This window comes from Albidovulum aestuarii (genome assembly GCF_029961185.1).
In the GTDB taxonomy this organism is placed as follows: Bacteria; Pseudomonadota; Alphaproteobacteria; order Rhodobacterales; family Rhodobacteraceae; genus Albidovulum; species Albidovulum aestuarii.
Map to the genome: position 1 here is coordinate 168,770 of NZ_JASBQQ010000001.1, position 54,925 is coordinate 223,694.

Here is a 54,925-nt window from a genome sequence, read left to right on the forward strand (position 1 = left end):
CCCGGTAGCCCGCAATCATAGCGGTAATCTGTGCAGGCGGAAACGGAGTGTTGTGAACAACAAGGAAACCCGGGTCAGATACCGCGCGCCTAACAGCATCGACCGCGACGGCGTCGCGCTCAAACAAGGACTTTGCGTCAATTCTCGGGATCATCAATGACTCTCAACCACAGGTTGCTCACATGCATTGACGCGGGGTAAACTGCAACCCCTTTCCGCGCCTTCCCGCAATTGCTAGACCTTGGTGCGCATACATCAGGAGGAAATTCGCCAATGCGCCGCAAGCTTGCCGCCGGAAACTGGAAGATGAATGGGACCGGTGACAGCCTTGCCGAAATCACCGCTCTGGCCACCGCGCATCCCGCCCCGGCCTGCGAAGTGCTGATCTGCCCGCCCGCAACGCTGCTGGCACGGATGGTTGCGACGGAACGCGGCCCCGTCATGGTCGGCGGACAGGATTGCCACCAGAACGCCTCGGGCGCTCATACCGGCGACATCTCGGCCGGGATGCTCAAGGATGCGGGGGCGAGCCACGTCATTGTTGGCCATTCCGAACGCCGCGCCGATCACGCCGAGTGTGATGCGCTCGTCTGCGCCAAGGCCGGGGCGGCCTATGGCAGCGCCCTCGTCGCGGTGATCTGCGTCGGCGAGACTGAGGCCGAACGCGATGCGGGCGATACGCTCAAGGTCATCGGCACGCAACTCGCGGGCTCGGTGCCCGATGGGGCGACAGCCGACAACACCGTCATCGCCTATGAACCGGTCTGGGCCATCGGCACCGGCCGCACGCCAACGCTCGACCAGATTGCCGAGGTCCATGATTTCATGCGCGCGGAACTGGCAAAACGCTTCGACGATGCCGAGGGGATGCGGCTTCTCTATGGCGGCTCCGTCAAACCCTCCAACGCCGCCGAGATCTTTGCCGTCTCGAATGTCGATGGGGCACTTGTCGGCGGGGCGAGCCTGAAGGCCGTGGATTTCGGCGGGATCATCGCGGCGCTCGACCGCGCCTGACCGTTTCCGACGCCGATGTCGCTTCCCGGCGCGCGCGTTCCGCCGACCGCATGAGAGACTTCACGCCGAACAACATCGGCGGAGCCCTTCGGCGTGACAACTGCAAGCCTTGTTCCCGCGCCGCACCAGTCTCCGCTGGTCGCCAATGCCGCCTGTATCGGATCGATGCTGATCTGGGCGGTGGGGTTCCCGCTGGCCGATGAGCTGTTGCGTCTTCTGCCGCCGCTCACTGTCGGGGTGCTGCGTCTGTCCATGGCTGCGCTCTTCCTTTTACCGCTCTGGATGCTCAGCGATGGAGGGCGGGAGCTCCTGCGCGCCGATTGGGGACGGGGGTTGATCATCGGCGCCATCGGTGTCGGCCTCGGCGCGCTGCTCCTGATCTTCGCCCAAAGCCGCACCGACGGTATCACCACGGCGGTCATCCTTGCCACGATGCCGGTCGCGGCGATCGCGCTTGAATGCCTGCTCGACGGTAGGCGGCTGACCGTACGGCTTATCGCGGGGATCATCCTCAGCACCGGTGGCGGTGTGGCGGTCTATGGTGCACGGATGGGACATATCGACATGGGGCTTGGCGCGCTCGCAGCGCTTCTGTCGGTTGTCGTCTTTGCCTGGGGCGCGCGGGCCTCGGTCAAGGCCCTGCCCGGCCTCTCTGCCCTCGGACGCACCGCCCTGACGGTCACGGGCGGCGCGCTGATTGCCCTTCTCGTCCAGGCCGGGCTCGAACTCAGCGGCGGACCGTCCGTGCCCTGGCAGCTTATCGGGATGCGGGAATGGCTTTACCTGGCAATCTATGGCATCGGCAGCCTCGCCATCGCCCAGTTGCTGTTCCTCATCGGCGTGGCGGGTCTTGGCGTTGGCCTCGCAACGATGCACATGAACATCGCACCCTTCTACGTGATGGTCGTCGCGCTGGCCTTCGGCGCGGGCTGGAACTGGGCGCAGGTCGGGGCCGCGGGCCTTGTCGCGCTCGGCGTAGTGATCGCGCAGGGACGTGGCCGCCGCCGCGCTTGAACCATCCCCCTCTCCCGGGTTAGCTCCTCCGGATCAGGACCGGAGCCCGCCATGCAAAGCCTCAGCCAGTCGCCGACCGACAATGCCTTCGTCCAGAATCCCTACCCGTTCTATGACCGCGCCAGAGCGGCGGGGCCGCTGTTTCACTGGCAGGATTACGATCTGATCTGCGCCACCTCGGCCACCACTGTCGGCGCCATCCTGCGCGACCGGCGCTTTGGCCGCGAGGTGCCCGAGGAAAAGCGCGCGCCCACCCCCGATCATCTGAAACCCTTCTACGCGGTCGAGGCGCATTCAATGCTGGAGCTGGAGCCGCCCCGCCACACGCGGCTGCGCTCGCTTGTCCTGCGCGCCTTCACCTCGCGCCGGATCGCGGCACTTGCGCCGGAGATCGAGGCCCTGACCCACGACCTGATCGACGCCTTTCCGGCGGGCGAGTTCGATCTGCTCCCCCACTTCGCCCAGAAACTGCCCGTGATCATCATCGCCCGCCTGCTCGGCGTGCCCGAGGCGCGCGCGGGTGACCTATTAGCCTGGTCGAACGCCATGGTCGGCATGTATCAGGCCCGCCGCGACCGGGCGATGGAGGATGCCGCCGTCGCCGCGACCGAGGCTTTCGTCGACTTCCTGCGCAACTATGTCGAGGAGCGCCGGGCGAAACCCGCCGACGACCTCATCACCCATCTCATCGCCGCCGAGATGGAGGGAGAGAAGCTCTCGACCGACGAATTGATCACCACCTGCATTCTGCTGCTGAATGCCGGTCACGAGGCGACCGTCCACACCATCGGAAACGGCGTCAAGGCCTTGATCGAAAACGGGTTTGGGGCAGACTCCCTGACGCCGGATGCCATCGACGCCACGGTGGAGGAAATCCTGCGCTTCGACCCGCCGCTACATCTTTTCACCCGCCACGCCTATGAGGATATCGAGATCGGCGGCCACACTTTCCGGCGCGGCGACGAGGTCGGCTGCCTTCTGGCCGCGGCCAACCGCGATCCGCGCCAATGGGACCGGCCCGACCGCTTCAACCCTTCCCGCCCGGTCAAACCCAATCTCAGCTTTGGCGTTGGCCTTCATTTCTGTGTCGGCGCGCCGCTCGCGCGGCTGGAACTCAAAACCGCCCTGCCGATCCTCTTTGACCGCCTGCCCGGCCTACGACTGACGGCCCCGCCGCGTTACGCCAATCTCTACCACTTCCACGGGCTGCTACAGCTCACTATGCGGGCCTGACCTTTCCACTTTCTGTCCGGAAATACTCCGGGGGTCCGGGGGCAGCGCCCCCGGCGGGTTCACAAGGGTAGCAGTGTCGTCGACTTGATCTCTTCCATGCTCAGAAGGGCTGTGACGTTGTAGATCTTCACCTCGGAAATCAGCGCCTGGTAGAAGGTGTCATAGGCGCGGGCATTCTGGACCCGGACTTTCAGGATATAGTCGATATCGCCCGCCAGCCGGTGCGCCTCCAGCACTTCGGGGCGGTTTCTCAGCGTTTTCAGGAACTTCTTCTGCCAGTCCGCCTCATGCTCGGAGGTGCGGATGAGGACGAAGAAACAGGCCTCCAGCCCCAGTGAATCGGCATCCAGAAGCACCGTCTGGCGGCCGATCACACCGGCCTCCCTCATCTTGCGGATTCGGTTCCACACGGGGGTTTTGGACGAACCCACCTTGCGGGCAATTTCGTCGAGCGACTGGGAGGCATCCTCCTGCAGTTCCCCAAGGATTTTCCTGTCCATCTCATCCAGCCGGACTGACATTCGTTTTTTCCTCCGAATCCGAAACACCGGTTCCTTTCCGCCGCTGATACAGAACATACGTCCTTATTCGCAAGGGTATCTGGCAACATATTGGGAAAATTTCCTATATTGAGACAAGAAATCACCCGACCGGCCCCGCCGCCCCGAAAGGACCCGACCCATGGCCCGCGCCTTTACACCCAAAGTCGTCACCGCGAATGCGCTGATCGAAGGCGATGTCGTCTATCTGACGGCCGATGACCGCTGGAGCCGCGATCATGCCGAGGCCGAGCTGATCGAGGATGAGGCGCATGCCCAGTTGCGCCTTCTGAAGGCCGAAAGCCAGAAGAATATCATCGTCGGCGCCTATCTCGCCGATGCGAAGCCCGGCGCCACCGGCCCCGAACCCATCCATTTCCGCGAAGCGTTCCGCACCCGCGGCCCTTCGAACTATGCACACGGCAAGCAGGAGGCCGGTCATGTATAAGTACAACGACTTCGACGAGGCCTTCGTGCGGCAGCGGAACGCCCAGTTCCGTAAGCAGGTCGAGCGCCGCATCGACGGTTCGCTGACCGAGGATGAATTCAAACCCCTGCGCCTGATGAACGGGCTCTACCTGCAACTGCATGCCTACATGCTGCGGGTAGCAATCCCCTATGGCACACTGTCAGCCGACCAGATGCGCCAGCTTGCGATGATTGCCGACCGCTGGGACAAAGGTTACGGCCATTTCACCACGCGGCAGAACATCCAGTACAACTGGCCGAAGCTGACCGACGTGCCCGACATGCTCGACGCGCTTGGCGACGTGCAGATGCACGCGATCCAGACGTCGGGCAACACGATCCGCAACGTCACCGCCGATCATTTCGCCGGGGCTGCGGCGGATGAGATCGAAGACCCGCGTCCGACGGCCGAACTGATCCGCCAGTGGTCGACAGATCACCCGGAATTCCAGGCCCTGCCGCGCAAGTTCAAGATTGGCGTCACCGGCTCACCGAATGACCGCGCCGTGACCAAATCGCACGACATTGGCCTGCGCATCGTGCGCGGCAGTGGTGGTCAGACCGGTTACGAAGTTCTGGTCGGCGGCGGTCTTGGCCGCACGCCGATGGTCGGCCAGGTGATCAAGCCCTTCGTGAAGAAGGAAGACCTGCTGCCCTATCTCGAAGCCATCGTTTCTGTGTACAACCTGATGGGCCGCCGCGACAACAAATACAAGGCACGGATCAAGATCACCGTCTTCGAGAACGGCATGGAGAAGTTCCGTGACGCCGTTGACGAACGTTTCAAGGTCACCAAGCAGGAATTTGGCGGCGTCAGCGCGGATGTGCTGCGCGAGATCGAAACCTTCTTCGCCGCCCCCGCTTTCCGCAACGCGCCGGAAGACGCCTATCTAGCCGCGCGCAACAGCGATCCTGTCTTCCGCTCCTGGACCGACACCAACCTGACCGAACACCGCGCCCCCGGCTATGCCATCGTGACCGTGTCCCTCAAGGCGCATGGCGCAACCCCCGGCGACGCGACCTCGGCCCAGATGCGGCTTCTGGCCGATCTGGCCGAAACGTATGGCCATGGCGAGCTGCGCATCAGCCATGAACAGAATGTGATCCTGCCGCATGTCCACAAATCGGACCTGCCCGCGCTTCACGCGGCACTGAAGATCGAAGGGCTGGCGACGGCGAATATCGGCCTCGTCTCCGACATCATCGCCTGCCCCGGCATGGATTATTGCGCACTGGCGACAGCGCGTTCGATCCCGGTCGCTCAGGAACTGGCGACGCATTTCAATTCCATCGGTCTGGAAGAGGAAATCGGCGCGCTCAAGATCAAGATCTCGGGCTGCATCAACGCCTGCGGCCATCACCATGTCGGCCATATCGGCATTCTCGGCCTCGACCGCGCGGGGGTGGAGAGCTACCAGATCACGCTGGGCGGCGATCACACCGAAAATATGGTGATCGGCGAACGCGCGGGCCCCGGTTTTGCCTATGACGAGATCGTACCCGCTATCGAGCGCCTCCTACGCGCCTATCTGGAGGTTCGCGAAGACGCGACCGAGACCTTCCTTGAGGCCTATCGCCGTCTGGGTGCGGAGCCCTTCAAGGCCGCGCTCTATCCGGCCGAGGCTGCCCGCGATGCCGCTTGAGGCACCTTTCCCGTCGATTGCGAGCCGCGTGACAACGCTCAATGACCGCTATCGCCATCATTCGGCGACAGCGGTCCTTGAACGCGCGCTTTTCGATCCGGAACTGGGCAATGTGGCGCTGGTCTCGTCCTTCGGGGCGGAATCGGTGGTGCTTTTGCACCTCGTTTCGGTCATTGCGCCCGGTACGCCGGTGATCTTCATCGACACGCAGATGCTCTTCCCCGAAACGCTCGCCTATCAGCGCGAATTGGCGGACAAGCTGAACCTCACGGATGTGCGCACGATCCGTGCGGACCGGCGGGATACCGATTTTGAGGACCCGGACGGCACGCTGCACCAGTTCAGCACCGATGCCTGCTGCGCGCTGCGCAAGGTGGTGCCGCTGGAACGCGCCCTGCAGGGCTTTGACGGCTGGATCACCGGGCGCAAACGCTTTCAGGCAGGCACCCGCGCGGCGCTCGATTTCTTCGAGAATGAGGAAGACCGGCGCATCAAGGTCAACCCGCTCGCCCATTGGGGGCGCGAGGACCTTGAGGACTATATGACAAACAACAACCTGCCGCGTCATCCCCTGGTCGCGAAGGGTTATCCTTCGATCGGCTGCGCGCCCTGCACGAGCCCGGTCAGGGAAGGTGAAGATCCCCGCGCAGGACGCTGGCGCGGAACGCAGAAACAGGAATGCGGTATTCATTTCGTGAATGGAAAGGCCGTGCGCGGCCCGGTGCCGCAGGATGATCGAGAGGAGACCGCAGCATGAGCGTGATCGTGCGCGATGACGGCTTTCACGCCGATGACTACAAAGGCGCGGCGTTGGATCTGGCGCAGGACCTGATGCCCGGCGATCTACCGACCGACTTTCAAAGTGTAGATCTGATCCGGATCGCCTTCCCGTCCTCCGCCGACGGGCGCGGCTTCACGCTGGCCCGTCACCTGCGCGCGCGGGGATATAAAGGGCGGCTGCGGGCCAAGGGCCATGTCCTTGCCGATCAGTACGCGATGGCGCGGCGCTGCGGCTTTGACGAGGTGGAAATCTCGGACGACCTCGCTGCGCGTCAGCCCGCCCACCAGTGGACCTTCCGGGCCGACTGGCAGGACCACGACTATCGGTCGCGGCTGAAAGCCTGACACCGGGGTTTCCCCCATGCAAAAACCTGAATAGAAGGATGGGCGGGCAACGCGCGCCCATGAGGAACATGAACGATTTGAACACTGTGAACGAAGCCACCGCCAAGCCCGTCCGAACCCTGCCTGATGCCCAGACCGTGACACAGGTCCAGCACTGGACCGATCGGCTGTTTTCCTTCCGCGTGACCCGGCCGCAGTCTCTGCGCTTCCGCTCGGGCGAGTTCGTGATGATCGGATTGCTCGGTGATAACGGCAAACCGCTTCTGCGCGCTTATTCCATCGCCTCGCCGTCCTGGGATGAGGAACTGGAGTTCTATTCGATCAAGGTTCCTGACGGCCCCTTGACATCGAAACTCCAGCATATCCGGCCCGGGGACGAGATCATCCTGCGTCCGAAACCGGTGGGCACGCTCGTCCATGACGCGCTGCTGCCCGGCAAACGGGTTTGGTTCCTCGCCACCGGCACCGGCATCGCGCCCTTCGCCTCGCTCATGCGCGACCCGGAGACCTATGAGAAGTTCGATCAGGTCATCATGATGCACACCTGCCGCGAACAGGCGGAACTGGATTATGGCCGGGAACTGGTCGAGAGCCTTCAGGACGATCCGCTGATCGGCGAGATGGTGGCCGGCAAACTGCTCTACTACCCGACGACGACACGGGAAGAGAGCCCGAATATGGGCCGCATCACCGACAACCTGACTTCGGGCAAGGTGTTCGAAGACCTCGGCCTGCCGCCGATGGACAAGGACCATGACCGCGCCATGGTCTGCGGATCGCTGGCCTTCAACGTCGATGTAAAGGCGGTCTTGGAAGGGTTCGGCCTGCGCGAGGGCGCGAATTCCGAACCGCAGGAGTATGTGGTCGAAAAAGCCTTCGTCGGCGACGGGATCTGACAGCCAAGCTGCACGACGGAAAAAGCCGCGCGGATATGATCCGCGCGGCTTACGTATTACGTGGGTTTTCGATCAGAGGCCGAGCGCAGCCTTGACCTGATCCAGCGCGGCACCCAGAAGTTCCGGGCTGTCTTTCGCGGCATCGACAGTAGCTTTGAGCGTGGCTTTGGTTGCATCGTCCAGCGAGGAGCCGTCGATCGCGGCATTGACGGAATCGGCGTCGAAATTCGCTGGATCGAAGATATCGGCGACGGCGCCCGCAGCTTCGGTCGCGGTTTCGGCGGCAGCGTCAACGGCCTCACCGGCAGCTTCCGTAGCCGATTCCACCGCCGCGCCCACGGCATCGGCTGCGCCTGCGGCGGCAGCAGCGGCTTCGGCAGCGGCAGCCTCAGCGGCGGCGGCAGCTTCCGCGGCAGCAGCGGCGGCAGCTTCCTCGGCGGCCTTGGCTTCTTCAGCGGCCTTGGCGGCAGCCTCTTCCTCGGCAGCCTTGGCAGCCGCTGCGGCCTCGTCTGCCGCCTTTTGGGCCATCGCCGCCTCTTCAGCCGCTTTCTGCTGGCCGTTGGAGTAGTACCAGTACCCGCCGCCGGCCAGGACCAGCACGACAGCAGCAATCAGAATATTCCGGTTCATTTTGTCATCCCTCAAGATACAGGATCGCCTCAGTTGCTGCGTCGCTATGGCAGAAACAATCACCGGATAAAAGCGGTTCGATGCAAAGCGCCCGAATCCGGCTTGAATCAGCCTCTTGGGACGACTAGTTTGCCCGCCACTTGCAATGGCCACGACAGAAGGAGCGCCACCATAGCCCGCAGACCGCACAACGCCCCGCCGCAACGCGATACGGGACCTCGCGTCAATGACCGCATCCGTGCCCCTGAGATTCGCCTGATCGGCGCCGAGGGGGAAAATGTCGGCGTCGTCACGCCCTCCCGCGCCATGCAGATGGCCGAGGAAGCCGGACTTGACCTCGTGGAGATTTCACCGAACGCGGTGCCGCCGGTCTGCAAGATCATGGACTTCGGCAAGTTCAAATATGAACAGCAGAAGAAAGAAGCCGAGGCCCGCAAGAAGCAGAAGATCATCGAGATCAAGGAAATCAAATTCCGGCCCGGGACGGATACGCATGACTATGACGTCAAGATGCGCTCGGTCGTAAAGTTCCTCGAAGGTGGCGACAAGGTGAAGGTCACCCTGCGCTTCCGCGGCCGCGAGATGGCGCACCAGGAACTGGGCCTTGAGCTTCTGAAACGCGTGGCGGCGGATGTCGAGGAAATCGGCAAGATCGAGAATATGCCGAAGCTTGAAGGCCGTCAGATGGTGATGATGATCGGCCCGCGCTAGTCTGGAGTCATGCACCGATTATGCGCCCTCGCACATGCGGGGGCGTTTTCGTTTGTGGATATCGCAAACGGATTATTCGTCACCGTTGCACGTGCGTCACTCGCAATCGTGCTGGTCCGGTCCTAGGATCGCCGCAGAACGAGGCAGTCAGGGACGCGTCGATGCACCCGGAACTCATTGTTACACTCCGGGGATATAACCGGTCGCTCTTTCTCGCCGATCTTACCGCTGGAATAACCGTGGCCATGGTGGCCCTGCCCCTGAGCATCGCCATCGCAATCGCGTCGGGCGCCACCCCGGCGCAGGGGCTGGTGACCGCGATCATCGGCGGTTTCCTGATCTCGGCTTTCGGCGGCAGCCGGGTGCAGATCGGCGGACCAACCGGCGCGTTCATCGTCGTCGTCTATGCGGTGATCGCGGAACATGGCTATGACGGGCTGCTGATCGCGACCCTGATGGCCGGTGCCCTGCTCCTGATCGCGGCAGCCCTGCGGCTAGGCAACCTGATCGCGTTCATCCCGGAAGCTGTCGTCAACGGCTTCACGATCGGCATTGCCGCGATCATTGCGACGAGCCAGATGAAGGATCTTCTCGGGCTTCAGACCGGTTCGGTACCTGCCGACTTTCTCGAAAAACTCCCCGTTCTCTGGCAGGCCCGGGACAGTCTCAGCCTCCTTGCGCTTGGCCTTGGGCTACTGACGATGGTCCTGATCGTCGTATTCCGGCGAGCCGCACCAAAGGCGCCGGGCCTGATTGTCGCCGTGGCACTTACATCGGCTGCCGTTGTCATCTTTGATCTGCCCATCGACACGATCAATGACCATTTCGGGGCGCTGCCGCAATCCCTGCCCCTGCCGGCACTTCCAGAAATCACGCTTGACCGCCTGACCACGCTGCTACCTTCCGCCTTCGTCATCGCCTTTCTCGCAGGCGTCGAATCCCTTCTGTCCGCCATGGTGGCCGACCGCATGACGGATACGCGCCACCGACCAAATGCCGAGGTGTTGGCGCAAGGCCTCGCCAATATCGGGTCGGCATTCATGGGCGGACTACCGGCGACCGGGGCCATCGCGCGCACGGCCACTAATATCCGGGCAGGTGGGCGGACACCGGTGGCCGGGATCATCCACGCGCTGACCATCCTGATCTTCGTGCTCGCTGCCGCCCCGCTTGCCGGATACCTCGCAATGCCGGCGCTGGCCGCATTGCTGATCCTCACGGCCTGGAACATGAGTGAGCCGCAAAAGTGGGGGCACTATGCGCGCGCGCGCAAATCCGATCGAATCTTGCTGATCCTTACATTGGTCCTCACGCTCGTCGCCGATCTGACCGTCGCGATCGGGGTAGGCGTTGCGGTCGGCCTCGCTCTCAGGCTAAGGCGCAGGAACGTGCCGCCGGCGGAATGGGATACGCCCGAGCGGTAATCTGACGCGAGGGGCCGGATGCTATCCTATCAGCACATCTATCACGCGGGTAATCTGGCCGACGTGCACAAACATGCGCTGTTGGCGGTGATGCTGGACTACCTGACCCGCAAGACAAAACCCCTGTCTTATATCGAGACCCATGCCGGACGCGGCCTCTATGATCTTGCAGCGCCGGAGGCGGCGAAGACCGGCGAAGCCCTCGCAGGGATCGTGAAGCTGGCCGGACAGTTTGCGGAAGACCATCCTTATTCCCGTGTCCTGTCAGGCGTCTCGGCGCATCACGGGCCAACGGCATATCCCGGCTCCCCCCTCGTGGCGGCGTTTTCCCTGCGCGATGGCGACCGGATGCATCTGGCAGAGCTTCACCCCCGCGAAGTCACAGTGCTGCGCGAGGTGATGGAGCCGTTTGGCGCGCATATCCGGCAGGAGGACGGGGCGCAGATGGCGCTGGCCGTGACCCCGCCTGAGCCACGCCGGGGGCTGATGCTGATCGACCCGAGTTATGAGGTGAAGGCCGAGTACACCGCCCTGCCCGCGCTGATCGCCAAGGTTCATGCCAAGTGGAACGTCGGCGTGATCGCGCTCTGGTATCCGATTCTGACGAGCGGCGCGCATGTGGCGATGCTGGCCGAACTGGAGCGCGCTTCCTATCCCAAGGCTTTGCGGCACGAGGTGCGCTTTCCGCCTGCCCGGGAGGGACACGGCATGGTCGGGTCGGGCATGTTCATCCTGAACACGCCCTTCGGAACCGAAGGTGAAGCGGACCGATTGAGCGCGGTTTTTGCCTCTCATTCGGCATAGACAAAAGGCCGGGGATCGCCCCCGGCCTTCCTTTGGTCATATGCGGCTCGGCGAAAGGCAGCCTCAGGAGGCCGCGACCGCCCGCGTCGTCAGTACCTTCGCCAGATGTGCGCGATAGGCAGGCGTTCCATGCAGATCGCCGATCATGCCGTCGGCGCTCAGGCTCAGCCCCTTCACCGCGTCGGCTGAGAAGTTGCCCGACAGGGCGGCTTCAGCCTCGCTCCAGCGGAAAACACCTTCCTCTGACGCGCCGGTGACGGCAACCCGGGCGCCGCCCGCATATTTCGCGACGAAAACACCGGTCAGGGCGAAGCGCGAGGCAGGCTGGTCGAACTTCTGGTAGTTCGCCTTTTCGGGCACCGGGAAGCGAACCTCGGTGATGATCTCACCCGGTTCCAACGCGGTGGCGAAAAGCCCTTCGAAGAAATCATCCGCCGCGATCTTCCGGGCATTGGTCACGATCGTTGCGCCCGAGGCGAGGACCGCCGCCGGATAGCAGGCCGAAGGGTCGTTATTGGCGAGTGATCCGCCGATCGTGCCCTTGTTCCTGACCGCCGGATCGCCGATCCCACCCGCAAGCGCAGCCAGCGCCGGGTATTTCGCCGCCGCCTCCTTCGCCACGGTTGCATGGGTCGTTGCCCCGCCGATGCAGAGCGACCCGTCATCTCCGGTGCAGACGCCCTGCATCTCCTTGATCCCGGAGAGGCTTACCAGCACCGACGGCGCCGCGAGCCGCTGCTTCAGCGAGGGGATCAGGGTCTGCCCGCCACCCAGCGCCTGCGCGTCCTCACGGCCAAGCGCCTTGACGGCGTCGGCGATGGTCGTGGGCTTTTCGAATTCGAATGCGTACATGGTTTTCTCCCTCAGCCCTGCATCGCCGCCCAGACCCGCGAGGGGCTGACTGGCATGTCGATATGATCCACCTTGTGCCCGCCGCGCTGAAGCGCGTCGATCACGGCATTGACGACCGCAGGCGGCGACCCGATGGCCCCCGCCTCGCCACAGCCTTTCACGCCGAGCGGGTTGTGGGTACAGGGCGTCTGGCAGGAATGGTCCACATTGTAGAACGGCACATCATCGGCGCGCGGCATGGCGTAGTCCATGTAGGACCCGCTCAGTAGCTGGCCATTGCCGTCATAGGATGTGTTTTCGCACAAAGCCTGACCGATCCCCTGCCCGACGCCGCCATGGACCTGGCCCTCGACGATCATCGGGTTCATGACATTGCCGAAATCGTCGGCGCAGTGGAAAGCCGCGACCTCGACCTTGCCGGTGTCGGGATCGACCTCCACCTCGCAGATATAGGCGCCTGCCGGATAGGTGAAGTTGGCAGGATCGTAAAAGGCGGTTTCCTCCAGCCCCGGTTCCAGCGTCTCCAGCGGGTAGTTGTGCGGCACATAGGCCGAAAACGCGATCTCGCCGAAGGTTTTGGCCTTGTCGGTCCCCGCCACGCTGAAGCTGCCGTTTTCGAAGGTGATGTCCTCCTCGGCGGCTTCCAGCATATGGGCGGCGATCTTCTTGCCCTTTGCGATGATCTTGTCGACCGCCCGGTTCATGGCCGAGCCGCAGACCGCGAGAGATCGTGAGCCATAGGAACCCATGCCAAACGGGATCTTCGATGTGTCGCCATGAACGATTTCAACCGAACTTTCCGGGATACCCAGTTTCTCGGCCACGATCTGAGCGAAGACGGTTTCATGCCCCTGACCATGGCTGTGCGCGCCGGTCATCACACTGATATTGCCGGTCGCGTTCACCCGCACGGTTGCTGCGTCGTAAAGCCCGACACGAGAGCCGAGCACACCGACGAGATGCGACGGCGCGATGCCGCAGGCCTCGATCCAGGTCGACAGCCCCATGCCGCGCAGCTTGCCCTTGGCGGCAGAGGCCGCACGGCGCGCCTCGAACCCCGCCACGTCCGCCATCTGCATCGCCTTGTCGAGCGTGGCATGATAGTCGCCCGTGTCGTAGGCAAGGCCCACGGGCGTCGTGTAGGGGAACATGTCCTTGGTCAACAGGTTCTTGCGCCGCACCTCGAACGGATCAAGCCCCAGTTCGCGGCACATCTTGTCGACAACCCGCTCCAGCGAGAAGGTCGCCTCGGGCCGTCCGGCACCGCGATAGGCATCGACCGGTGCGGTATTGGTGAAGACCGTCTTCACGTTCACATAGACATTGGGCACCTTGTAGGGCCCTGCCATAAGTGTGCCATGCAGGAAGGTCGGCGTCACGGTCGCGAAGTTCGACAGATACGCCCCGACATTGGCCATCGTCTCGGTCCTGAAGGCGATGAAGGTGCCGTCCTTTTCGCAGGCCAGTTCGATCTTCGTCACATGGTCGCGGCCATGGGCGTCCGACAGGAAGCTTTCCGACCGTTCCGCCGTCCAGCGCACCGGCCGGGCGAGCTTTTTCGCCGCCGCCAGCACGAGCGCTTCCTCACCGTAATGGTAGATCTTCGATCCGAAGCCGCCACCCACATCGGGCGCAACCACGGTCAGCTTGTTCTCCGGGATACCCAGCACGAAAGCCGCCACCAGAAGACGCGTCAGGTGCGGGTTCTGGCTCGTCGTGGTCAGCTTGTAGTCGCCGGTGCCGGGGAAATACTCGCCAATCGACGCGCGCGGTTCCATCGCGTTCGGCACCAGCCGGTTGTTCACCAGTTCCAGCGTCGTGACATGCGGCGCGTTTTTGATCGCCTCATCCACCGCTGCGCGGTTGTCCTCGATCCAGCCCCAGTCGTAGCACTGGTTGTCGGGGATCTCGTCATGGACGCGGTTCGATGCATCGGCGAGCGCCGCGCCCATGTCGATGATCGCGGGCAATTCCTCGATCTCGGTATCGCCGGCCAGCTGTTCAGCCGCATCCTTCGCCTGGGCGTAGGTCTCAGCCACCACGGCGGCATAGGCGTCACCGACATGGCGCACCTTGCCATGGGCCAGGACCGGGCGCTTCGGTTCGCGCATCGGCTCGCCGTTGCGCGAGTTGATCAGCCAGCCCGCCGGATTGCCGCCGACATCCTTGAAATCCTCGCCGGTAAAGACGGCAAGGACGCCCGGCATCCCTGCCGCAGCGGACGTGTCAATCTTCACGATGCGGCCATGCGCCACCTCGGAGCGGACAAAAACCGCATGGGCCTGTCCATGCAGGTTCAGGTCGTCGGTATAGACCCCTTTCCCGGTGAGGAAGCGGATATCTTCGCGGCGCTTGGAACTGGCGCCAATCCCGTGATCTTTCGGCATGTTATCCCCTCCCTTACTCGGCCGCGATCTTCGACACGTCCTGACCGGACGCGGCGAGGACCGCCTTGACGATGTTGTGATACCCGGTGCAGCGGCAGATATTGCCCTCAAGGTAATGCCGCACGTCGGCCTCGGAGGGCTTCGGGTTCTCGGCCAGAAGGGCCGCCGCCGACATCACCATGCCCGGTGTGCAGAAACCGCATTGCAGCCCGTGATGATCCTGAAACGCCTGCTGGATGGTCCCGAGCGAGCCATCGGCGTTTGCCATCCCCTCAATCGTGCGCACAGCTGACCCGGACGCATCCGCCGCGAACATGGTGCAGGATTTCACCGCTTTGCCGTCGACATGCACCACACAGGCGCCGCACTGGCTCGTGTCACAGCCCACATGCGTTCCGGTCAGCCCCAGCCCCTCGCGCAAGAAGGACGACAACAGCGTCCGCCCCTCAACCTCACCGGACACGGCTTTCCCGTTCACGGTCATCGTGACCTTCGTCATCAAGTCCTCCCTGAATTCTTGCTTTTCGCCACTTAAGCACGGCTTTCGGATTCTGAGAACACCGCATTTCAAATGATTTTTTGTGATTACGTCATTCTACTTTTTGGTTGACTGATAGCATCGATCAACCTTATTCATCCATATGGTTGAACGAGAATCGACACCTTTGACCGATATCCTGAAAGCCGCGAGCGATCCGACGCGGCGGTCTATCCTGACGCTGCTCGCGCAGGACGGCCCGACCCGCGTCACCGAAATCGCGGCCCGCTTCGAGAAGAGCCTCAATGCCGTCTCAAAGCACATCAAAGTACTGGAAGCCGCCGGACTCGTCAGCCGCCGCACCGCCTGGCGCGAACACATCATTGAGGTTCGCATGGAACCCCTGGTCGAAATCGACCGCTGGTTCCGCGACCTTCGGTCGATCTGGGAGATGCGGCTCGATGCCCTTGAATCGCTGCTAACCGAGGAGAACGACAATGACTGATGCTGCCACCGACCTCCGCCTTACCGTTTCACGCCTTATCAAGGCGGATGCAAAACGCATCTACGACGCGTGGCTTGACCCCGCGATGCTGTCGCGCTTCATGCGCCCCGAGGCCGATGTGACAATCCCGAAGGCGACCAACGACCCCCGCGTCGGCGGTCGTTTCGATATCCTCATGCAGGCGGGCGACAAACAGATCCCTCATGCCGGGACCTACCTGGACCTGACCCCACATGAGCGGATCGTGTTCACCTGGGAATCGCCCTTTTCCACCGACGGATCGACCGTAACCGTGACCTTCGAACCCGAGGCGGGCGGTACGAGGGTGACATTGACCCATGTGAAATTCCTCTCGGAAGAGATGAAAAACAATCACGAAAAGGGCTGGGGCGAGATTCTTGTCGCGCTCGCCGCGGAATTCACCTGAGGACGCGATAATGATCACCGACCGCAACACTTGGCTGAACGCCCGTCTGGACCTTCTGGACGCCGAAAAGGCCCATATGCGCGCGGGCGATGCACTTGCCGCCCGCCGCCGCGCCTTGCCGAAAGTTAGAATAGACAAGACTTACCGCTTCTCCGGCGAGGACGGCCTTGTCACGCTCTCCGACCTCTTCGGCCCGCATTCGCAGCTGTTGATCTACCACTTCATGTTCGGCGCGGATTGGGAACAGGGCTGTCCGAGTTGTTCCTTCTGGGCCGATAACTTCGACGGTATCGACGCTCATCTCGCCGCCCGCAACACGGCCCTTGCTGCGTTTCGACCGCCTCCTATGACAGGCTTGCCGTCTATCGCACCCGGATGGGCTGGCGCTTTCGCTGGGTTTCGGCGGCAGGAAGTGACTTCAACGCCGATTTTAACGTCAGCTTTACGCCACAGGCGCTTGAAACCAAAAGCAATGTCTACAACTACCGCAAAGGCGGGTTCGGCGGGGCCGAAGCCCCCGGCCTCAGCGTGTTTGAGCGCATGGAGGACGGTTCGATCCTCCACAGCTACTCGACTTATGGCCGCGGGCTGGAAGCCTTCAACGGCGCCTATCACCTTCTGGATCTGACACCAAAGGGCCGGGACGAAGGTGACCTCGACTGGACGATGCAGTGGGTGCGCCGTCACGATCAATACGCCTGAAGGGAGGTGGCAGATGGAACCGCTCAACTGGCCCGCCGTGATCGTCGGCACGATATTGGCCTTCGGCCTCGGCATGCTTTGGTTTGGCCCGGTATTCGGTAAGGCCTGGGCACGGGGCACCCACGGCATCATCCCACCCGACCGGCCGCCCCTCGCCGCGATGACGCTGCAATTCGCGGGCACGTTCCTGCTTGCACTGGTGATCGGAACTACGGCCCAGACCCACGCACTCGGCACTGCCATCGCGGTCCTTCTGGTGGTGGCCATACTGCAACTCGCGGGCGGGCTCTTCAGCCAGAAATCAGTCGCCGCTGCACTCATCGACGGCGGCTACATCCTTGCAATGGGCTCGATCATGATCCTTGCACAGGGCCTGCTCTGACCCGCCCCTTCGTCTTGCCCTGAATACTCCCGCTGGAGGCATCCCGGCCGCGCCGCACCTCTCGCGGCTGGGGCCGGATCGGGATTTCCTTCAAAAGCCCCCCGACCCCCATCGCCGCGATGTCGTCATCCGTCACCTCCAGCCCGCAGGCGAGCCGTTCAAGCACCCAATCGGCCCCGTTGAGCGCGGGCGAGCGGGCGCAGCCCGGCAGGCCGATCACCGGCCGACCGTTCAGCGTGCCGTGAAAGAGGAGGTTCCCTGGATCGACCGGCATCCCGAACCGCGCCACGCTGCCCCCCGCGCGCCGCACCGCCTCGGGGGCGACGTCATGGAGGTCAGAAGTCGCGGCCCCGGTCAAGATCAGAGCCATCTCTCCCGACAGCCGCCCGAGCGCTTCGGCGACATCGGCAACCGCATGACGCGCCACCACCACCTCAGCCAAATCCATCCCGAGCGCCCTGAGCCGCCCAGCGACCGCCTCGCGTCCCTTCTCGGCCAGCTTATCGCCGGCAGACTCCGTCAGGATCAGCCCCGCCGAGCGCCGCATAACCGGCAGCACCCGCACCGCCCCTGATGCGACCCGGCAGGCCGCCTCCAGCGCCGTACCGGCCACGGCATAGGCAATGACCTTCACCGTGCCGACCAACATCCGCTCGGTGACCCGGGTAAAGGGCGCAAGCACAGCCAGTGTCAGCGTGGGGTCGACACGGTTCAGCGCATGGATCGCGTCCACATCCATGTCGACGATCCCCGGACCCACCGCATGCAGATTGACCCGCCCGGCATGGGGCACCGTAAGACGCAGCCCGGCTGCATCCGGATCGGGCACCAGTGCGGCAGCCAGCCGCACCGCAGCCGCATCTTCACCGACATCATCCGGGTCGAGCCGCGCAACGGTAACCTCGGTAATTCCTTCGGCGGCAATGACCGCCAAATCGGCCGCCGTCAGCACACGTCCCTTGCCCAGCTTGCGCCCGCCGACCATCAGCGAATGGGCCAGCACTGCACCCTCGGCCGCGTTTAGGGCAACCGGCCCGAACCTCATGCCCCCCGCCTCAGCACCTGGGTAATCTCCGCCATGATCGAGACCGCGATTTCGGCGGGCGATTTCGCCCCGATATCAGCGCCGACAGGCGCATGGATACGGGCGATCTCGGTGGCGGAGAACCCCGCCTCCTCCAGCCGCGCCACACGCTTGGCATGGGTCCGGGTGGATCCGAGGCAGCCGAGATAGAAGACGTCGGACCGCAGGGCCGCCACGATCGCCGGATCGTCGAGTTTTGGGTCATGGGTCAGCGTCACGACCGCAGTCCGCTGGTCGAGCCCGACCGCCGCCATCGCCTCGTCCGGCCAGTCATGGCTGATCACTTCGCCCGGAAACCGCGCATCGGACCCAAACGCCTCGCGCGGGTCGATCAGGACGGGATCATAACCGCAGGCGCGCGCCATCGGCAAAAGCGCCTGAGCGATATGGACCGCACCAACCACGATCATGCGTAAGGGCGGGTTGTGGATATGGACGAACTCGTCGCCCTCGACACCCGACTTGTCCGACCGGAATCTTTCGGCAAAGCCCCCCTCGCGCGGCTCCAGCCGCCGCGCTGAGCCGTCCAAATGAACGACATAGGCAACCGGCAGCCGCCCGGCCCGTGCCATAACGATATCGGACAGCATCTCTTCGGGCAGGACGGAACCGACGGGTTCCACCAGAACCCGTATCTGACCACCGCAGGCGAGGCCCACCGCGAAGGCGTCATCGTCGCTGACACCGAAAGTCAGAACCCTAGATTTGCCATCGGCCAAAGCCGCCCCGGCTTCTTCCACCACCGCGCCCTCGACACAGCCGCCCGAGACCGAGCCCATCATCTCGCCCGCGCCGGAGACGGCGAGTTGCGATCCGACCGGGCGTGGTGCCGAACCCCAGGTCTCGATTACCGTGGCCAAAACCGCCCCCTGCCCGGCGCGATGCCAGTCGAGCGCGATTTCGGGAATTCTGTCGTGTTCGGCGCGATCCATAGCCTTTCCTCCCGGCCTCAATATGGCCCCGCGCCCGACGCCCCGCCAGTGGCAAAACTCAACATCCCGTCTTCTTCTTGGTACAAATACTCCCGCACGAGGCACCTGAGCCCCCTTTCGCAAGAAAGGGGGCGAGGCAGGGAAATGGCCCCGGGACGGGGCCTCAATCAGGTCACGCCGCGCGCCGGATGCGGAGCTGGAAGCAATTGTTGCGCGCCGACCTGACATCGACAAAGGCTATACTCGGACTGGACAGAATCTCGGCCGCATAAGCCTCGATCTCTCCATTCGGTACGACCTTCCCGGTCCCGTAGACGATCCGGTGTTCCGCCGAATAGCCTTTCAGAAGAAAATCCGGGCTGCCGGAAAGGATCGCGGGAACACCTTCGCCTTCAAACGCCCTACAGTCCTCTTCACACAGAAAGATCGGACCGCATTCGGCATAGGCCTGTAATTCGGGAAAGGGTCGATGTGCGAGGATGAGGTATTCGGCACCCGCGGGCACATGGTTCAGGCAGTGCCGGCAGGGCGTACCGTGCCCTTCCGAGATCGCACCTCGTTCGGCGGGCTGACCGTTTGCGTCGGGTCCGCCCGTACGCAGGGCATGGACCAGGTCGCTGTCCATCGGCTCGTATTTCAGTTTCATCGGGACCTCCGTTTCAGACTTCCCGATGAAAATGGGCCGCGCGGGACATCCCACGCGACCCGAAGCTTGCGCATTGCTCAGGGATCAGTTCTCGGCCTGCCGCAGAAGGTCGGTGATCCGCCGCACGCTCGCCCGCCGATTGGCGCGTTCGGCATCCTGCGTGTCGATCTTCAGGAACCCTTCGCCGTAACCCTGCACGACCATGTTTTCCGGCGGCACCGCGAAATATTCCGTCAACGCCAGCGCCACCGATTCCGCGCGCCGGTCAGACAAAGCGAGGTTGTAGGCTGCCGAGCCAACGGCATCGGTATGGCCTTCGATCAGGAAGACTTCGCTCGGATCATCAGCAACATAGGACTGGATCAGCCGCCCGAGACGCGCGAGCGACTTCGCCTGATCGGGCCTGATCGCCGCCGAGCCCGTCTCAAACGTGATCGCGTCAAGATCGATCACGGGCACCAGCGCCCGGACCTCGGCGATGTCGCGCACCTGCGCGAGCGAGAAACGCCGGTCGAGAACCGCCTGCTGCTCAAGAGCTGCGCGCAGGGCATCCTCGTCGGCGTCGGAGGTAAAGACGGGCTGCACGGCAGGCGGAGGCAGTTCGGAAACCACAACCGGCGCAACCATGGCGGTGTCGTCGATCAGGAGCGTCTCGGTCCCATCGACGGCCACATGGGCCCGCCGCAGCACGCGGTATTCCGCATCGCGGATCGTCACGATCTTCGAGCCGTCCGCCCGCGTCACCGTCGTCCGGGTGGAGCCGTCGTTGAAGGTCTCCGTGCGAACGGTCGATCCCGGCTGACGCAGAAGCGCGTTGTCATCCTTGATGATCTGATACGACCCGTCCTCGCGCGTCACCACAACCCGGTCGCCGGAGTTCAGTTCTACCTTGCGGTTGTTCGACAGAAGCGCACCGACCGCAACCGCGCCAAGACCAAGCAGGATCGCCTTCTCGCCTTTGGAAAGGCCGTCGTCATCCTTCTTCGCCACCGTCGCAGGTGCTGCGGCGGTCTCGTTGACCTTGTTGGCGAAATCTTCGTCCGAGGAGCGTGCGGTTTCCTCCGTCACCACTTCCTCGGTCACGGTGGCCTCGGCCTCAGCTTCCTCAGTGATCTCGGTCGCGGCGGCGACGGGCGCCTCGCCCGAGGCTGCGTCGGGCTGAACCGGCAGGTCCGGTACAACTTCGGGTTCGGCCGAGGTCTCTACCGTCTGCTCGGCAACGGCGGTCTCTTCCGGTGTTGGCTGCTCGGCGGGGGCCTCCTCGACTGCCGTCTCGTCGGTGGCGCCCGTCTCTGCGGCCGGTTCCCCGGTGGCGTCGCCGGATTGGGCCGCCAGCGCTTCAGCGAGGGACGCATCATCCGTCGTTGACTCGCTTGCCACGCCTTCAGCGCCGGGGGCCGTATCCTCGACCGCCGTTTGCTCCGCAGCACCGGTTTCGGCGGCCAGTGCCTCGGCGAGCGCAGCTTCGTCGGTAGCAGAATCGGTGTTCGCTTCGGCCGGTGCGGTTTCCGTCACGACCTGCTCGGTCGGGGTTTCTTCGGCAGGAGCAACCTCGTCCGCGGGGGCGACCTCTTCGACCACTTCTTCCGGCGCGGTCTCTTCGGTCGCAGCGGGTTCGGCGTCTGCGGCCTCAGCCGGTTCCGATTCAGGCACGATCGCTGCTTCCGCCAGGGCGGCCCTCTCGGCCTCTGCCCCGGCCCGCATGGTCGCCAGAACCTCAACCATGTCCGGCTTCACGCCCGCTGCCACGCCCTCAGCGCAGGGCAGTTGCGCGCCGTCGGCACAGATCATCGCCTCCCGCGGCACGGCAAAGACGCCGCCAGCACAGGGCAGTTCCGCCCCGTCCTCACAGATCATATCCGACGAGGGCAGTTCCGGCACACCGGTCATACAGGGGACATCGCTGCCATCGGCGCACATGAACTGCGGCAAGGATGATTCCTGCGCCCTGACCGGCAGCGGCAGGGCAAGCGAAACGCTGGTAATCAGCGCGGTGGTCGTGTTCCAGGTGCGGCGCATTGGCCAATCTCCCACTGGTTACATCTATGTGTCGTGGATTAATGCACGAAGGCGGGTCCGAGTTCCCTTCACGCTCCGGCAATGAAACGTGAACAGGCGTCTATCCGCCGATAAGTCGCATCAGACGTTGTTTTTCTCCGCCGTCGCGGGACGCTGCGATTACCGCGCCCAGCGCCTCCAGCGAGGCGACCGAATGCCCGGCACGGAAACTATCGACATGCGGCAGCATGGCCGCAATACCCCGCGCCTTCGGAACGAAACCATCCCAACGCAGCAAGGGATTGACCCAGATCAGGCGGCGCGCGGACAGGTGGAGCCTTTCCATTTCCCGCGCAAGATCGGCGGCGGGGTCACGGTCGAGCCCGTCCGAGATCAAGAGCACAACTGCCCCCTGCCCCATCACCCGGCGCGACCAGTCGCGGTTGAATTCATGCAGGCAGGCGCCGATCCTTGTGCCGCCTTGCCAATCCTGCGCCTCGGCCCCGGCGGCGGCGAGGGCTGCATCAACATCGCGCTTGGCCAGATGCCGGGTGATGTTCGTCAACCGCGTGCCGAAGGTGAAGGCATGCACCTTCGCCCATCCCGCGCCCTTCCGGTTTGCCACGACATGAAGGAAATGCAGCACCATGCGGCTGTAGTTCGACATGGAGCCGGAGATGTCGCACAGGACCACCAGATTGGGCCAGCGTTCGCGCCTGGCCTTCATCGACAGGTCACGGAACTCGCCACCACGGCGGATCGCCGCGCGCATGGTCCGTCGCCAGTCGGCCAGCGCCCCGAGCATGGCAGGCCTCGTGCGGCGCGAGACGAGCGGTTTCACCGGCAGCGAAAGCCGCGCGATCATGCGTTTCGCCTCGGCGATCTCGGCCACCGACATCTGTTCGAAATCGAGCGTTTTCAGACGTTCCTCGGCCGACGTGGTGGCGGTGGCGTCAATCTCGATCTCTGTCTCGCCGTCATCTTCTCGCGAAACTTCGGGCAGATCACGGTGGGCGCCATCCAGCAGTGCCTCTGCCGCGCGTTTCTCGGCCGGTCTGGCAAGCCGCTCCTCCTGCACGCCGTGGATCGCGGGCAGCATCAGGCTTATCATGTGTTCCAGATAACGCGGATCGCGCCAGTAGAGCCGGAAGACCTGAGCAAAGACCGCGCGATCTTCGGGGCGGGATACGAAGGAGGCGTGAAGAACCCAGTAGAAATCCTGTCGGTCGGTAAATCCAGCCGCCTCGACCGCACGGATCGCGTCGATCACGCGACCGGGACCGACCTTCAGCCCCGCCTTGCGGAGCGCGCGGGCGAAATGGGTGATATTGGCGGCAAGCTTGCCGTCTTCGGGGATATCGAGTGGCAAGACCTCAGCCATATGTCGGCACGCGGGGGCGCTGCCCCCGCACCCCCGGAGTATTTTCAGACAGAAAGTGGAACGAGAAACACATCACTGTGCCGGGGTAAGCTCGGCGCGGACCTCATCCAGCAGCTTCTTGGCAGGTGATCCGGCGATCTTCTGGATGTCGTCTTGGTACTTTAGGATCGCGCCCAGCGTATCGGCGATGACTTCGGGGCTGAGAGCGATCACATCGAGCGCAAGCAGGCATTTTGCCCAGTCAATCGTTTCGGCCACCCCGGGTTTCTTGAACAGATCCTCACCGCGCAGTTTCTGCACGAAGGCCACCACTTCACGGCTGAGTGTTTCGGTCGCCTCGGGCGCGCGGGCATGGACGATCTCCATCTCGCGTCCGAATGTCGGATAATCGACCCAGTGATAGAGGCAGCGGCGCTTCAGCGCATCATGCACCTCGCGTGTGCGGTTCGAGGTGAGGATGACGATGGGCGGCTCAGGGGCCTTGATCGTGCCAAGTTCAGGCACCGTGACCTGAAAATCCGAAAGCGCCTCCAAAAGGAAAGCCTCGAAGGGTTCGTCGGTGCGGTCCAGTTCGTCGATGAGCAAGACCGGCGCGCCACCGGGCTGGGGCCGCATCGCCGCCAGAAGCGGGCGTTCGATGAGATAGTCCTCGGTAAAAAGCTCGGTCCGAAGGGCGTCGCGGTCGGCAGTCCCTCCGGCTTCCGCGGTCCGGATCGCGATCATCTGGGCCGCAAAATTCCAGTCGCAGACCGCCGAGGCCGCGTCGAGGCCTTCGTAGCATTGCAGCCTGATCAAACGCCGCCCGAGTCCCTTGGCGATCGCCTTGGCAATCTCGGTCTTGCCGACCCCGGCCTCCCCTTCCAGAAAGAGCGGTCGACCGAGTTTCAGCGCCAGGAAAACCACGGTGGCGAGCGGACGGGCGGCGATATAGTCCTGCCCTGCAAGCATGGTTTCAACGGCGTCTATTGTGGCGGGGATGGCGGTCACGTCGGGCTCCTTTGCGGCGCGGCCATGCTGATGGGCCGCCGGGGCGCGGTCAAGTGGCGACCTCGGGCGGGGACGTGCGACCAATGGACCGGAAAGGGTCAGACGGCAATTGACAGTCTGGCGGTGGCATGGCTCGGTGCAGTCACAGACTGCTAGGCGGGAGAATGCGCATGTCGATCGAATTGTGGCTGACCTTCGTGGCGGCGTCGTCGGTTCTGCTGATCATTCCCGGACCAACCATCATGCTGGTCCTGACCTATGCGCTGACACAGGGGCGCCGAGTGGCGCTGGCCACTGTCGCAGGCGTGGCACTGGGCGATTTCGTCGCGATGACTGCGTCGCTCGCCGGGCTCGGCGCGCTCGTCCTGGCCTCAGCCACACTCTTCACGGTGCTGAAATGGGTCGGTGCCGCCTATCTGGTCTGGCTTGGCATCAAGCTTTGGCGCACCCGCCCGACCGGAGGGCTTGGCATCGACACCGAGGCGGATCTGCCTGCGCGCGGGGTCTTTGGCCATGCCGCCGCCGTCACCGCGCTCAATCCCAAATCCATCGCCTTCTTCATCGCCTTCGTGCCGCAGTTCCTGCGCCCCGAAGCGGCTCTCGCCCCGCAATTCGCGATCCTCATCGCGACTTTCGTGACGCTCGCGGCGCTGAACGCGCTGGCCTACGCCTTGCTGGCCGACCGGATGCGGGCACGGATCAGGCGGCCGGAAACGCGGCTGTGGCTGAACCGGGGGGGCGGTACGGCGCTGATCGGCATGGGTGTACTGACCGCCGCCCTGCGCCGGGCCTGACCCGATATGGATTTCTTTACTCCCCTCGCCCACAGGGGCTTCGCCCGGCTCTTCGCGGCGCAGGTCACCGCGCTTCTTGGCACCGGCCTGTTAACCATCGCGCTGGCGCTTCTGGCCTATGATCTGGCCGGGGCGCAGGGCGGGCTGGTGCTTGGTTTCGCGCTGACCCTGAAGATGGTCGCCTATGTCACGCTGGCACCTGTGGCAAACGCGGTTCTCGGCGGCCTGCCGAGGCGCGAATTACTGGTAGCGCTCGATCTCGTCCGGGCGGGCGTTGCGCTTATCCTGCCCTTTGTCACCGAGATCTGGCAGATCTACGCCCTCATCTTCGTGCTGCAGTCAGCCTCTGCGGCGTTCACGCCGACCTTTCAGGCCACCATTCCCGACATCCTGCCCGACGAAAGGACCTATACCCGTGCTCTGTCGCTGTCGCGGCTCGCGCAGGATGTCGAAAACATCGCAAGCCCGGCGCTGGCTGCAGTGCTTCTGATGCTCGTCTCGAGCAACACGCTTTTCTTCGGTACCGCGCTCGGCTTTCTCGGCTCCGCCGCGCTCGTCTGGTGGGCGAACCCGCCGCGCCCTGCCAAACGGGCCGAGGCCAGCACCCAGCGGCGGATCTTCACCGGGATAGAGACATATCTTGCCACGCCACGCCTGCGCGGGCTTCTGGCGCTCACGCTTGCGGCAGCGGCGGGCGGCGCGATGATGATCGTCAATACCGCCGTGATCGTGGGGGACCTGTTCGGGCGCGGCGAGGCCGACGTCGCCGTCGCGATGGCGGTGTTCGGGGCCGGATCGGCACTGGCCGCGATCCTGCTGCCGCGCGTGCTGGACCACCTGCCCGACCGGCCGGTCATGCTGGCCGGCGCGGGCGGGCTTTCGGTGGCGCTGATCTTCGGGGCCATTGTCCTTGCCCTCGCTCCTGCCTTCGGGCCCGAGACTTGGGGCCTTTACATAATCTGGATGGTGGCAAGCGGTTTTCTCTATTCGGCAATCCTCACGCCGACCGGCCGACTGCTGCGCCGCTCGGCCGAGGCGTCGGAACGTCCCGCGCTCTTTGCCGCGCATTTCGCCCTGTCCCATGGCTGCTGGCTCATCACCTATCCGCTTGCGGGGTGGTTGGGCGCATGGGCTGGGATGACGACGGCTTCGGTCATGCTGGGGTTGCTGGCGGCAGGTGCAGTGCTGGCTGCAAAGAGTCTCTGGCCACGGACCGCTGCAACGGCGGACATCGCAGGTGACATTTGACCACAACGGTCAGGAAACTATCCTTATAAGTGATCGGCCTGATTAAATATTCTACGTATGATTGATTTCAGTATCTCTGCGGAATACGCGCTGAAGATCAGCGCCGATTCTTTTCCGGCGCTACTCAACACTCAGACGACCAGAACGGACGGGAAACAGATTCAAAACGCATCGCTAAATTGCCGCGACCGTAGAAACAGTTGTTCCGGAAATTATTAACAAAATCAGCATTTCCCCTACGTAAACCTTGCCTGAAAAGCCGTTCAGCCGCCATATCGAATCATTGGTGGGGTGACTGTAGTGGCTTTTCCTAGTGACGGAACTCATATGAGTGATTCCCGGACCGAGTCGCATGCCGACTGGGTTGGACGGCTGCGCACTCTTGGAGACGGGGCCGGTTTTTTCAAAAAACTCGGTGCTTCTCACGCCGCCATTTTCACGGATAACGGTCCGACGCTGCTCGTGACATTCGAGACGATTAACGACATCAACAGGCTCAATGCTGATGAACTGCCGCTTGGTTATCATGTAGCGCGCGATCGCGGCTGGTCACATCTGTGCATCGTGGCCAAAAGCGACACCTGGTATCGCGACCCCTACGTCTTTGCGCTGTTTGACCGGCTCGATGACGGCGGTTTCTTTGATCAGTTCGACAATGTCGTCTTCTATGGCGCAGGAATGGCAGGCTATGCGGCGGCGGCCTTCTCGGTCGTGGCGCCAGGGGCTGTCGTGATCGCGGTGCAGCCTCAGGCAACACTCGACCCGCGCGTGGCGGGTTGGGACCCGCGTTTCCCGCATATGTGGCGCACATCTTTCACCGACCGCTACGGATTTGCGCCGAACATGATCGAAGGCGCGAGTGCGGCCTTCATCATCTACGACCCGGAACAGAATCTCGACGCGATGCACGCGGCTCTTTTCGTGCGCCCGCATGTCACGCTGCTGCCTTGCCGAAATCTCGGCCGCGATATCGGACAGTCACTGGTCGAGATGCGGATTCTGCCCTCTGTCCTCGCGGCTGCGGGCACCAAGAGCTTTGACGAACGTCTGTTCCGCATCTTCTACCGGGCACGCCGCAACTACCGGCCCTATCTGGAAAGCCTTTTCCGCAAGCTGACCGCCGACGGCCGCATCTACCTTGCAGCCTTGCTGAGCCGCAATGCAGCCATCCGGCTGAACGCACCCGAATTCCGGTCCCGGTCGGCGCAACTGGAACAGGACCTTGCCGTCGCAGGCCTGCGCCTGCCAGCCCCTCACAAAAAATGACCGACCGCCGTCAGCAGCGATAGGCGACCGCGTGGAGTTGATATATCTCTACGCCCGGCGATACCGGATCGAAGACGATCGTGTTCGCCCCGGCCTCACGCGCATCTGCCAGGATACGGTTGCGCGCATATTTGACGGCCGGACCGGCCAGCACACCGTACGCACCGGGGGTGGAGCGAATATCGGTGACATAGGTGCAGGTTGCGACCTCTGCAGGTGACGCCTCACGCACACCGGACACGCCGGTAAAGCCGGGATCCTGTGTGCAGGCCGCGAGCGGTATCAGAAAAACAAGCGGGACGATGGGTTTCATGGCACGCCTCAAGACCGGGCATCATACTGTGCCCCTGCCATCGAATCTGCGCCATGACACGACGCGGTGCAACTACCCACTCGGCATCGCCCCCTTCGATCGGCGAAAAGTCTCCTGCGGGTCAGGCGGGCGACACTGCGCGCCGGTACAAATGCCATGTCGCATGGCCAAGAATGGGCAACACAACGGCAAGCCCCAGAAGCAGGGGGATGGAGCCGAGAACCAGCATCCCCGCGACAATTCCGCCCCAGACCACGACCGTGACAGGGTTCTTTCGCGCCACTTCGACCGATGTCACGACCGCGACCGGCAGCCCGACGGGACGGTCGATCAGAAGGGGAAACGAGACAACGCTCGTCGCCAGGACCAGAAGCGCGAAGAGAAACCCAACGGGCACACCCAGCGCGATCATCGCCCAGCCGGGACCGGTGGTCAGGACCTCGGACAGGAAGATGCCCGCCGAGGCCGGAAGATCCGGGCCCATCGTGATCTGGAAGATGAAATAGGCCGTCAGCATCCACATGAAGAAGACAAAGAAATGCGCGATGCCCAGCACGAGGATCGCCCCGAAACGTGGGGATTGCAGCACGGCAAATCCATCCGACCAACTCGTCGGCCGTCCGGCTTCCCGCTGGCGGCTCATCTCGTAAAGCCCGACTGCCGCGGCAGGTCCAACCAGTGCGAACCCCGAGACCAGAGGAAAGATCAACGGCAGCATGCTGTTGTGAAATGCCGCCCAGATCAGGCAGGCGCCGATGATCGGATAGAGAAGGCAGGCCCCGATGACATCGGTGCGCAGGGCCGCGAAATCCGCCACCCCCTGCCGCAAGGCCGCCCGAATATCCTCGACACCAATACTTTGAACTTGTGGCGGCGCCGTGTGCGCTCCGCCCAGTTCTCGCGCCACCTCGCCAATGTCATGCCCCGCGACACCGAGCATGCGCGTTCCCCATGACAAGGGGTTGCCGATCGTCTTGGTCATGGCCGTTCCTCCGCGTTGCCATCGGGCAGCGCCAGTCGGTCGCCGAAGCGCACCAGCCTCGCCCCTGACAACCGGGCGGCACCGACAGATTCAGTATAACACGACCCGCCCCGCCAGCCGCACAACTTTCGGAGAGTGCGTTGCGAGCTTGCCCATCGTGAGTCACGTCAAAAAACTGCGCTGACAGCGTACAGAGACGGTAGAAACCGACCGCACTACGGTGTAGGGGCAGGCCATGACCTCGACACTCACGCTTCGCCGCCCCGACGACATGCACCTGCACCTGCGCGATGGCGCGATGCTGGAGGCAGTTCTGCCCGAAACGGCGCGTCATTTCGCCCGCGCGATCATCATGCCGAACCTCGTACCGCCGGTGGTGACGGCAACGGACGCCGCCGCCTATCGCGACCGGATCATGGCCGCCCTGCCCGGGGGCATGGCGTTCGAACCGCTGATGACGCTCTACCTGACCGAGGCGACCGATCCGGCCGATGTTGCTGCCGCCCATGCGAGCGGTCTGGTGAAGGCGGTCAAGCTCTACCCCGCCGGGGCGACGACCAATTCCCAATCGGGCGTGCGCGATTTCGACAAGGTGCGGGGCGTTCTGGAAAAGATGGCCGAGATCGGCCTGCCGCTCTGCGTCCATGGTGAGGTGACCGACAGCGACATCGACATCTTCGACCGCGAGGCAGTGTTCATCGACCGCGTCCTGGACCCGATCCGGCGGGCAACCGCGGGCCTGCGCGTGGTTATGGAACATATCACCACGAAGGACGGCGTCGATTACGCTCGGTCACAGGGCGATGATCTGGGCGCCACGATCACCACCCATCACCTGATCATCAACCGCAACCATATCCTCGCAGGCGGCATTAAGCCGCATTACTACTGCCTACCGGTTGCCAAGCGCGAAAGCCACCGGCTGGCTTTGCGCGAAGCCGCGACGAGCGGCGAGGCGCGGTTCTTTCTCGGCACCGACTCGGCCCCTCATGCCGATCACCTGAAGGAACATGCCTGCGGCTGCGCCGGCTGCTTCACCGCGACGAATACGATGTCGATCCTCGCCCATGTCTTCGAGGAAGAGGGCGCGCTCGACCGGCTTGAGGCCTTCACCGCGCTGAATGGCGCGGCCTTCTACTGCCTTGCCCCGAACGACGCCGGTATCACCCTGCAAAAGGGCGACCCTGTCGCCTATCCGGCCAAGATCGAAACCGGCGCCGGACCCGTCACCGTCTTCGACCCCGGCTTTCCGCTCCACTGGCGCGTCGCGCCCTGACCCATCCTCCTCGTCACCTGCGGCGCTCGTCGGACCCGAGGAGAAGCCGCAGGCGCACGACGAGGGCCCCGCGAAAGGACTGACATGATCCCCTCCTCCTTCCCCCCGAAAGACGAGATCGCCCGCCTGACCGCGCGGATGCTGCTGGAGATCAAGGCCGTGCATTTCAACGCGGCAGAGCCCTTCATTCTGGCCTCCGGCCTGCCGTCGCCGACCTATATCGATTGCCGCAAGCTTATGTCCTATCCCCGCATCCGCTCGACCCTGATGGATTTCCTCGCGGTTACGGTGATGCGCGAGGCGGGCTTTGAGGCCTTCGACAATATCGCGGGTGGCGAGACAGCGGGCATTCCTTTTGCCGCCATGGTCGCCGAGCGGCTGGCCCTGCCGATGACCTACGTCCGCAAGAAGCCCAAGGGCTACGGCCGCAACGCCCGCATCGAGGGTGCCATGAGCGAGGGCCAGCGGGTTCTGCTGGTCGAGGATCTGACCACCGATGGCGGCTCGAAACTGAGTTTCGTCGATGCGATCCGCGACACTGGCGCCACCTGCGCCCATACCGCCGTCATCTTCTATTACGGCATCTTCCCGGAAACGGTGAAGACGCTCGGCGACCATGGCGTGGCACTGCATCATCTCTGCACCTGGTGGGACGTTCTGGCCGAGGCCCGCGAATCGGAAACTTTCGATTCCGAGACGCTCAACGAGGTCGAAGCCTTCCTCACCAATCCCCGCCCCTGGCAGGAAGCCCGGAAAAAAGCCTGACGTGGCGGAACCGGCCAGACGTCGCCTGATCCATTCCGGGCACGCGGCGCAAATGTTGACACACCTGCACCGGAAGCCGCAGGATATGGTAGAGCAGCGCTTTTCCACAGGCCATCCACAGCAATATACAATTTGCATGGCCACCTCTGATCGCGCATATCCCTTGGCCATCAACGGGGGACAAGATGAACGACGTGGCGACGATCCGTGCGGTGCGGCCGCAGCCGGAAAACGATACGCTTCCGCATAATATCGAGGCCGAGCAGCAGCTTCTCGGCGCGATCCTGACGAACAATGACATCTACGACCGGATCGCGGCGCTCGTGAAAGCCGAGCATTTCTTCGAACCCGTCCACGGCCGCATCTTCGAGATCGCCGTAGCGCGCATCCAGAAGAACGCGCTCGCCTCGCCGGTGACGCTGAAGGGCTTTCTGGAGGAAGACGAGGGGCTGAAGGCGCTTGGCGGGCCGGCCTATCTGGCCCGGCTCGCCGGCGCCGCCATCTCCGCCTTCGCCGCGCGCGACTATGCGCAGATGATCTATGAACTGGCGGTGCGCCGTGAGTTGATGCGGCTGGGGCAGGAGATCACCGACCGCGCCAAGACCATCGAGGTCGACAACGACCCGAAGGACCAGATCACCGAGGCCGAGCAGAGGCTTTATACGCTGGCCGAACAGGGCACGGTCGAGAAGGGCTTCGTCTCGTTCCTGAAGGCCACCACCGAGGCCGTGCAATCGGCACTTGCCGCCTATCAGCGCGATGGCGGCCTGTCGGGCGTCTCCACGGGCCTTGCCGATCTCGACAAGAAACTCGGCGGGCTGCATCCCTCCGACCTTCTGATCCTTGCCGGGCGCCCGTCGATGGGGAAAACCTCGCTGGCGACCAACATCGCCTTCAACATCGCCAAGGCCTACAAGAAGGGCAAGAAACCCGACGGTAGCGAAGGCGCGGTTCAAGGCGGCGTCGTCGGTTTCTTCTCGCTGGAAATGTCAGCCGAACAGCTTGCCGCGCGGATCCTGTCGGAAGCTTCCGAAGTGCCGTCCGAACAGATCCGCCGCGGCGACATGACCGAGGCCGAGTTCCGCCGTTTCGTCGAGGCTGCAAAGGCGCTGGAGACCTGCCCGCTTTACATCGACGACACGCCGGCCCTGCCGATCAGTCAGGTGACCGCCCGCTGCCGCCGCCTGAAGCGGACCCACGGGCTCGATGTCGTAATGGTCGACTACCTTCAGCTTCTGCGCGGCACTGGCAAGGGCGACAACCGGGTGCAGGAGATTGCCGAAATCTCTATGGGCCTCAAGGCCTTGGCCAAGGAACTTAGCGTTCCTGTCGTAGCCCTGTCGCAGCTCTCCCGTCAGGTCGAAAGCCGCGACGACAAGCGGCCGCAGCTGTCGGACCTGCGCGAATCCGGCTCGATCGAACAGGACGCCGACGTTGTCATGTTCGTCTACCGGGATGAGTACTACAAAGAACGCGAAAAGCCCGGCGATCATGAACTGGAAAAGATGGCCGCCTGGCAGGAGATCATGGAACAGGTCCATGGCAAAGCCGAAGTCATCATCGGCAAGCAGCGTCATGGCCCCATCGGCACCGTAGAACTCAGCTTCGAAGGCCGCTTCACGCGCTTCGGCAATCTTGTGAAGCCCTGGCAGCAGGGCGGCGGCGATTTCTGATCCAACCGGTTTGTGACTGGACAGGGCAGCAGCGCGTTGCGACGCTGCCTCATGCGCTGGCTTTTCCTCTTCTTCATCCTCGCGCTGCCCGCCCGGGCGGAGGAGGTCGATCTGGAACTGCTGCTGCTTGTGGATGTGTCGCGCTCCATGTCGCCTGCCGAACTGGAATTGCAGCGCCGCGGCTATGCCGAGGCATTGCGCAGCGACAGCGTTGCCGCCGCACTCGGACGATCGCTGACCGGTCGGATCGCGCTGACCTATGTCGAATGGGCGGGCGAGTTCCGCCACACCACGGTGCAGGACTGGACCCTGATCGAAAGCCGGGCGGATCTAGATTCCTTCGCCGAGACGCTCGAACAGCGAAAGACGGCCACGCAAAGCCGCACCTCGATTTCCTCGGCCCTGCGCCACGGGGCTTTTCTGATGGATACGAACGGGTTTGAGGGGCTGCGCCGTGTCATCGATATATCGGGCGACGGGCCGAACAATCAGGGCGGTCTGGTGACGAAGGCCCGGGACGAGGTTCTGGCCCAAGGAATCATCATCAACGGATTGCCCCTGATGACCTATGATGCCGGCACCGCGATGTGGCGGATCGACGACTTGGACGTCTACTACGCCGAATGCGTGATCGGCGGGCCGGGCGCTTTCGTCCTGCCGGTCAGGGAGTGGTCCGATTTCGCCGCGGCCGTGACCCGCAAGCTGGTGCTCGAGATTGCGGAGACGCAGCCCGAACGGCTGATCCTCGCGCAGGCAAGCACACTCTATGACTGCCTGATCGGTGAGAAGATGTGGCAGCGGCTCCGACGTGACTTTGACATTCCCTAAGTCGGGCGAAACGGCCCTTGCCTCGTTCCGGCGCGCCTGCCAAAAGGTCGCTTATGGCCGGATCCACTCTTACCATCGACCTCGACGCGATAGCCGCCAACTGGCGGGCGCTTGCCCACGCGTCGGGCCATGCCGAGGCCGGGGCGGTCATCAAGGCCGATGCCTATGGGCTTGGCGCCAGCCGCGTCGGACCGGCCCTTGCAATGGCGGGGGCACGGCGGTTTTTCGTGGCACTTACCGAAGAGGGCGTGTTATTGCGCAGGGCCCTTGGACCGGGCCCCGAAATCTATGTCTTCTCAGGCCACATGGCGGGGGACACAGGCTCTATAAGGGATCATGCGCTTTTTCCGCTCCTGAACGCGCCTGAACAGGTTGCCCGTCATCAATCCGCCCTGCCCGGCCATCCCTTCGGGATCCAGCTCGATACCGGCATGAACCGGCTTGGCATGGAAGAGGCAGAGTGGCAGGAGCTGTCTGCCGACCTCATCGCCGCCGGGCCGCGTCTGATCATGTCGCACCTCGCCTGCGCGGATGAGCCCGATCACCCGATGAATGCGACGCAACTCGCGGCCTTCCGGCGGATGACCGACGGCCTGGCTGTAGCCCGATCGCTTGCCGCGACCGGTGGCATCCTGCTCGGACCCGACTTTCATTTCGATGTGACCCGTCCCGGTGTCGGCCTCTATGGCGGCCTGCCCTTTGCGAACGCTCGGCCGGTCGTTCATCTGTCATTGCCGGTTATCCAGATTCGAGATGTCGCGGCAGGCGAGACGGTGGGTTATGGCAACGCATGGGCGGCAACCAGGCCGTCCCGCATCGCGACTCTGGCTGCCGGCTATGCCGACGGGCTGATCCGGGCAATGACCGGTCGCGCGCAGGTCTTCACCGGCGATACACCCTGCCCGCTGGTCGGGCGGGTATCGATGGACATGATGGGGGTGGATGTCACCCATCTGCCAACTGCGCCCGAGATACTCGATATCCTTTGCCCGGCCCAGGGCGTCGATGCACTGGCCGAAGCCGCCGGGACCATCGGCTATGAAATCCTGACCGCTCTCGGCAACCGGTACGAGCGCAGCTACACCGGCGCCGCCGCATGAGCGTCCTTGCCCCAATCGCGGCCCTTGGCCGGTTGGTCCTTTCCGGGCTCGCAATGCTCGGCCGGATAGCGATCTTTGCCGGAGAAACGCTCAGTCACCTTGTGCGCCCCCCCTTTTACCCGAAAGAATTCCTCGCGGCGCTGATGCAAATCGGCTGGTTCAGCCTGCCGGTCGTGGGCATGACTGCGCTGTTTACGGGTGGTGCTCTGGCCTTGCAGATCTACGCAGGTGGCGCGCGGTTTTCGGCCGAGGCGGTCGTACCCTCCATCGTCGCCATTGGCATGGTGCGGGAGCTTGGCCCGGTCCTGGGCGGGTTGATGGTGGCCGCACGGGTGGCGTCGTCCATCGCGGCCGAGATCGGCACGATGAAGGTCACAGAACAGATTGACGCGTTGACAACTTTGTCCACCAACCCAATGAAATACCTCACAGTTCCGCGCGTTCTGGCGGCAACCTTGGCGGTGCCGGTCCTCGTCGCCGTCGGCGACAGCATCGGCATCTTCGGCGGCTATCTGGTGGGCGTGAACCGGCTGGGCTTCAACCCCGCCACCTATCTCAAGAACACCCGCGAATTCCTGGAGGTCTGGGACATCGTCTCGGGCCTCTGGAAGGGTGCTGCCTTCGGCTTCATCGTGGCGCTCATGGGCTGCTATTACGGGATGAATTCCGGGCGCGGCGCCCAAGGCGTCGGACGGGCGACAAAAGCCGCCGTCGTCGCGGCCTCCGTCCTGATCCTTGCCACCAACTACATCCTGACGGAGGTGTTTTTCTCCGCATGATCGAGCTTCGGGACGTCCACAAGGCTTTCGGCAAGAACCGCGTGTTGCGCGGGGTGAACCTGACCGTGCCCTCGGGCGAAAGCATGGTGATCATCGGGGGCTCTGGCACCGGAAAATCCGTTCTTCTCAAATGCATCCTTGGCCTTGTTCACCCGGACAGCGGCGCCATCCTGCTGGACGGGGAAGATGTTGAGACAGCGGCACGCGACGCCTTCCTTGCCCGCTTCGGCATGCTCTTTCAGGGCGGCGCGCTCTTTGACAGCCTGCCGGTCTGGCAGAACGTGGCCTTCCGCCTTCTGCGCGGCTCGCTGAAGCGTCCGAAGGATGAGGCGCGGGAAGTCGCCATAGAAAAGCTGCGCCGCGTCGGGTTGAAACCCGATGTAGCCGACCTCTTCCCGGCAGAACTCTCGGGCGGCATGCAGAAGCGTGTGGGCCTTGCCCGTGCGATAGCGGCCGATCCGGAAGTCATCTTCTTCGATGAACCTACGACCGGGCTCGACCCGATCATGGCGGGGGTGATCAACGAACTTATCCGCGAGATCGTGACCGAGATGGGTGCGACGGCGATGACGATCACCCATGATATGACCTCGGTTCGGGCCATCGCCGACCGCGTGGCGATGCTGCATGACGGGGTCATCCAGTGGACTGGGCCTATCGCCGAGATGGACACGACACCAGACCCTTACGTCCAACAGTTCACGCATGGCCGCGCCGAAGGACCGATTGCGGCGGTACGCTGATCCGGATCGCCGTCCGGCGATTTGACAGCTTCGCCTTGTGACGCCTAAGCTGGTCGTATCAATTTCAAACATTCCGGGCTGGAGACCAACAATGACTTCGGCTCAGGGCGCGGTTCCCGCCCTTTACATACTGTTCGTATTACTCTGCGCCCCGCCTCTGCTTGGAGCGTACTTAGGATTGCGCCGGGCGCGCCTTGCCTCGGACCATACGTCTGGTGGCAGCCTCTTCCTCGTCGGTGCAATATTTTCGGCGGCGGCATTTTTGTTCAATTTTGGCGTGACGTTTGTTGCAACCATCAGGATAGCGGGCGGCGCGTTTGAATTTGGGCTGTCGCATGCCATAGCCGCCGCCCTTGCCTGGTTCTGCTTCTGGCTGTGGCTGGCGATGGTTTTTTTACGAAAACGGCGATCCCGGCATCGGATTTCGTAGAGCCGGGCCTTGCCCGCCAGAAAACGCCATGTATCCATTGCGCCATGATCCGTACCGCCAACCTTGCCCTGCTCGTTCTGTTCCCGGTATCGTGGTTTGCGCCACTGTTGCGCGCAGGTCTGCTGCCGTTCTTCGACCTCGACTCCATCTCGGTCGTGACCGGGCTGCAGGCGCTCTGGGAAAAGGATGTTGTGCTGGCGCTCGTCGTCACCTTCCTTGCGATCTTTGCGCCCTATATGAAAACGATCGGTCTCGCGCTGGTGCAGTTCCGCCTCGCCTCGCCGCGCATCCTCGGCGTCCTGCACCTGCTTGGACGGCTGGCGATGGCCGATATCTTCCTCATTGCGCTCTATATCGTGCTGGCCAAGGGCGTTGGAGTAGGGCGGGTCGAAACCGCCTGGGGGCTTTATCTTTTCACGGCCTGCATTCTGGCGTCTTTGGCGATCTCGTTCCGTACCGAACATGAACGATTGCCGTCCAAAAGCCGCTGACACGGGTTGCTCCATCTTCCCTTGCCGAGAAGCGCAGCTTCGGGCACGTAGTGCACATGGCAAAATCAGGCCCCTCTTTCACCTGCACTGAATGCGGCGCGGTCCACAAGAAATGGACCGGGCGCTGCGATGGCTGCGGCGCTTGGAACTCTATTGTCGAGGAAGCGCCGCTTACGGCCGGTCCGGCGTCAAAAACGCTGGGCCCGGCGCGTGGGCGGCAGATCGAACTGACAACGCTCGCGACCAAGGAGGTCCCGCCGCCGCGCGCGTCGTCGGGCCTCGGCGAATTGGACCGGGTGCTCGGCGGCGGGCTGGTTCCCGCCTCTGCCATTCTTGTCGGCGGCGATCCCGGTATTGGTAAATCGACATTGCTGTTACAAGCCGCCGCCAGTTTCGCACGGCAGGGTCTTTCGTGCCTATACGTCTCGGGCGAGGAAGCCTCGGCCCAGGTCCGTATGCGCGCCCAGCGGCTGGGGCTGGCTGATGCGCCGGTGCAGCTTGCCGCGGAGACCAGCCTGCGCGACATCCTGACGACACTCGATACAGTCAGACCCGACCTCGCGATCATCGATTCGATCCAGACGATGTGGTCGGACAACGTGGACAGTGCTCCGGGCTCTGTCGCGCAGGTCCGTGCCGCCTGCCACGAGTTGGTGAGTTTCGCCAAGAAACGCGGCACTTCGGTCATCCTCGTCGGCCACGTCACCAAGGAAGGCCAGATCGCTGGCCCCCGCGTGGTCGAACATATGGTCGATACCGTGCTTTACTTCGAGGGTGAGCGCGGCCACCAGTTCCGCATCCTGCGCGCGGTCAAGAACCGCTTCGGCCCTGCGGATGAGATCGGCGTCTTCGAAATGACCGGCGCCGGACTGGCCGAGGTTGCCAATCCCTCGGCGCTCTTCCTGTCGGACCGTGGGCAGGCCAGCCCCGGCTCGGCCGTCTTCGCCGGCATCGAAGGCACGCGGCCGGTTCTGACGGAGATTCAGGCGCTCGTCTCACCCTCTCCGCTTGGCACGCCGCGTCGCACAGTTGTGGGCCTCGATTCCGGCCGGATATCCACCATTCTCGCGGTTCTGGAGGCCCGTTGCGGGATTCCCTTTGCCGGGCTCGACGTCTTTCTGAACGTCGCCGGAGGCATGCGCAGCACCGAACCGGCGGCCGATCTGGCGGTCGCAGCGGCGCTTCTGTCGGCGCGCGAAGATGTTGCACTTCCGCCAGACATGGTGATTTTCGGTGAAATCAGTCTTTCCGGAGCCCTACGTCCTGTAGGACAATCGGAAAACAGATTGAAAGAAGCAGAAAAACTTGGTTTCTCACAGGCGATCGCGCCAGAAAGAAGCAAGATCACCGGGGGCGGCGGGATGCGGGTACGAAAGATGCCCGATCTCATAACGTTTGTCGGCGATATGTTCGCGGCAGGCTGAACGCAAGGAGCGAGGGCATGGAAGGCTTTACGATCGTTGATGCCGTAGTTGCGGCAATCATTCTTATATCCGCGATCCTCGCCTATGGGCGTGGTTTCGTGCGCGAGGTTCTGGCCATTGCAGGCTGGGTCGCGGCGGCCGTCGTGGCCTTCCTTTTCGCACCCCAGGCCGAACCGCTGATCCAGCAGATCCCGGTACTGGACAAGTTCCTTGGCGATAGCTGCGAATTGTCGATCATCGCGGCCTTTGGCGGTGTCTTCGCGGTGGCGCTTATCGTCATGTCAATTTTCACGCCGCTCTTTTCTTCTGCAGTCCAACGCTCGGCGCTTGGCGGCCTCGATCAGGGGCTAGGTTTCCTCTTCGGGGTGCTGCGCGGCATCCTTCTCGTTGCTGTCGCCTTCGTGGTCTATGAGCGGGTTCTGGTCGACTCCACCATCCCGGTCGTCGACAAATCCCGGTCCGCCGAGGTTTTCGCCACGTTCCAGGACCGCCTGAACGAGGAGATGCCGGAAGACGCTCCGCGCTGGATCACCGAGCGGTATCAGCAGCTTGTCGGCGCATGCGGCGCACCCACCGAGACCGCACCGACGACGGCCAACTGAGAATCCTTGGCTGTCACGCCCGGTCTTGTGTGACATGGGCGTGACATAGGCGGCGTGAGCCTCTAAACGGGGGCCAAATCCCCTGTACCGGATTCGGAGACCAGGCCCATGCGCCCATTCCTGAGCCACCCCTTCGACGACGACAAGTTGAAGGAGGAGTGTGGTGTCTTCGGCGTGATCGGCGTGACCGATGCGGCCAACTTCGTGGCGCTTGGCATGCATGCGCTTCAGCACCGCGGACAGGAGGCTGGCGGCATCGTCGCCTATGACCCGGAAACCGGGTTCAACAATGCCCGCCGCTTCGGTTATGTGCGCGACAACTTCACCAAGGCCGATGTGATGGCGACCCTGCCCGGGTCGCTTGCCATCGGCCATGTCCGCTATTCCACCGCCGGTTCGAAGGGCGCCACCGCCATCCGTGACGTCCAACCCTTCTTCGGCGAGTTCTCCATGGGTGGCTGCGCCGTTGCCCATAACGGCAACCTGACCAATGCAACCCAGTTGCGGAAAGACCTTATTGAGCGCGGCTCGATCTTCCAGTCCTCGTCCGACAGCGAATGCATCATCCACCTGATGGCGCGGTCGATCCAGAAGAATATCCCCGAACGAATGAAGGACGCTTTGCGCGCGGTCGAAGGCGCGTTTTCCGTCATCGCGATGACCCGGACAAAGCTGATTGGTGTCCGCGACTCCCTTGGCGTCCGCCCGCTGGTGCTGGGCAAGATCGGCGACGAGGGCTATGCGCTTTCCTCCGAAACCTGCGGCCTCGACATCATCGGTGCCGACTTTGTGCGCGAGATTGAGCCGGGCGAGATGGTCGTCATCTCGAAGGGCAAGGTCGAAAGCTCGCGCCCCTTCGGGCCCGCCAAGTCGCGGTTCTGTATCTTTGAACACGTTTATTTTTCGCGCCCCGATTCGATTCTCGGTGGGCGATCTGTCTACGAGACCCGCCGCCAGATCGGTGTGGAACTGGCCAAGGAAAGCCCGGTCGAGGCCGATCTCGTCTGCCCCGTGCCCGACAGTGGCACCCCGGCGGCGATCGGCTTTTCGCAGCAATCGGGCATTCCCTATGCGATGGGGATCATCCGCAATCAGTATATGGGCCGGACCTTCATCGAGCCGACCGAACAGATCCGCAATATGGGCGTCCGGCTGAAGCTGAACGTCAACCGGGCACTGATCCGCGGCAAGCGGGTGATCCTTGTCGACGACTCGGTCGTGCGCGGCACGACCTCCCGCAAGATCAAGGACATGATCCTCGACGCGGGCGCCGCCGAGGTCCATTTCCGCATCGCCTCGCCCCCCACCGCATGGCCCTGCTTCTACGGTGTCGACACGCCCGAGCGCGAGAAGCTCCTCGCCGCGACGATGAGCGAGGACGAGATGCGCGACTGGATCGGGGTCGACAGCCTCAAATTCATCTCGCTCGACGGCCTCTACCGCGCCGCGGGAGAGGCTAAGGGCCGCGACAAGACCTGCCCGCAATATTGCGACGCCTGCTTCTCGGGCGAATACCCGGTCGCGCCATCAGACCAGATCGCCAAGGGCTTTGCGATGAAGGCGGCGGAGTGAGCGACCATCCGGTCCGCTACCGCCCCCACCATTTCCTCTGCTCGCTCGGCTTCGAGGGCAAGGGTTACTCCGACGACTTCACCGCCAATATGACGGCTATCGTCATGGGGCGTTTGCGCGCCGACGGGGGTGATGAAACGAAGATAGAGGTTACAGGTGCCACCGACGATATCTGCGCCCCCTGCCCCAAGCGGCGCGGGCGGCTCTGCACCAATGAGCCGAAGATCAAGGTTCTCGACCGTGCCCATGCCGCTGCCTTGAAGCTGGAACCACGGGAGCAGCTCACATGGGGCGAGGCCAAGGCCCGTATCCGCGAATATGTCCCGCCGGGCAGCCTCCGGACGCTCTGTCAGGGCTGCGAATGGGAGCCTTACGGCATGTGCGAGGCCGCCCTTGCCCGCCTCCACGAAGACCAGAACTGATCCAATGAAAAACGCCGCCCCGAAGGGCGGCGTTTGAGCCTTTCGTCTGGAAAGGCCTGAAGATCAGGCCTTACGGCCCTTCAGCGCGGCCCAGCCGCCCGAAACGATGACGGCTGCAAGCACGGCCTTCACGGCATCACCGATCAGGAACGGCGCCATGTAGTATTGCCAGATCATGCCAAAGCTGTCGGCACCCCATTTCGCGGTGTCGATCCCGGCGACCTCAGCCAGCGACATCGCCCAGAGAACGCCCGGGATGTAAAGAAGCGCCGAGGCGAGCAACGCTACGGCAGCAGTGCCGACAACGCCCTTAACACCGCGATCCGCCGCATATCCGACGATGGCCGCCATCATGACAAAGCCCACGAGAAACCCGGCGGTCGGGCCAAAGAAGGCCGCGCCGTTGCCGCCATTGGCGAAGACCGGCAGGCCCATCGCGCCTTCGCCGAGATAGGCGATCAGTGTCAGCGCGCCCATCCGCGCGCCGAAGGTCAGGCCGACGATCAGGATCGCCAGCGTCTGCAGCGTCATCGGCACCGGCAGCATGGGTACCGAGAACTGCGCCGCGATGGCGATGAAGAGCGATCCGCCCACCACCATAAGCGCACGGGTCAGAAGCGATTGCGACGGCGCAAGGGCCTTTGCAAGGGTCATCAGCGGAATCCTTCCTCTGGGTCAAGTTGCGCCGCAATTTCGCGGCAGCGCAGCGACAAGTCAATCTCTTCTGTTGAATTGCTACGCGCGCAATGCGAAAGGGGCGCCATGAACAACGCATCTCAGACCAGACTCGCCCTCGTCACCGGCGCCTCTCGCGGACTGGGCTTCGCCATGGCCGCCGCCCTTGCCGCAAAGGGCTGGCATGTGCTTGCCACTGCCCGCACCGTCGGAGGGCTGGAAGAGCTTGACAACCGCATTCAGGCGGCAGGCGGCAGCGCCACGCTCGCGCCGATGGACATCACCGACGATAAGGCGATGAACCATCTCGCGAGCTCCATTGCCGAACGCTGGGGCAAGCTCGATCTCTGGGTTCATGCCGCGATCCATGCAGCGCCGCTTGCGCCTGCGGGGCATCTCGACCCGAAGGATTTCGACAAGTCTGTCGCCTGCAACCTGCGCGCCACCGCGTCTCTTATCCCGATGTTGGAGCCCCTGCTGCGCGCTGCGCAAGGCACCGCCCTCTTCCTCGACGACCCGCGCGGCGGCGAGAAATTCTTTGCCAGCTACGGCGCCACCAAAGCGGCCCAGATCGCGCTCGCCCGCAGTTGGCAGGCCGAAAGCGAAAACATCGGCCCCCGCATCCTGATCGAAACTCCGAAGCCGATGGCCACCGCCACCCGCGCCCGCTTCTTCCCCGGCGAGGACCGGACCCAACTCGCCGATATCCACGAGGAAGCGGAACGCGTGCTCGCCCGCCTCTGACTGCTTCTTCATTGCCTCAAATACCCCGGTCGCAAGCAGCGCGGAAACCGCGCTTCGGCGCGGGGCACCCGCGCCGGGCCCCGGGTGAGGGCCATGGGTGGGTGGGCGGGGCCCGAACCCGGGGCCATCGCCGCTTTACCCTCCCGCCTTGCTCGTCTAATCAGGGGCAAAGCATCAGGGGCCCGGGCATGCGTATCCTCATCACCAACGACGACGGCATCAACGCCCCCGGGTTGGAGATTCTCCAGTCGATCGCAGAGGATATCGCGGGCCCTGAGGGCGAGGTCTGGACCGTCGCGCCGGCCTTTGAGCAGTCCGGCGTCGGCCACTGCATCTCCTACACCCATCCGATGATGATCGCGAAGCTCGGGAAACGCCGCTACGCGGCCGAAGGTTCCCCCGCCGATTGCGTGCTTGCGGGCATCTATGACGTGTTGCAGGGCGGTCGCCCCGACCTCGTCCTCTCCGGCGTCAATCGCGGCAACAACTCTGCCGAGAACGTGCTTTATTCAGGCACCATCGGCGGCGCCATGGAGGCGGCGCTGCAAGGCGTCCCGGCCATCGCGCTTTCCCAGTTCATGGGACCGGCGACACAGGACCTCTCCACACCTTTCGAAGCGGCGCGCGACCACGGTACGCAGGTCGTCCGAACGCTTCTCGACAAGGGGCTCTGGGATGGCAGCGACTACCGGCTCTTCTACAACGTCAACTTCCCGCCCGTCGCGGGCAAGGATGTGAAGGGCCTGAAGGTCGCGGCGCAAGGCTACCGCACCGACACGTTCTTTGGGGTCGAGCCACATATCTCGCCTTCGGGCCGCAAGTTCCTCTGGATCAAGGGCGGGCCGCAGCATCACCCGACCGCGCCTGGCACCGATGTCGCGGTCAATCTCGACGGCTGGATCTCGGTCACGCCGATGCGGGCGGACCTGACCGCGCATGACACCATGGCCGAGTTGGAAGCACGGCTGTCATGACCGACGCCGCCGAACTCAAGATGCGTTTTCTTTATGCGCTGCGTTCGCGCGGGGTGACTGACGGACGCGTCCTGTCGGCGATGGAGAAGATCGACCGGGGCGTTTTCGTCAAGGGCCTCTTCGCCGAACGCGCCTATGAGGACACGCCTCTGCCCATCGCCTGCGGCCAGACGATCAGCCAGCCCTCGGTGGTCGGGCTGATGACTCAGGCGCTGGAGATCAGCCCGCGCGACAAGGTGCTGGAGATCGGCACCGGCTCGGGCTATCAGGCGGCGATCCTTTCCCAACTTGCCCGCCGGGTCTATACGATCGACCGCCACCGCAGACTGGTGCGCGAGGCCGAGGAGGTCTTTCGCAAGCTCGACCTCACCAATATCACCGCGATGACCGGCGATGGCAGCCACGGCCTGCCTGATCAAGCGCCGTTCGACCGGATCATTGTCACAGCAGCCGCCGAGGACCCTCCGAGCCCCCTATTGGCTCAGTTGCGCGAAGGCGGTATCATGGTGCTGCCCGTCGGGCAGTCGGATACGGTGCAACACCTCATCAAGGTGACCCGCACCGCCCAGGGCTACGAGTACGAGGAATTGAGGCCGGTGCGCTTCGTGCCGCTGGTCGAGGGGCTGGGACAGGACTGAACGACAGCCAGCCCGTTTTGAAACACGAAACGCCCGACAATAAGGGCGAGCGAGACGAGGATGCGAGCCATGACCATTTCCCGCCCAACAGTCTTTCTGCGTGCCGCCCTTCTTGGCGGCAGTGTGCTGGCGCTGGCCGCCTGCGACCCGGACGGTAATTTTGATCTCGACATGCGGAATTTCGGTCAGACCGACTTCGATACGACATCGGCGGCCAATCAGGCCACCCAGCCGCGCCCGGTGCCGGATGCACGCGGTGTTCTGACCTACCCGAACTATCAGGTTGTGGTGGCGCGCCGGGGCGACACGGTTGACAGCGTCGCTGCCCGGGTCGGCATAGCGCCGGTGGAACTGGCCAGCCATAATGCCATTGCGCCGGGCACCCTGCTGCGTGAGGGCGAGGTTCTGGCCCTGCCGCGCAACGTGGGTGGCGCTCTGACCCCGGCTGCCCCCGGCACGATCGACGTCACCACCATTGCCTCGGGCGCCATCGACCGCGCGGGCGGGGCGCCAACCACCGTGACGCGCCAGCCGAGCAGCACCATCGCGGCAACCGAACCGATCCGCCATCGTGTCATGCGCGGTGAGACTGCCTATTCCGTTGCGCGGCTCTACAACGTTGACGTGAAGGCACTGGCCGACTGGAACGGTCTCGGACCCGATCTGACCGTGCGCGAGGGTCAGACATTGTTGATCCCGGTCACCTCCAGCGCTGGCGCCCCACGCGATATCGTAACCGCACCGGGCGAAGGCTCGCCTACGCCCACTCCGCCCTCGGCCTCGACACCGCTGCCGGACGAAAAGACCCAGCCTGCGGCGAAACCGGTCGAGACGCCGAAACAGCCCGATCTTGGATCGCAGACGACGGCGGCCTCAAAGTCCAAACTGGCCATGCCGCTTCAGGGCAAGATCATCCGCGGCTACAGCGCCAAGACCAAGGGCATCGACCTTGCCGCCGCCGCAGGTACTGCCGTCGCGGCGGCCGATGACGGGCAGGTCGCCGTGGTGACGAAGGACACGCAGGAAGTGACCGTGATCGTCGTCCGCCATGCCGACAACCTTCTGACCTTCTATGCCAATGTCAGCGATCTGAAGGTCAAGAAAGGCGACAAGGTAAAACGCGGCCAGCCCATCGCGTCGGTCGCGAAAACGGATCCGGCCTTCCTGCGCTTCGGCGTCAGCATCGGTCCGAACAGCGTCGATCCGATGCCCTATCTTCAGTAGGGTGGATTTTAAGAGACGCGCGCGCGCCTAGCTCGCGCGCGCCTCGTGGGCTGCCTCTGCGCCGACCCGGCGGCGGAAATCGGTCGCGAACATCGTACGCGTGAAGCGGCCGAGCCCGGACGGATGTTCCCCGAAACTGTCGAGCCGTGACAGCAGCACGGATTTCACGCGCTGATCCACCTCGGTCGGGATCTCCCGCCGCTGGCCAAAACGGAACTCCGACAGCGGGCGCTTGTAATCCGACGCGCGCCACGCCTCGATATCGTATTCCGTCTGCCAGAGCGGCGCTTCCTCCAGCGTCTTGCGGAAGGGAACATGCAGCATGACACAGCGGTAAAACCCGATGATCGCGTCAAGCATCGCTGTCGCCTCCCGGTCCTCGTCGCCGAGAAGATCGGCGATGGACGCACCGAGGAAGTCGAGCGCCTCCTGCACCAGAACGAACCGGCCGATCATCGAGTATTTCGACAAGAGGTTGCCGCCAAGCTCCCCGCTGATGAGCCCGTCATAGTTCCGGGTGCTGGCCTCAACGCAGGCTTCACGTGTATCGAACAGCTCGCTCTGGTTCTCTTCCAGATAATCCGTGATCATCTGGCGGAATTTCTTCGGCGCCTTTTCGAGATGTTCCAGCATATGGCGCACGACCAGATAGGGCCGAACGCCCTTGTCGCGGGCGAACTGGAAGGCCTCCTGGAAATTGTCCTCATAGAAGAAGATCGTCAGCAGCAGGTGGAACGCACGGGTGTCGAGATAATCCTGGAATGTGAAATCCGACGATTCGACCACCATCTCCTCGGTCTCCACCACCGTCTCGTCGCCGGTATAACGGCCAAGGCAGCGCGCGACGATCCGGTGCTTGGTGCGCAGACCGAACTCTTTGCGGCTTTCAGGATTTGCCAAGGGCGCACCATGCAGCAGCATAAGCTGATGCGCGGCGACCCGGCTGACGCCGGTCTCGATCAGGTCGTCGACCGCCTTCATGAAGCTTTCCTTGGTCTCGCCCGGCATACACAGGATCAGTTCGCCGTAAGACTGCATGCCCTGATCGTGCAGTTCCTTCTGCACCTCGGAATAGGTGTCGAGCGAGATGTTGTCGCGCTTGATGTTCTTCAGCACCACCGGGTTCAGCGACTGAACCGATGACGTCATCGGAAGACGCCCCTTGGCCTTGCGCATCACCTTGATAATGCGGTCGCCACGGTTCTTGCCGGTCGTCGTGCGGATGTATTTTGGCCAGTCATACGTATCCATCAGATGGCCGAGATAATCCGCGACCTCTTCGTCCTGCACATACATGCCGAAATTGTCGTCGGCGAAGCACAGGGGGCTCGACCGGTCGATGCGTTCGACGATGTAGTCGAGATCGGCCTTGGTGCGTTCGAAGGAATGCCGGAAGACCTTGGAATTCGACTTCACCGAGGAATTGCAGAAGGTGCAGGTGAACGGGCATCCCCGCGCAAGCTGCATCAGCGCAAAGAGCTTGGTATGGAAGAACTTGTCCATGAACCCGCCGAGATACGGCGAAGGGATCTCGTCAAGATCGCGCATCCGTTGCACTTCGCCGCCGCGAATGATCTCACCGGTCTTGCGGTCAACATAGAGCGAACCGTCAATGGCCTCTTCAAACAGCCCCTCGCGCCGCTCACCGACCTCGATATAGCGGTTGATGAGGTTCAGGAACGCCCGCTCGCCCTCATAGGTGGGGCCGCGCACATGGATGTCGATCAAGGGCATGTCCTGCATCCAGCTGGCCTGCTCGGCCTCGGTCAGCGGGAAATTCGGGCCGCCCATCAGCGTGACTACATTCGGATTGCGCGCCTTGACGTAGTCGGCGAAGGACAGCGCCAACTGGTGGTTCCACGCGTAACTCGCAAAGCCGATTACATCGGGCACCGCCGCATCGATCGCCGCCTTCAACTCTTGCGGATCGCGATAAAGGCTTACCTCCAACCCCGATTTGGGTTTGGCGTATTCGCGCGCATAGGCGGCAAGGTTCGCCACGCCCAAGGGATAGGTGTCTGAGGTTGCAGTGACGAGGTTGTGGCCAAGATCGGCCAGATAGAGTCGCATATATCGGCTCCGGGAATACCTTCAAGAACGACGATCAGACTAGCAACTCAGCCGCAAAATAGAAAACGCTTTCCTGCGATTGGTCACCGAAGGAAGGGATATCCATACCGTATGACTGGATTGTGGCCTACAGCGTGACGCCACGTCGCCCGGCGAGGTCGGTGAAGTATTGCCAGGCCACGCGACCCGATCGCGCGCCGCGCGTGGCTTGCCATTCGATGGCCTCGGCCCGCAGGGTCGCATCGTCGATCTGCACTCCGTAAGCGTCGCAATATCCCCGGATCATCGCCAGGTAGTCGTCCTGGCTGCAAGGGTGGAAGCCGAGCCACAGCCCGAACCGGTCTGAAAGCGAGACCTTTTCCTCTACTGCCTCGGACGGGTTGATCGCGGTCGATCGCTCGTTCTCGATCATGTCGCGGGGCATCAGGTGTCGGCGGTTCGAGGTGGCGTAGAATATCACGTTGTCGGGCCGTCCCTCGATCCCGCCATCCAGAACCGCCTTCAGGCTCTTGTAATGCTGGTCGTCATGGGAAAATGACAGGTCGTCGCAGAAGAGGACAAAGCGGTGTTCACGTGCAGCACGCAGATGCATCAGAAGTCGGCCGACTGAAGGCAGATCCTCGCGCGCAAGCTCCACGATCTTCAGCGTGAAGCCTTGCCGCCGCACCTCGGCGTGAACCGCTTTCACGAGCGACGACTTTCCCATCCCCCGCGCGCCCCAGAGGAGCGCGTTGTTGGCGGGCAGTCCGCGCGCGAACTGAAGCGTATTGGCCAGTAGCGTGTCGCGTGACCGGTCGATTCCGACCAGGAGCGGCAGATCGACCCGGTTGACCTCCAGGACCGGTTCCAGACGGTCAGGTTCCACATGCCAGACAAACGCCTCCGCCGCCTCGAAATCCGGCGCCCTGCGGGGCGCAGGGGCGAGGCGTTCCAGCGCCTCGGCGATGCGGGTCAGGATGTCGTCATTCATGCCTTTTTGGTCTCGTCCTCGGGCTCATCGTCATCGAACTCGTCAAAGAGGCTCTCATCCTCGCCGATGATACCTTCGGCGCGGGCCTCTTCGTCCTTCTTCTTTTCCACCCATTGAACGAGCAGGATCGACACTTCGTAGAGCCCGTAGACAACGGTAAACAGCATCACCTGCGTGGTCACATCCGGCGGCGTGACGACGGCGGCAACAGTCAGGATGCCAACCACCGCGTATTTTCGCACCCCGCGCAGCCCGCGCGAACTGGCGAGACCCGCCTTGCCCATCAACGTCAGCAGGACCGGAAGCTGAAAGCAAAGCCCGAAGGCCACGATCATCTTCAGCGTGATGTCGAGCGTCTCGTTGACCTTGCCGTTGAAGACGATGTTGATGCCCTCATCCGTCGCCGGGCTGGTCAGGTCGTCGCCGGAGATGACCGCAGCGAAATAGGACGGCAGATCGGCAAAGCCGAGGAAGAACTGCATGGCCAGCGGTACGACCACGAAATGGGCAAAGGACGCACCGATCAGGAACAGGACCGGCGAGGCGATCAGGAAAGGCAGGAAAGCCTGCTTTTCGGTGCGGTAGAGGCCCGGTGCCACGAAACGCCACATCTGATAGGCGATGACCGGGAAACCCAGCGCCAGACCACCCACCATTGAGATGCGGATCAGGGTAAAGAAGTACTCCTGCGGCGCGGTGTACTGCATCACCGGATTGGCATTGCCGAGATTGCGCATGGTCTTTTCGATCGGCAACAGCAGGAAATCCAAAAGCATGCTGCCGAAGGAAAAGCAGACCACCATTCCGACGAGGAAAGCCGCCAGCGACCAGAGGATGCGGGTTCGAAGTTCCGCCAGATGCTCGATCAGCGGCGCGGTCGAATCGTCGATATCGTCCTTGCTCATGCCTCACCCTTCTTCGCCGGGGTCTTTGGCTTGGCCGCTGCCGTCTTCTTGGCTGCTGCCGGTTTCTTGGCGGGCGTGGCTCTGACCGGGGCCCTAGCCGCAGGCTGCTTGGCTGCGGGTTTCGCGGCCGCTTTCGCCGGTTCCGGCTTTGGGGCCGGTTCCGGCTTTGCCTCGGGTGCCTTCGCGGCCTGGCTTTCGGCCAGCTTCGCCTTGCGCTCCGCGGCCTCGGCGGCCTTCTTGTCGGCCAAAGCCTGCGTCGCGGGCCCTTTCGGCGTGGTCGAGCCCTTTGCCGGGTCCCATTTCTCGAACTTCGAGGCCGCCTTGTCCAATGCGTCCAGACCGAGGTTCTTCTTGGATGTCATGGCCTTGAGCTCATCCGCCGTTTCCTTGACGCCGGTTTCCTTGGCCGCATCATCCATCGCGCGCTGGAACTCACGCCCCATCGCGCGGGCCTTGGCGGTAAAGCGCCCCAGCGTGCGGAACATTCCGGGCAGGTCTTTTGGACCAACCACGATCAGCGCCACGACGCCGATGAGCAGAAGCTCACTCCAGCCGATGTCAAACATGTCGTTCGCGCCCCTTCAGGCGAAAGCCAAGGCTCAGACCTTGTCCTTCTTATCCTCGGGGGTCACGTCGCGGGCTTTGTCAGCCGAAGCCTGTTCAATCTCTTCGGTGCCGTCCTTCACGCCCTTCTTGAAGGCGGTGATGCCCTTGCCGACCTCACCCATGAGCGACGAGACCTTACCGCGACCGAAAAGCACCAGAACCACGACTGCGATCAGAAGAAGGCCCGGAATGCCGATATTGTTGAGCATGTGTATCTCCCTAAGGCGCATCCCCTCGCGCCCTTATGTTGCCCTACCGATGTAATCCCTCGCCGCGCCTGCTCAAAGCGACAAAAGTCCGATAAAGTGGCCCCGGCCCCTTGCGAGGCCCCGGCAACTGACAGTATTTTGTCAGTTGCCCCGCCGGAAGGTCCGTCCATGCGCCGCAATGACCGCCTGTTTCAGCTTCTGCGCCTCCTGCGGGACGGTCAGTTGCACCGTGCAGTGGACCTGGCCGAAGCGCTTGGCGTATCGGTCCGCACGATCTGGCGCGACATGGCGACACTGATGGAGCGCGGGTTGCCGGTTTCGGGCGAACGCGGCGTAGGTTACGTGCTGCGTGATCCGGTCACGCTGCCGCCGATGGCGCTGACCAAGGATGAATTCGAAGTCCTGCGGCTTGGCATTTCACTGGTCAGCGGCGCCGCCGATCCTGTCCTGAGCCGCGCGGCAGCCAGCCTGCGCGCCAAGATCGCCGCCGTATCTCCGGCTGATGCGGGTGACACCGGCGTCGACACTTTCGTCTTTTCCAGCGCCGAGGCCGCCCGCGCGGCACCGCATCTGGGGCTGATCCGCCGTTCGGTCAGGGAGCATCTCACCCTGTCGTTGGCCTATCGAGGGGCAGAAGCCGGGCGAGTACGGCCCCTGCATCTCGACTACTGGGGCAAGGTCTGGACACTGACATGCTGGAGCGAAAGCAGAAGTGATTTCCATATCTTCCGTGTCGACCTTATTACATCCCTCAGCCACGATGGAGGGGCATTCCTTCCCGAACCCGGCAAGACGGTCGAAGACTATCTTGCCCGGATCGTTCCGGCCTGATCCCTAAGCCAAACGGGGAAAGACGAAGCAGCGGTCGCGGCGGATCATCAGCCACATGACAGTACCCGGTTTTGGCAGGAACACGGCGGGAACCGTGGCCTTCAGCATTTCGCCCCCGTCGTCCATACGGAATTCCACGAGGCTCTCGCGGCCCATGAAGCGGGCGCGTTCCACACGCGCGCGGGCCGCTGTCCCGTCAGTCGGCGTCGGGTTCGGGCCGCGGCCCGCGCGGTCAAAGTCGATCTTGAGGTGCTGGGGGCGGATGACGATTTCCACCTCGGTCCCATCGGGCACGCCGGGCGCGAGGAATTCGCCGAAAGGCGTGCGCGTGAGGGCGCCCTGAACTTTCGCCCGCAAAATATTGATATCGGAAAAGAAAGCGGCAGCTTCACGATCCACGGGTGCATTGTAGATATTGTAGGGCGCACCCTGCTGAACAATCTTACCCCGCCGCATCAGAGCAATCTCGTCGGCCATGCGCATCGCCTCATGCGGCTCATGCGTGACGAGAAGGACAGCGGTGCCCTCCTCCTTCAGAAGCGCCAGCGTATCGTCGCGGATACCGTCACGGAGGCGTTCGTCGAGACCGGAGAACGGCTCATCCATCAAAAGGATACGCGGCGCCGGCGCCAAGGCGCGCGCAAGCGCCACTCGCTGCTGTTCTCCACCTGAAAGTTCATGGGGATATTTCGGGCCAAAACCCGATAGCGACACCCGTTCAAGGAGCGCGTCCACGCGGGTCGTGGCAGCGCCTTTCAGGCCGAACGCGATGTTTTCTGTCACACTCAGATGCGGGAACAGCGCGAAATCCTGGAACATCAGTCCGATAGAGCGCCGTTCCGGCGGAATGCGGAAGACTGTGTCGCAGATCAGATTGCCATCAACATGGATCGTGCCCTGATCCTGCATGTCGACACCTGCGATCATCCTGAGCGTCGTCGACTTGCCGCAACCGGACGGGCCAAGAAGGCATGTCACCTGCCCCGCCTCGATGGTCAGCGAGACATCGTCCACCACGATCCGCCCGTCGAAACGGCGTACAAGGTTTCTGACCTCAAGTCTCGGCGGTATCCCGGTCACGTCATTCCCCAACCCTGAGCGATTTTCTCAGGCTTACGATCGGATAACAGGCCCCGGCTCAGCCCGCAAGCACGAGGGTTCGGCCACGGCTTGCAGTCGTCCGACGCGCCGGGGGCGCTGCCCCCGGACCCCCGGAGTATTTCGACCAAGAAGAAGGTCAGAAGGTCGTATTGATGGCGCCGCCGTCGAGGAGGATGTTCTGGCCGACGATGAACCCCGCATGCTGGGAGCAGAGAAAGGCGCACATCGCGCCGAATTCCTCGGCGGTGCCGTAGCGGCGGGCGGGAATTGTGGCGGCACGGTTCGCCCGGGCCTCGTCGATCGTGATGCCCTGCGATTTGGCCAGCCCGCCATCCAGCGCGTCGGCCCGGTCGGTCGCGTGGATGCCCGGAAGGAGGTTGTTGATCGTGACCCCATGCGGCGCGACCTGCCGCGCGGTACCCGCGACGTATCCGGTGAGCCCCGTCCGGGCAGCATTCGAAAGCCCGAGTTGGGCGATGGGCGCCTTGACGGATTGAGAGGTGATATTCACCACCCTGCCCCAGCCCCGTCCGATCATCCCGGGCAATATCGCCTTCATCAGTGCGATCGGCGTCAGCATATTGGCGTCGAGCGCACGGATGAAATCCTCGCGATCCCAGTCGGACCAGAGACCGGGCGGCGGGCCGCCCGCGTTGGTCACGAGGATATCGACGCCGTCGGCGGCGGCAAGCACCTCTGCCCTGCCCGACTCGCTCGTGATGTCAGCCGCGACCTCCATCACCGTCACACCATGCGTCGCGCGGATCGCCGCCGCTGTTTCAGCCAGTGCCTCGGCGCCCCGCGCGTTCAACACCAGATCGACACCCGCCGCCGCCAACGCCTCGGCGCAGCCGCGACCCAATCCCTTTGACGATGCACAGACCAAGGCCCGTTTGCCGCGAATCCCAAGATCCATCACAATCTCCCGCTATTTGAGGCGAGCATAGACAAAAGCGGGGCCGAAGCCACCGGCTCCGGCCCTCAAAAGTGTATGACCAACGGGGAGCTTCAGGCGCGATAGATCGCTGTGGTCAGGCGACCATCGAGGAGAAGACATATTCGATACCGGTGAACGCCGCCTCGGCGAAGCCATAGGCAAAACGCAGCCCTTCGGGGCCGGCGACAGTGCCATGTTCAGCATTGCCCGGGACATAGACGGCAACGCCCGGCGTGATTTCATGAGCGACCCCGTCTATCGTGACAACACCCGAGCCGGTCAGTCCGAGGTAGAATTCGGCAGGTGCATGAACATGCGGGTTGAGCGTGCCGCCGGGACCGAACTCGGCAATGCCCAGAACAAATTCGCTGCTATTGGTCTTGTCGCCGGAGATGAGCGTTTTCCACGTGACTGTGCCGAAGACCGGATCGCTGCCACCTTCGGAGGCCACGTCGGCTGCGCTGACGGTAAACGCCTTCTCTGTTGGCGCTTCAGAAAAGTTATCCGCCGGTTTCAGATTCTTCGACCCGATCAGAACATCGGTGCAGGCATCGTGAATTTGAATGATTGCGGTCATGGTCGGCGTCTCCGTGGCGGGGTATCTGTGCGGCTATATTGCGTTTGTCCGGCTTTCAGGCAATGGTCGAAAGAAGCTGAACATTATACGCTGAGGTTATGATGGAAACGCGCCTTCCACCCTTCTCCGGCCTAACCGCCTTTCATGCCGCGGTCCGCCACGGCACGCTGACAGGCGCAGCGCGGGAACTGAACGTCTCGCAGCCCGCGATCTCGCGCCGCATCGCCCAGTTGGAGGCGGACCTCGGCACGCCGCTTTTCGACCGGTCGCGGAAGCCGGTGCAGATGACCGAAGCGGGGCGCGAGATGATGGCGGCCCTCCGCTCCGGTTTCGACATGATCGAGGCGGCAACCGATCGTATCCGGCGCGCGGCAAAGGGTCGGGTTGTCACCGTGTCGGGCCCCTCGGGCTTCGTGGCCTATTGGCTGATCCCGCGACTCGGCGCGTTGCAGGAGGCGATCCCAGGCACGGTGATCCGGATCATCTCCATGGAGCATGGTGAGGCAGGTCGGCCAGGTGACGTGATGATCCGCTTCGGCGTGCCGGACCTCCAGCGCCAGAACGAGGTCAAAATCCTTGGCGAGGAGGTGTTCGCGGCGGCCAGCCCGCTTTATCTCGCCCGCCATAAGGCACCGGGAACGACGGACGACCTCGCGGGGCACACGCTACTGACCATGGAAGACGCACGGCGCTTCTGGCACGATTGGCCAAGCTGGTTTGCCGCGCGCGGCGCGAAAATGCCCGGCGGCACCCGCCATCTTGATTTCAACTCCTATGCAATGCTGATCAACGCGGCACTTGCCGGACAGGGCGTCTGCCTGTGCTGGTCGGGGCTTCTGGACAGTTTTTTTGAAACCGGGGCGCTCGTCCGGCTCGGTGATCAGTCGGCAGCGTCGGAGCGGGGCTATTTCCTCGCCCTGCGCGACGGCCACGGCGCGCGGCCCGAGGTGCGCGAGGTCCTGGGCTGGATCGCCAAGACCGGCGGGGCCGATGCGTTGACGTCGGAACCGTCGCACTGATAATCGGGAAAGGCCACCACGACCGCGACAATCCGGAACCCCAGAATGCCAGATGTCCTTCGGCCCCTGCCCGCCCATATGGCGCATGCTTACGAAGCCGAAGCGCTGCGTGTGGTAAGCGGCGCCAATCTGGGCGATCCTATTACGGTTGCGGCCTTGTGCGAGCCGGGCGACATTTACCGCCTTTCGTCAGGGGCAGTACCCCGAAAGCTGATGCTGCGACCCGAAGGCAGTGACCCCGCGTCGCTTTGCATTGCCGAGGGATCGGAAATCGGGACGCCCGGTGACGCGGTCGCGCTTCTGTCCGTTCTGACATTAATGGCACCGGACGGTGATCAGGTGGAGACGGTATATGTCCGGCACGACGCGACCCGGCTAGGCTATGCGCTTCCGCTGTCGCCGATGGCGCCCAGGACGGACTATACGCTTATCTCCAGCCGTGGGGATGCTGGCGACATCCGTATCACCGATGTGA

General features: G+C 63.4%; 60 protein-coding genes and 1 pseudogene (2 of these 61 cut by a window edge). 38 read left to right on the forward strand and 23 right to left on the reverse strand.

Annotation, left to right across the window (positions count from 1 at the left end):
* Positions 1-154 carry the start of an isopenicillin N synthase family dioxygenase gene (locus QKW60_RS00835; RefSeq protein WP_282365715.1) on the reverse strand. 776 nt of this gene lie to the left of the window's left edge, so 154 of the gene's 930 nt are visible here — the first part of the coding sequence; its start codon is at positions 152-154; its stop codon lies off the left edge, out of view.
* Between the two features lie 119 nt (positions 155-273).
* On the opposite strand from QKW60_RS00835, the gene tpiA reads away from it, so the two are divergent.
* The 3 genes from tpiA (at position 274) to QKW60_RS00850 (ending at position 3,261) form a co-directional block, all read left to right on the forward strand.
* Entirely contained in the window at positions 274-1,014 is a 741-nt protein-coding gene (gene tpiA / locus QKW60_RS00840; protein WP_282365717.1) for a triose-phosphate isomerase, read from the forward strand.
* A 93-nt stretch (positions 1,015-1,107) separates the two neighbouring features.
* Positions 1,108-2,028: a DMT family transporter gene (locus tag QKW60_RS00845; protein ID WP_282365719.1), complete on the forward strand. Its 921-nt coding sequence runs from the start codon at positions 1,108-1,110 to the stop codon at positions 2,026-2,028.
* Positions 2,029-2,079: 51 nt separating this feature from the next.
* Positions 2,080-3,261 carry a cytochrome P450 gene (locus tag QKW60_RS00850; RefSeq protein ID WP_282365721.1) on the forward strand — a complete coding sequence of 394 codons (1,182 nt, stop codon included), beginning with the start codon at positions 2,080-2,082 and terminating at the stop codon, positions 3,259-3,261.
* Between the two features lie 59 nt (positions 3,262-3,320).
* On the opposite strand, the gene QKW60_RS00855 is transcribed toward QKW60_RS00850, so the two are convergent.
* A complete protein-coding gene (locus QKW60_RS00855; RefSeq protein ID WP_282365722.1) occupies positions 3,321-3,782 on the reverse strand; it encodes an Lrp/AsnC family transcriptional regulator in 462 nt (153 codons plus the stop codon).
* A gap of 160 nt (positions 3,783-3,942) precedes the next feature.
* On the opposite strand from QKW60_RS00855, the gene QKW60_RS00860 reads away from it, so the two are divergent.
* The 5 genes from QKW60_RS00860 (at position 3,943) to QKW60_RS00880 (ending at position 7,932) form a co-directional block, all read left to right on the forward strand.
* Positions 3,943-4,248, forward strand: a complete 306-nt coding sequence (locus QKW60_RS00860; protein WP_282365724.1) for a DUF2849 domain-containing protein — start codon at positions 3,943-3,945, stop codon at positions 4,246-4,248.
* Positions 4,241-5,911, forward strand: a complete 1,671-nt coding sequence (locus QKW60_RS00865; protein ID WP_282365726.1) for a nitrite/sulfite reductase — start codon at positions 4,241-4,243, stop codon at positions 5,909-5,911. Before QKW60_RS00860 ends, QKW60_RS00865 begins: the two co-directional genes overlap by 8 nt.
* On the forward strand, positions 5,901-6,668 hold the full coding sequence (locus QKW60_RS00870) for a phosphoadenylyl-sulfate reductase (protein ID WP_282365727.1): 768 nt from the start codon (positions 5,901-5,903) through the stop codon (positions 6,666-6,668). Before QKW60_RS00865 ends, QKW60_RS00870 begins: the two co-directional genes overlap by 11 nt.
* A complete protein-coding gene (locus QKW60_RS00875; protein WP_282365728.1) occupies positions 6,665-7,036 on the forward strand; it encodes a DUF934 domain-containing protein in 372 nt (123 codons plus the stop codon). Before QKW60_RS00870 ends, QKW60_RS00875 begins: the two co-directional genes overlap by 4 nt.
* Positions 7,037-7,104: 68 nt before the next feature.
* Entirely contained in the window at positions 7,105-7,932 is an 828-nt protein-coding gene (locus tag QKW60_RS00880) for a ferredoxin--NADP reductase (protein ID WP_282365729.1), read from the forward strand.
* 72 nt (positions 7,933-8,004) lie between these two features.
* Here the strand turns inward: QKW60_RS00880 and QKW60_RS00885 are convergent, their stop codons facing one another.
* The gene (locus QKW60_RS00885) at positions 8,005-8,562 is read right to left on the reverse strand and encodes a hypothetical protein (protein ID WP_282365731.1); all 558 of its coding nucleotides are present in this window, start codon (positions 8,560-8,562) and stop codon (positions 8,005-8,007) included.
* A gap of 129 nt (positions 8,563-8,691) precedes the next feature.
* Between QKW60_RS00885 and infC the strand changes: the two genes are divergently transcribed.
* The 3 genes from infC (at position 8,692) to rlmJ (ending at position 11,501) form a co-directional block, all read left to right on the forward strand.
* The gene (infC, locus tag QKW60_RS00890; RefSeq protein ID WP_282365733.1) at positions 8,692-9,273 is read left to right on the forward strand and encodes a translation initiation factor IF-3; all 582 of its coding nucleotides are present in this window, start codon (positions 8,692-8,694) and stop codon (positions 9,271-9,273) included.
* Positions 9,274-9,434: 161 nt separating this feature from the next.
* Positions 9,435-10,697, forward strand: a complete 1,263-nt coding sequence (locus tag QKW60_RS00895) for a SulP family inorganic anion transporter (RefSeq protein WP_282365735.1) — start codon at positions 9,435-9,437, stop codon at positions 10,695-10,697.
* A gap of 18 nt (positions 10,698-10,715) precedes the next feature.
* Complete coding sequence (gene rlmJ, locus QKW60_RS00900; protein ID WP_282365737.1) at positions 10,716-11,501, forward strand: 23S rRNA (adenine(2030)-N(6))-methyltransferase RlmJ; 786 nt, start codon at positions 10,716-10,718, stop codon at positions 11,499-11,501.
* Between the two features lie 63 nt (positions 11,502-11,564).
* Here the strand turns inward: rlmJ and QKW60_RS00905 are convergent, their stop codons facing one another.
* From QKW60_RS00905 to QKW60_RS00915, 3 genes are read right to left on the reverse strand one after another with little or no spacing between them, the layout of a single operon-like run.
* Positions 11,565-12,353 carry an FAD binding domain-containing protein gene (locus QKW60_RS00905; protein ID WP_282365739.1) on the reverse strand — a complete coding sequence of 263 codons (789 nt, stop codon included), beginning with the start codon at positions 12,351-12,353 and terminating at the stop codon, positions 11,565-11,567.
* Positions 12,354-12,364: 11 nt separating this feature from the next.
* Positions 12,365-14,740 (reverse strand): xanthine dehydrogenase family protein molybdopterin-binding subunit, encoded by a 2,376-nt coding sequence (locus QKW60_RS00910; RefSeq protein ID WP_282365741.1) that lies wholly within the window; start codon positions 14,738-14,740, stop codon positions 12,365-12,367.
* Between the two features lie 13 nt (positions 14,741-14,753).
* Positions 14,754-15,239 (reverse strand): (2Fe-2S)-binding protein, encoded by a 486-nt coding sequence (locus QKW60_RS00915; RefSeq protein WP_282365742.1) that lies wholly within the window; start codon positions 15,237-15,239, stop codon positions 14,754-14,756.
* Between the two features lie 166 nt (positions 15,240-15,405).
* Between QKW60_RS00915 and QKW60_RS00920 the strand changes: the two genes are divergently transcribed.
* From QKW60_RS00920 to QKW60_RS00935, 4 genes and pseudogenes are all read left to right on the forward strand, one after another.
* Entirely contained in the window at positions 15,406-15,723 is a 318-nt protein-coding gene (locus tag QKW60_RS00920) for an ArsR/SmtB family transcription factor (RefSeq protein ID WP_282365743.1), read from the forward strand.
* The gene (locus tag QKW60_RS00925; RefSeq protein ID WP_282365744.1) at positions 15,716-16,150 is read left to right on the forward strand and encodes an SRPBCC family protein; all 435 of its coding nucleotides are present in this window, start codon (positions 15,716-15,718) and stop codon (positions 16,148-16,150) included. Before QKW60_RS00920 ends, QKW60_RS00925 begins: the two co-directional genes overlap by 8 nt.
* Before the next feature lie 10 nt (positions 16,151-16,160).
* Positions 16,161-16,852, forward strand: a pseudogene (locus QKW60_RS00930) (DUF899 domain-containing protein).
* A gap of 13 nt (positions 16,853-16,865) precedes the next feature.
* Positions 16,866-17,234 carry a DUF1761 domain-containing protein gene (locus QKW60_RS00935; protein WP_282365745.1) on the forward strand — a complete coding sequence of 123 codons (369 nt, stop codon included), beginning with the start codon at positions 16,866-16,868 and terminating at the stop codon, positions 17,232-17,234.
* Here the strand turns inward: QKW60_RS00935 and QKW60_RS00940 are convergent.
* The 6 genes from QKW60_RS00940 to QKW60_RS00965 all read right to left on the reverse strand — a co-directional run bounded on the left by QKW60_RS00940 (position 17,206) and on the right by QKW60_RS00965 (position 24,223).
* On the reverse strand, positions 17,206-18,279 hold the full coding sequence (locus QKW60_RS00940) for a molybdopterin-binding protein (protein ID WP_282365746.1): 1,074 nt from the start codon (positions 18,277-18,279) through the stop codon (positions 17,206-17,208). The genes QKW60_RS00935 and QKW60_RS00940 overlap by 29 nt on opposite strands.
* Positions 18,276-19,250, reverse strand: a complete 975-nt coding sequence (locus tag QKW60_RS00945) for an XdhC family protein (protein ID WP_282365747.1) — start codon at positions 19,248-19,250, stop codon at positions 18,276-18,278. Before QKW60_RS00945 ends, QKW60_RS00940 begins: the two co-directional genes overlap by 4 nt.
* Positions 19,251-19,422: 172 nt before the next feature.
* Positions 19,423-19,896, reverse strand: coding sequence for a DUF1203 domain-containing protein (locus QKW60_RS00950; protein WP_282365748.1), 474 nt, complete (start codon positions 19,894-19,896; stop codon positions 19,423-19,425).
* Between the two features lie 84 nt (positions 19,897-19,980).
* Positions 19,981-21,915 (reverse strand): OmpA family protein, encoded by a 1,935-nt coding sequence (locus QKW60_RS00955; RefSeq protein ID WP_282365749.1) that lies wholly within the window; start codon positions 21,913-21,915, stop codon positions 19,981-19,983.
* Positions 21,916-22,015: 100 nt separating this feature from the next.
* Positions 22,016-23,275: a vWA domain-containing protein gene (locus QKW60_RS00960; RefSeq protein WP_282365751.1), complete on the reverse strand. Its 1,260-nt coding sequence runs from the start codon at positions 23,273-23,275 to the stop codon at positions 22,016-22,018.
* Positions 23,276-23,347: 72 nt separating this feature from the next.
* A complete protein-coding gene (locus tag QKW60_RS00965) occupies positions 23,348-24,223 on the reverse strand; it encodes an AAA family ATPase (protein WP_282366841.1) in 876 nt (291 codons plus the stop codon).
* 209 nt (positions 24,224-24,432) lie between these two features.
* Between QKW60_RS00965 and QKW60_RS00970 the strand changes: the two genes are divergently transcribed.
* The 3 genes from QKW60_RS00970 to QKW60_RS00980 all read left to right on the forward strand — a co-directional run bounded on the left by QKW60_RS00970 (position 24,433) and on the right by QKW60_RS00980 (position 27,570).
* Positions 24,433-25,056, forward strand: a complete 624-nt coding sequence (locus tag QKW60_RS00970) for a LysE family translocator (RefSeq protein WP_282365754.1) — start codon at positions 24,433-24,435, stop codon at positions 25,054-25,056.
* Positions 25,057-25,062: 6 nt separating this feature from the next.
* Positions 25,063-26,304, forward strand: coding sequence for an MFS transporter (locus QKW60_RS00975; RefSeq protein WP_282365756.1), 1,242 nt, complete (start codon positions 25,063-25,065; stop codon positions 26,302-26,304).
* 327 nt (positions 26,305-26,631) lie between these two features.
* Complete coding sequence (locus tag QKW60_RS00980; RefSeq protein WP_282365758.1) at positions 26,632-27,570, forward strand: phosphoadenosine phosphosulfate reductase; 939 nt, start codon at positions 26,632-26,634, stop codon at positions 27,568-27,570.
* Positions 27,571-27,580: 10 nt separating this feature from the next.
* Here the strand turns inward: QKW60_RS00980 and QKW60_RS00985 are convergent, their stop codons facing one another.
* A complete protein-coding gene (locus QKW60_RS00985; RefSeq protein WP_282365759.1) occupies positions 27,581-27,883 on the reverse strand; it encodes a hypothetical protein in 303 nt (100 codons plus the stop codon).
* 121 nt (positions 27,884-28,004) lie between these two features.
* On the reverse strand, positions 28,005-28,865 hold the full coding sequence (locus tag QKW60_RS00990; RefSeq protein WP_282365760.1) for a DUF2189 domain-containing protein: 861 nt from the start codon (positions 28,863-28,865) through the stop codon (positions 28,005-28,007).
* 235 nt (positions 28,866-29,100) lie between these two features.
* Between QKW60_RS00990 and pyrC the strand changes: the two genes are divergently transcribed.
* The 13 genes from pyrC (at position 29,101) to QKW60_RS01055 (ending at position 40,970) form a co-directional block, all read left to right on the forward strand.
* On the forward strand, positions 29,101-30,141 hold the full coding sequence (gene pyrC / locus QKW60_RS00995) for a dihydroorotase (RefSeq protein WP_282365761.1): 1,041 nt from the start codon (positions 29,101-29,103) through the stop codon (positions 30,139-30,141).
* A gap of 84 nt (positions 30,142-30,225) precedes the next feature.
* Positions 30,226-30,906, forward strand: coding sequence for an orotate phosphoribosyltransferase (locus QKW60_RS01000; RefSeq protein ID WP_282365763.1), 681 nt, complete (start codon positions 30,226-30,228; stop codon positions 30,904-30,906).
* A 185-nt stretch (positions 30,907-31,091) separates the two neighbouring features.
* Positions 31,092-32,579, forward strand: a complete 1,488-nt coding sequence (locus tag QKW60_RS01005) for a replicative DNA helicase (RefSeq protein ID WP_282365764.1) — start codon at positions 31,092-31,094, stop codon at positions 32,577-32,579.
* 51 nt (positions 32,580-32,630) lie between these two features.
* Positions 32,631-33,407 carry a DUF1194 domain-containing protein gene (locus QKW60_RS01010; protein WP_282365765.1) on the forward strand — a complete coding sequence of 259 codons (777 nt, stop codon included), beginning with the start codon at positions 32,631-32,633 and terminating at the stop codon, positions 33,405-33,407.
* 53 nt (positions 33,408-33,460) lie between these two features.
* Positions 33,461-34,507 carry an alanine racemase gene (gene alr, locus QKW60_RS01015; protein ID WP_282365766.1) on the forward strand — a complete coding sequence of 349 codons (1,047 nt, stop codon included), beginning with the start codon at positions 33,461-33,463 and terminating at the stop codon, positions 34,505-34,507.
* Positions 34,504-35,286, forward strand: coding sequence for an MlaE family ABC transporter permease (locus tag QKW60_RS01020; protein WP_282365767.1), 783 nt, complete (start codon positions 34,504-34,506; stop codon positions 35,284-35,286). The genes alr and QKW60_RS01020 overlap by 4 nt, the downstream gene beginning before the upstream one ends.
* Positions 35,283-36,029 (forward strand): ABC transporter ATP-binding protein, encoded by a 747-nt coding sequence (locus tag QKW60_RS01025; protein ID WP_282365769.1) that lies wholly within the window; start codon positions 35,283-35,285, stop codon positions 36,027-36,029. The genes QKW60_RS01020 and QKW60_RS01025 overlap by 4 nt, the downstream gene beginning before the upstream one ends.
* Positions 36,030-36,120: 91 nt before the next feature.
* The gene (locus QKW60_RS01030) at positions 36,121-36,459 is read left to right on the forward strand and encodes a hypothetical protein (protein WP_282365770.1); all 339 of its coding nucleotides are present in this window, start codon (positions 36,121-36,123) and stop codon (positions 36,457-36,459) included.
* 44 nt (positions 36,460-36,503) lie between these two features.
* Positions 36,504-36,950: a paraquat-inducible protein A gene (locus tag QKW60_RS01035; RefSeq protein ID WP_282365771.1), complete on the forward strand. Its 447-nt coding sequence runs from the start codon at positions 36,504-36,506 to the stop codon at positions 36,948-36,950.
* A 56-nt stretch (positions 36,951-37,006) separates the two neighbouring features.
* A complete protein-coding gene (gene radA / locus QKW60_RS01040) occupies positions 37,007-38,374 on the forward strand; it encodes a DNA repair protein RadA (RefSeq protein ID WP_282365773.1) in 1,368 nt (455 codons plus the stop codon).
* A 17-nt stretch (positions 38,375-38,391) separates the two neighbouring features.
* The gene (locus QKW60_RS01045) at positions 38,392-38,976 is read left to right on the forward strand and encodes a CvpA family protein (RefSeq protein WP_282365774.1); all 585 of its coding nucleotides are present in this window, start codon (positions 38,392-38,394) and stop codon (positions 38,974-38,976) included.
* Positions 38,977-39,084: 108 nt separating this feature from the next.
* Entirely contained in the window at positions 39,085-40,548 is a 1,464-nt protein-coding gene (gene purF, locus QKW60_RS01050) for an amidophosphoribosyltransferase (protein ID WP_282365776.1), read from the forward strand.
* A complete protein-coding gene (locus QKW60_RS01055; protein WP_282365778.1) occupies positions 40,545-40,970 on the forward strand; it encodes a DUF1284 domain-containing protein in 426 nt (141 codons plus the stop codon). Before purF ends, QKW60_RS01055 begins: the two co-directional genes overlap by 4 nt.
* 63 nt (positions 40,971-41,033) lie before the next feature.
* Here QKW60_RS01055 and QKW60_RS01060 read toward each other — a convergent pair whose 3' ends face one another.
* Positions 41,034-41,624 carry a biotin transporter BioY gene (locus tag QKW60_RS01060; RefSeq protein ID WP_282365779.1) on the reverse strand — a complete coding sequence of 197 codons (591 nt, stop codon included), beginning with the start codon at positions 41,622-41,624 and terminating at the stop codon, positions 41,034-41,036.
* Between the two features lie 108 nt (positions 41,625-41,732).
* Here QKW60_RS01060 and QKW60_RS01065 point away from each other — a divergent pair, with 108 nt between their 5' ends.
* The 4 genes from QKW60_RS01065 to QKW60_RS01080 all read left to right on the forward strand — a co-directional run bounded on the left by QKW60_RS01065 (position 41,733) and on the right by QKW60_RS01080 (position 45,225).
* Complete coding sequence (locus tag QKW60_RS01065) at positions 41,733-42,389, forward strand: SDR family NAD(P)-dependent oxidoreductase (RefSeq protein ID WP_282365780.1); 657 nt, start codon at positions 41,733-41,735, stop codon at positions 42,387-42,389.
* Between the two features lie 188 nt (positions 42,390-42,577).
* Positions 42,578-43,363 carry a 5'/3'-nucleotidase SurE gene (gene surE, locus QKW60_RS01070; protein ID WP_282365781.1) on the forward strand — a complete coding sequence of 262 codons (786 nt, stop codon included), beginning with the start codon at positions 42,578-42,580 and terminating at the stop codon, positions 43,361-43,363.
* A complete protein-coding gene (locus QKW60_RS01075) occupies positions 43,360-44,001 on the forward strand; it encodes a protein-L-isoaspartate(D-aspartate) O-methyltransferase (RefSeq protein ID WP_282365783.1) in 642 nt (213 codons plus the stop codon). Before surE ends, QKW60_RS01075 begins: the two co-directional genes overlap by 4 nt.
* Before the next feature lie 69 nt (positions 44,002-44,070).
* Positions 44,071-45,225, forward strand: coding sequence for a peptidoglycan DD-metalloendopeptidase family protein (locus QKW60_RS01080; protein ID WP_419762634.1), 1,155 nt, complete (start codon positions 44,071-44,073; stop codon positions 45,223-45,225).
* Positions 45,226-45,252: 27 nt separating this feature from the next.
* Here QKW60_RS01080 and QKW60_RS01085 read toward each other — a convergent pair whose 3' ends face one another.
* The 5 genes from QKW60_RS01085 to QKW60_RS01105 all read right to left on the reverse strand — a co-directional run bounded on the left by QKW60_RS01085 (position 45,253) and on the right by QKW60_RS01105 (position 49,985).
* Positions 45,253-47,295 carry a B12-binding domain-containing radical SAM protein gene (locus QKW60_RS01085; protein ID WP_282365786.1) on the reverse strand — a complete coding sequence of 681 codons (2,043 nt, stop codon included), beginning with the start codon at positions 47,293-47,295 and terminating at the stop codon, positions 45,253-45,255.
* A gap of 127 nt (positions 47,296-47,422) precedes the next feature.
* Positions 47,423-48,265 carry an ATP-binding protein gene (locus QKW60_RS01090; RefSeq protein ID WP_282365787.1) on the reverse strand — a complete coding sequence of 281 codons (843 nt, stop codon included), beginning with the start codon at positions 48,263-48,265 and terminating at the stop codon, positions 47,423-47,425.
* A complete protein-coding gene (gene tatC / locus QKW60_RS01095; protein ID WP_282365788.1) occupies positions 48,262-49,170 on the reverse strand; it encodes a twin-arginine translocase subunit TatC in 909 nt (302 codons plus the stop codon). Before tatC ends, QKW60_RS01090 begins: the two co-directional genes overlap by 4 nt.
* On the reverse strand, positions 49,167-49,736 hold the full coding sequence (gene tatB, locus QKW60_RS01100) for a Sec-independent protein translocase protein TatB (RefSeq protein ID WP_282365789.1): 570 nt from the start codon (positions 49,734-49,736) through the stop codon (positions 49,167-49,169). Before tatB ends, tatC begins: the two co-directional genes overlap by 4 nt.
* Before the next feature lie 33 nt (positions 49,737-49,769).
* On the reverse strand, positions 49,770-49,985 hold the full coding sequence (locus QKW60_RS01105; protein ID WP_282365790.1) for a twin-arginine translocase TatA/TatE family subunit: 216 nt from the start codon (positions 49,983-49,985) through the stop codon (positions 49,770-49,772).
* A 168-nt stretch (positions 49,986-50,153) separates the two neighbouring features.
* Between QKW60_RS01105 and QKW60_RS01110 the strand changes: the two genes are divergently transcribed.
* Entirely contained in the window at positions 50,154-50,816 is a 663-nt protein-coding gene (locus QKW60_RS01110) for a helix-turn-helix transcriptional regulator (RefSeq protein WP_282365792.1), read from the forward strand.
* A gap of 3 nt (positions 50,817-50,819) precedes the next feature.
* On the opposite strand, the gene QKW60_RS01115 is transcribed toward QKW60_RS01110, so the two are convergent.
* From QKW60_RS01115 to QKW60_RS01125, 3 genes are all read right to left on the reverse strand, one after another.
* Positions 50,820-51,896: an ABC transporter ATP-binding protein gene (locus QKW60_RS01115; protein ID WP_282365793.1), complete on the reverse strand. Its 1,077-nt coding sequence runs from the start codon at positions 51,894-51,896 to the stop codon at positions 50,820-50,822.
* Between the two features lie 157 nt (positions 51,897-52,053).
* Positions 52,054-52,833 (reverse strand): SDR family oxidoreductase, encoded by a 780-nt coding sequence (locus QKW60_RS01120; protein ID WP_282365794.1) that lies wholly within the window; start codon positions 52,831-52,833, stop codon positions 52,054-52,056.
* 115 nt (positions 52,834-52,948) lie between these two features.
* Positions 52,949-53,431, reverse strand: a complete 483-nt coding sequence (locus QKW60_RS01125) for a cupin domain-containing protein (RefSeq protein WP_282365795.1) — start codon at positions 53,429-53,431, stop codon at positions 52,949-52,951.
* A gap of 101 nt (positions 53,432-53,532) precedes the next feature.
* Between QKW60_RS01125 and QKW60_RS01130 the strand changes: the two genes are divergently transcribed.
* Positions 53,533-54,450: a LysR substrate-binding domain-containing protein gene (locus tag QKW60_RS01130; RefSeq protein WP_282365796.1), complete on the forward strand. Its 918-nt coding sequence runs from the start codon at positions 53,533-53,535 to the stop codon at positions 54,448-54,450.
* Positions 54,451-54,495: 45 nt separating this feature from the next.
* On the forward strand, positions 54,496-54,925 hold the beginning of the coding sequence (locus tag QKW60_RS01135; protein ID WP_282365798.1) for a Hint domain-containing protein. Its footprint extends 578 nt past the window's final position; only the first 430 of its 1,008 coding nucleotides appear in the window; the start codon lies at positions 54,496-54,498; the stop codon falls past the right edge of the window.

Bases quoted from the DNA above. Each gene is read 5' to 3' on its own strand.
- tpiA (WP_282365717.1), top strand. From the start codon at position 274: ATGCGCCGCAAGCTTGCCGCCGGAAACTGGAAGATGAATGGGACCGGT.
- QKW60_RS00850 (WP_282365721.1), top strand. From the start codon at position 2,080: ATGCAAAGCCTCAGCCAGTCGCCGACCGACAATGCCTTCGTCCAGAAT.
- QKW60_RS00855 (WP_282365722.1), bottom strand. From the start codon at position 3,782: ATGTCAGTCCGGCTGGATGAGATGGACAGGAAAATCCTTGGGGAACTG.
- QKW60_RS00860 (WP_282365724.1), top strand. From the start codon at position 3,943: ATGGCCCGCGCCTTTACACCCAAAGTCGTCACCGCGAATGCGCTGATC.
- QKW60_RS00865 (WP_282365726.1), top strand. From the start codon at position 4,241: ATGTATAAGTACAACGACTTCGACGAGGCCTTCGTGCGGCAGCGGAAC.
- QKW60_RS00870 (WP_282365727.1), top strand. From the start codon at position 5,901: ATGCCGCTTGAGGCACCTTTCCCGTCGATTGCGAGCCGCGTGACAACG.
- QKW60_RS00875 (WP_282365728.1), top strand. From the start codon at position 6,665: ATGAGCGTGATCGTGCGCGATGACGGCTTTCACGCCGATGACTACAAA.
- QKW60_RS00880 (WP_282365729.1), top strand. From the start codon at position 7,105: ATGAACGATTTGAACACTGTGAACGAAGCCACCGCCAAGCCCGTCCGA.
- QKW60_RS00885 (WP_282365731.1), bottom strand. From the start codon at position 8,562: ATGAACCGGAATATTCTGATTGCTGCTGTCGTGCTGGTCCTGGCCGGC.
- QKW60_RS00895 (WP_282365735.1), top strand. From the start codon at position 9,435: ATGCACCCGGAACTCATTGTTACACTCCGGGGATATAACCGGTCGCTC.
- rlmJ (WP_282365737.1), top strand. From the start codon at position 10,716: ATGCTATCCTATCAGCACATCTATCACGCGGGTAATCTGGCCGACGTG.
- QKW60_RS00905 (WP_282365739.1), bottom strand. From the start codon at position 12,353: ATGTACGCATTCGAATTCGAAAAGCCCACGACCATCGCCGACGCCGTC.
- QKW60_RS00910 (WP_282365741.1), bottom strand. From the start codon at position 14,740: ATGCCGAAAGATCACGGGATTGGCGCCAGTTCCAAGCGCCGCGAAGAT.
- QKW60_RS00915 (WP_282365742.1), bottom strand. From the start codon at position 15,239: ATGACGAAGGTCACGATGACCGTGAACGGGAAAGCCGTGTCCGGTGAG.
- QKW60_RS00925 (WP_282365744.1), top strand. From the start codon at position 15,716: ATGACTGATGCTGCCACCGACCTCCGCCTTACCGTTTCACGCCTTATC.
- QKW60_RS00935 (WP_282365745.1), top strand. From the start codon at position 16,866: ATGGAACCGCTCAACTGGCCCGCCGTGATCGTCGGCACGATATTGGCC.
- QKW60_RS00940 (WP_282365746.1), bottom strand. From the start codon at position 18,279: ATGAGGTTCGGGCCGGTTGCCCTAAACGCGGCCGAGGGTGCAGTGCTG.
- QKW60_RS00945 (WP_282365747.1), bottom strand. From the start codon at position 19,250: ATGGATCGCGCCGAACACGACAGAATTCCCGAAATCGCGCTCGACTGG.
- QKW60_RS00950 (WP_282365748.1), bottom strand. From the start codon at position 19,896: ATGAAACTGAAATACGAGCCGATGGACAGCGACCTGGTCCATGCCCTG.
- QKW60_RS00955 (WP_282365749.1), bottom strand. From the start codon at position 21,915: ATGCGCCGCACCTGGAACACGACCACCGCGCTGATTACCAGCGTTTCG.
- QKW60_RS00960 (WP_282365751.1), bottom strand. From the start codon at position 23,275: ATGGCTGAGGTCTTGCCACTCGATATCCCCGAAGACGGCAAGCTTGCC.
- QKW60_RS00965 (WP_282366841.1), bottom strand. From the start codon at position 24,223: ATGCTTGCAGGGCAGGACTATATCGCCGCCCGTCCGCTCGCCACCGTG.
- QKW60_RS00970 (WP_282365754.1), top strand. From the start codon at position 24,433: ATGTCGATCGAATTGTGGCTGACCTTCGTGGCGGCGTCGTCGGTTCTG.
- QKW60_RS00975 (WP_282365756.1), top strand. From the start codon at position 25,063: ATGGATTTCTTTACTCCCCTCGCCCACAGGGGCTTCGCCCGGCTCTTC.
- QKW60_RS00980 (WP_282365758.1), top strand. From the start codon at position 26,632: ATGAGTGATTCCCGGACCGAGTCGCATGCCGACTGGGTTGGACGGCTG.
- QKW60_RS00985 (WP_282365759.1), bottom strand. From the start codon at position 27,883: ATGAAACCCATCGTCCCGCTTGTTTTTCTGATACCGCTCGCGGCCTGC.
- QKW60_RS00990 (WP_282365760.1), bottom strand. From the start codon at position 28,865: ATGACCAAGACGATCGGCAACCCCTTGTCATGGGGAACGCGCATGCTC.
- pyrC (WP_282365761.1), top strand. From the start codon at position 29,101: ATGACCTCGACACTCACGCTTCGCCGCCCCGACGACATGCACCTGCAC.
- QKW60_RS01000 (WP_282365763.1), top strand. From the start codon at position 30,226: ATGATCCCCTCCTCCTTCCCCCCGAAAGACGAGATCGCCCGCCTGACC.
- QKW60_RS01005 (WP_282365764.1), top strand. From the start codon at position 31,092: ATGAACGACGTGGCGACGATCCGTGCGGTGCGGCCGCAGCCGGAAAAC.
- QKW60_RS01010 (WP_282365765.1), top strand. From the start codon at position 32,631: ATGCGCTGGCTTTTCCTCTTCTTCATCCTCGCGCTGCCCGCCCGGGCG.
- alr (WP_282365766.1), top strand. From the start codon at position 33,461: ATGGCCGGATCCACTCTTACCATCGACCTCGACGCGATAGCCGCCAAC.
- QKW60_RS01020 (WP_282365767.1), top strand. From the start codon at position 34,504: ATGAGCGTCCTTGCCCCAATCGCGGCCCTTGGCCGGTTGGTCCTTTCC.
- QKW60_RS01025 (WP_282365769.1), top strand. From the start codon at position 35,283: ATGATCGAGCTTCGGGACGTCCACAAGGCTTTCGGCAAGAACCGCGTG.
- QKW60_RS01030 (WP_282365770.1), top strand. From the start codon at position 36,121: ATGACTTCGGCTCAGGGCGCGGTTCCCGCCCTTTACATACTGTTCGTA.
- QKW60_RS01035 (WP_282365771.1), top strand. From the start codon at position 36,504: ATGATCCGTACCGCCAACCTTGCCCTGCTCGTTCTGTTCCCGGTATCG.
- radA (WP_282365773.1), top strand. From the start codon at position 37,007: ATGGCAAAATCAGGCCCCTCTTTCACCTGCACTGAATGCGGCGCGGTC.
- QKW60_RS01045 (WP_282365774.1), top strand. From the start codon at position 38,392: ATGGAAGGCTTTACGATCGTTGATGCCGTAGTTGCGGCAATCATTCTT.
- purF (WP_282365776.1), top strand. From the start codon at position 39,085: ATGCGCCCATTCCTGAGCCACCCCTTCGACGACGACAAGTTGAAGGAG.
- QKW60_RS01060 (WP_282365779.1), bottom strand. From the start codon at position 41,624: ATGACCCTTGCAAAGGCCCTTGCGCCGTCGCAATCGCTTCTGACCCGT.
- QKW60_RS01065 (WP_282365780.1), top strand. From the start codon at position 41,733: ATGAACAACGCATCTCAGACCAGACTCGCCCTCGTCACCGGCGCCTCT.
- surE (WP_282365781.1), top strand. From the start codon at position 42,578: ATGCGTATCCTCATCACCAACGACGACGGCATCAACGCCCCCGGGTTG.
- QKW60_RS01075 (WP_282365783.1), top strand. From the start codon at position 43,360: ATGACCGACGCCGCCGAACTCAAGATGCGTTTTCTTTATGCGCTGCGT.
- QKW60_RS01080 (WP_419762634.1), top strand. From the start codon at position 44,071: ATGACCATTTCCCGCCCAACAGTCTTTCTGCGTGCCGCCCTTCTTGGC.
- QKW60_RS01085 (WP_282365786.1), bottom strand. From the start codon at position 47,295: ATGCGACTCTATCTGGCCGATCTTGGCCACAACCTCGTCACTGCAACC.
- QKW60_RS01090 (WP_282365787.1), bottom strand. From the start codon at position 48,265: ATGAATGACGACATCCTGACCCGCATCGCCGAGGCGCTGGAACGCCTC.
- tatC (WP_282365788.1), bottom strand. From the start codon at position 49,170: ATGAGCAAGGACGATATCGACGATTCGACCGCGCCGCTGATCGAGCAT.
- tatB (WP_282365789.1), bottom strand. From the start codon at position 49,736: ATGTTTGACATCGGCTGGAGTGAGCTTCTGCTCATCGGCGTCGTGGCG.
- QKW60_RS01105 (WP_282365790.1), bottom strand. From the start codon at position 49,985: ATGCTCAACAATATCGGCATTCCGGGCCTTCTTCTGATCGCAGTCGTG.
- QKW60_RS01110 (WP_282365792.1), top strand. From the start codon at position 50,154: ATGCGCCGCAATGACCGCCTGTTTCAGCTTCTGCGCCTCCTGCGGGAC.
- QKW60_RS01120 (WP_282365794.1), bottom strand. From the start codon at position 52,833: ATGGATCTTGGGATTCGCGGCAAACGGGCCTTGGTCTGTGCATCGTCA.
- QKW60_RS01125 (WP_282365795.1), bottom strand. From the start codon at position 53,431: ATGACCGCAATCATTCAAATTCACGATGCCTGCACCGATGTTCTGATC.
- QKW60_RS01130 (WP_282365796.1), top strand. From the start codon at position 53,533: ATGGAAACGCGCCTTCCACCCTTCTCCGGCCTAACCGCCTTTCATGCC.